This window comes from Sphingopyxis sp. PAMC25046 (assembly GCF_004795895.1).
GTDB lineage: Bacteria > Pseudomonadota > Alphaproteobacteria > Sphingomonadales > Sphingomonadaceae > Sphingopyxis.
In genome coordinates this window covers 57672-113324 of the sequence record NZ_CP039250.1, presented here as the reverse complement: position 1 = coordinate 113324, position 55653 = coordinate 57672, and the positions used below count along the sequence as shown (strand labels likewise).

The following is a 55653-nucleotide window of genomic DNA, read 5'->3' as shown; positions in this document are numbered from 1 at the left end:
GCTCGCCAGCGCCAATGTCGATGGCCAGCGCGTCGCCAAGCAGGCGATCGGCGGCCCGAGCGACGTCGCCAAGATCATGAAGAAGATGCCGAAGCAGCTTTCCGAACGCACGATCCGCGCGCTCAAGAAGCACGATCGCATCCTCGCGCAGACGATCGAGGAAGAAATGTTCATCTTCGAAAATCTGCGCGACCTCGACAAGAAGAGCCTCAGCAGCGTGCTGCGCTCGGTCGATGCCGCCCAGCTCGCGATCGCGCTCAAGGGCGCCGACGAGGATATGGTCGACATGTGCCTCGCCACCATGTCGCAGCGCGCGGCCGAAACGATCCGCGACGAAATGGACGAGATGACGATGGTCAAGCGCGCCGACGTCGACGACGCGCAGAAGAGCGTGATGCAGATCGTGCGCCAGATGGCCGCGGCCGGCGAGATCATGATCGCGGGCGGAGGCGACGATTATGTCTGATCGTGCCGTCGAAACCGGCTTCGTCCCAGTCAATCTTGCCGATGCAATGGCGCGCGGCGGTTTTCGTCCGCTGTCCTTCGCGCCCGCCTCTCCGGTGCAGTCGGAGGAGCCCGAAGGCGTCAATGAAATCGATCTCGACGACCCTTTCGCGCTCGGCCTCGCCGAAGGCCAGCGTCTGGCCGAAGCCGCCTTCGTCGCCGAACGCCACCAGCTGCTCGCGCTGCTCGCCGCCGCCGAAGCGCTGCAGGACGAACCGAGCGAAGAGCTGGCGCAACTGATCGCCACCACCGTCGAACGTCTCGTCCGCCAGATCGTAGCCACCGCGCCGATCGACACCGAATGGTTGCACGCGCAGGTCGATACCGCCGCTGCAATGATCGCCGACGCCGACAAGGCGCGCACCTTGTGGGTCCATCCCGACGATGCCGCGCTGCTCGCCGACTGCCCGCTTGCAATGGCGGTCGAGAGCGACGCGGCGATGATGCGCGGCACCGTCCGCATCGAAACCTCGACCGGCTGGATCGAGCATGGCCGTGCGGTCTATCTTGAGGAACTGCGCGCTGCGCTTGGCGAAAGCGAAGCCGCATGACGCGCCGCCTCGCCCTCTCCGCGCAGCAATTGCTCGACCCCGTCGACCTGGCGCACGCCAGCCCGCGCCGCATCGGCACGCTCGTCTCGCACGAGGGCATCATGCTCGAAGTGTCGGGTTTCCCGATGCCGCTCGGCAGCAATGTCCGTATCCGGTCGGCCGACAATGATTATGTCTATGGCGAGGTCGTCGGTTTTCGTGGTCACCGCAGCCTCGTCCTCCCCTTCGACTCGGGCAAGCCGCTCGTCACCGGCGCGCCGGTCGAACCGCATGGCGCGTCGAGCATGGTTCCGGTCGGCAAGGCTTTGCTCGGCCGCATCATGGACGCGCAGGGCAACCCGCTCGACGGCCGCCCGGCGATCAAGTCGCAATTCCAGTGGCCGCTCGCCGGCCGCAAGGTCAATCCGCTGCGCCGCGGCCGCGTCACCCGCGCGCTCAACATGGGCGTGCGCGCGATCAACGGCCTGCTCACCGTCGGCGAAGGCCAGCGCGTCGCGATCATCGCGGGCTCGGGCGTCGGCAAGTCGGTGCTGATGGGCCAGATGATCGCGGGCACCGAATGCGACGTCATCGTTGTCGGGTTGATCGGCGAGCGCAGCCGCGAGGTCAGCGACTTCGTCGAAACCAAGCTGCCCCCCGAGGTGCGCAAGAAATCGGTCGTCGTCGCGGTTCCCGCCGACCATCCGCCTTTGCTCCGCCTGCGCGCCGCGATGCGCGCGACCGCGATCGCCGAGGCCTTTCGCGCCGAGGGCAAGAAGGTCCTGCTGCTGATCGACAGCCTGACCCGCGTCGCGCATGCGCAGCGCGAGATCGGGCTGACGCTGGGCGAGCCGCCGACGATGAAGGGCTATCCCCCGTCGGTCTTCGCGCTGATCCCGTCGCTCTGCGAACGCGCCGGCATCGACCGCGAAACCGGCGGATCGGTCACCGCGCTCTACACCGTGCTCGCCGATGGCGGCGACATCGACGATCCCGTCGTCGACAGCGCGCGCGCGATTGTCGACGGCCATATCATCCTGTCGCGCCAGCTCGCCGAACAGGGCGTCTACCCCGCGATCGACGTCGCGCGATCGCTGTCGCGTACGATGGTCGATTCGGTCGACCCCGAACATGCCGCCGCCGCCGCGCGCTTTCGCCAGCTCTGGTCGCTCTATGAAGAGAATCGCGACCTGATGCTGATGGGCGCTTACGTCGCCGGCGCCGATCCGGTGCTCGACACCGCAATCGCCCGCCACGCCGACCAGCTCGCCTATGTTTCGCAGCCTGCCAAGGCGCAGGTCGATTTCGACATTTCCCGCCAAGCCCTGATCGAAGGATATTCCGCATGAACGCCCGCACCGCACGCCGCAAACGCATCATCCGCGTGCGCTCCGTCGAACATCAGATGGCGGAGGCCAATCTCGCGCGCGCCAATGGCGAACTGGCGAACCTCGTCGAACTCGCCAAGCGGCTCGAAACGCTGCGCGTCGACCTTGCAATGGCGAAGGGCGCGGTCGCCGGCCGCGCGCTCAACACGATCGGCGAGCTCGCGATGCGGCTCGACATCGCGCAGGAAAGCCTGACCGCGCCGCTGGCGGGCGCGAGCCAGCGCCGCGACCAGATGGGCGCGCTCGCGCAAAGCGCGATGGCGAAGGAAGAATCGGCGGTGCGCCTCTATGAACGCAGCCGCAAATCGGCCGAGGCCGAACAGGAACGCCGCGACGACGCCAACCGCCCGCACCGCCCGCGTGCAGCGATGCGCCTGCGCCTGATCGAAGGCGGCGCGGCATGATGGGCGCGCCATCCCTTCCGACGCCGCAGGGCGCGATGCCCGCGGGCTTCGCGACCTTCCTCGCCAATATCGGCCAGCTTCCCGACGGCGGTGAAGGCGGCGGTTTCGACCAGCTGCTTGCCGCAGCGCCGGTTACGGGCGCCCCGTCCGCCGCTGCGCCGATCACCAAGGCGGCGGTCGCGATCGTCGCCGTGCCGACGGCGGAGGCCCCGCAGATCGATACCCCGCCGCTCAAAGCCGCCGTCAGCGTCGAAGCCCCGTTCGCCAAAGCGGAGCCTGCCGAAACGAACCCTGCGGCGCTGGCTGCGACCCTGCTGGTCGCGCTGGGCGGCAACGTGCCCGGCACGCCCGCGCCCGGCAAGCCGGCACCGGCCGAAACCGAGGCGGACACCGCCCCCAATACGGCTGAACCGGGCGAACCGGGCGAAGCGGTCGCCTCCGCCGTCCCGGCAACCAATTTGGCAGCGGTCGTGGCCACCGCCATTCCGGCCGCTACGAAGCCCGCCAAGCCGGTCGAGGCGCCGCAGGTCCGTGCCGACGCCGATACACCGGCAACGCCCGTCACCGCGCGCCCGCGCGACGCCAGCGCGCCGCTGCCGATCCTCGCCGGCGCCGAAGCTCCGGTCGCAAAACCCGTCGATGCCGCGCCGTCGATGACGATCCTGTTCGCCCAACCCGCGGCGCAGGGCACCGCCATGGCGGCCGAAGCCGCCGCACCCGCCCAAATCGCCGAGCGCGTGCTCGATATGGACAGCGACGGCGCATGGATCGACCAGCTCGCGCGTGACATCGCCGCGACCAAATCGGACAGCGGCGACATCAGCTTTCGCCTGATGCCGCGCCACCTCGGCCGGCTCGACGTCGCGATGCAAATGGGCGACGAAGGCGTCGCGCTGAAGATGGACACGCATCACGAAGCGACCGCGACGATCGTCACCGCCGCGCAGGGCCGCCTCGTCGAGGAACTGCGCCAGCAGGGCGTGCGCGTCGCCGGCGCCGAAGTGACCTGCACGCCGGGCGAGACCGGACGCCAGTCACAAAGCCAGGGCCAGGGTCAGGACCGCTCCGCCGCCGCTGACCCCGCGCATCTTATCGAAACCGCCACCGAACGCGCCGAGCCGCGCGACGAAGCGCGCGCCGCGGACCGCCGCGGCCGCTTCGCCTGATCAGAAAGGGTCTCATCATGGCCAAGGACAATGTCGAAGGCGCCCCCAAGAAAAAGGGCAAGTTCAAAAAGCTGCTGCTGATCGGGGTGGCCGCGGTCGCGCTGATCGGTGCCGGCGCGGGCGCGGGCATCTATTTCGGCGCGCTGCAGGCGCATGAAGCGAAGCCCGAGGATCATTATCCGAAGCTCGTCGTGCGCAGCGAGGACGGCGCCGAACCCGCCGCCGAGGGCGACAACAAGGAAGCGCCGCTCAAGGTCGGCACCGTCTCGGTCCCGAACGACAAGTTCAAGGTCGATCCGCGCAAGTACGAGATCACCTATTATCCGATCACCGACAGCTTCACGACGAACCTCGCCGACGGATCGGGCTTTTTGCAGATCGGTATCAGCCTTTCGACCTTCTATGACGGCAAGGTTATCAATAATATCAAACGGCAGGCGGTGCCGATCCGCTCGGTCGTGCTTATGGTGCTCGCCGAACAGGATCCGGCTCTGCTCTCCACATCGCAGGGGAAACAGCGGCTTCAACGCCAGTTGACGACCGCGATCAACGATGTGCTGCGCGAGAAGGAAGGTTTCGGGGGTATCGACAATGTCTATTTCACGAGTCTGGTGATCCAGTGACCACCGGCACGAAATCCGTCAAAGCCGTCAAGGCGCCGGCGGCACCCGCGGCTGCGCCCGCGGACAGCAAGGAGTCGCTCCTGCTGCGCAAGGCGGCGGATAGCTATGCCTTTCCCGCGCTCGAGGGCGTCGCGAACCAGTTCGCGCGCAGTCTGCGCGACCTTATCCGCGCGCTCGGTGCGCCGGCCATTCAGGTCGAGCGCGCCGGCGCCGAACAGATGAGCTTTGCAGAGTGGAGCGCGTCGGCGACCCCGGCGATCTTCTGGCGCTATCACGCAGCGCCGCTCAAGGGCCCCGTGCTGCTCGCCGGATCGCGCTCGCTGCTGCTCCAGCTCGTCGATATCTTCTATGGTGGCCGCGGCCAGCTCGCCGCCGAACGCGAAGAGCTGACCGACGCCGAGGACCGCTTCGCCGCGCGGCTCGGCCGCGACATCGGGATGCAGCTTGCCGCTGCCTGGCGCGACAAGCTGGCGCTCGAGCCCGAACTCGACTGCGTCACCGCCGATCCGGCGAAGCTCGCCGCGGTGCGCGCCGACGACGAACTGTTCGTCCAGCGCTTCACCCTGCGCGGCGCGCCCTTCGACGGGCGCGTCATCCTGTGCGCCTATCCGGTCGCCGCGCTGCGCGGGATCGCGGGCGACGAGCTGCTTCCCGACATGCCGGCCGCCGGCGGCAGCGATCCGGTCTGGTCGGGCGCGCTCGACAAGGCGCTGCGCGACGTGCGCATGCCCATCCGCTCGGTACTCGCGCGTCCCGAGATCAGCCTCGTCAAGCTGCTCGCGCTCGAGGTCGGCGACATCATTCCGCTTTCCATGCCGCGCCATGTGCCGGTGACCGTCGCCGGGCGCAGCTTCGCGTTCGGCAGCATCGGCGAAGCCAATGGCAACGCCGCGATCATGATCGACCATATCGAAAAAGGACCGGACAATGACTGACATCGCCGACGCCCCGAAGGCCGCGCGCGCCGACCGGCGCGACAAGAGCATCGCCGCAGCGCCCAATTTCGACCTGCTCGCCGGCGTCTCGCTGCGCGTGTCGGTCGAGGTCGGGTCGACCTCGATGACGCTGTCCGAACTGCTCGCATTGGGTGAAGGCAGCGTGATCGAACTCGACCGCGCCGCGACCGACCTGCTCGACATCTATGCCAATGGCACGCTCATCGCGAAGGGCGAAATCGTCAGCGTCGACGGCCGCTACGGCATTCAGGTCGCCGAAGTCGTCGCGCCGGCGCGCGGGCTCGAAGGTTTCGAACGGAGAGCCTGATGTTCGAATATATCCTCCGCCTGCTGATCCTGCTGCCGATCATCGGCGGCATGGCGTGGGGCAGCCTGTGGCTGTGGAAGCGCGTCCAGATGGGCGTGCCGCTCGTCGGCGGCGCGGCCAAGGCGCGCGCGGTCGAAATGGTCGACGTGCTACCGCTCGGTCCGGGGTCGAAGCTCGCGGTTGTCGAATTCGCGGGGCAGCGGATCCTTGTCGCGGTATCGCGTAACGGGATCACCCGCCTCGCCGATGACGCGCAGGGGGATTTCCATGTCGACTGACCGCCGCTTCTGGCTGCGTGCCGCGGCACTCGCCGGCGGCGCCGCGCTGCTCTGCGCCGCGCCGGCCGCTTATGCTCAGGCCGCCGACGGCCTCAGCCGCGCGGTGAACGAGATCGGCGGCGACGGCCGGCCCCTGAGCCTGTCGCTCCAGATCCTCGTCCTGATGAGCCTTTTGACGGTGCTGCCGTCGCTGCTGCTGATGATGACGAGCTTCACGCGGATCATCATCGTGCTGTCGATCCTGCGCCACGCGCTCGGGCTGCAACAGACGCCGCCGAACCAGGTGCTCGTCGGCCTCAGCCTCTTTCTCTCGCTGTTCGTGATGGCGCCGGTGATCAGCGAAGTGAACCGTGTCGCGATCGAGCCTTACGGCCAGGAACAGATCGACATCGGCGAAGCGGTGTCGCGCTCGGGCGATGCGCTCCACGGCTTCATGATGAAGCAGACGCGCAAGACCGACCTGATGATGTTCGCGAAGATCGCCAAGGCGCCGAGCTATGCGAGCCCGAAGGACGTCCCTTTCTCGATCCTGCTCCCCGCCTTCGTCACCAGCGAGCTCAAGACCGCGTTCCAGATCGGCTTCCTCATCTTCCTGCCCTTCCTCGTCATCGACCTGATCGTCGCCTCGGCCCTGATGTCGCTGGGTATGATGATGCTGTCGCCGACGATCATATCGATGCCCTTCAAACTCCTTCTCTTCGTCCTCGTCGACGGCTGGGCGCTGACGATGGGGTCGCTCGCCTCCTCCTTCGTGAGTTAGGGTCCGGTACGATGGGATTGATCCACCACGATTGCACCATGGAGCAGGTTTCCGGGGAGCGCCGCGCGGCGCGGCGCGCGAGCCCCTTCGGAACCGGCCGCTTTTGGCCCATTGTCACCTTGGTCCCCGAGCGGGATATATCGCATCGCGGCGCCTTGCCTGCCCTGCACCGGGACAAAATCGACCCGGTCAAGGCAGGCCAGTCGCTCGACAGCAGGCACTGAGGTCATGGAAGCCGACTATTTCATCGGGGTCGCGCAGCAGTCGCTGTGGATCCTTGCGCTCGCCTCGGCGCCGCTGCTGCTGCCCGTGCTCGTCATCGGCGTGCTGCTCGGCATGGTGCAGGCGGCGACGTCGATCAACGAACAGACCTTGACCTTCGTGCCCAAGCTGATCGTCGCGGCGATCTGCCTCGCGATCTTCGGCGGCAGCATTCTCGTGCTGCTCACCGACTTCACGCGCGAGCTGTTCGCGCAGATTCCGGCGCTCGTCCGTTAGGGCTCGCGGCACGCCGATGAACCCTGCCGACATCCCGAATATCGAGGCGATGCTTCAGCTGTGGATGCTGGGGATGATCCGCCCCGGCGCCGCCTTTATCGCCGCGCCGGTGTTCGGCGCCGCGAATGTGCCGGTACAGCTTCGGCTCGTGATCGCCCTCGCGGTCGGGGTGCCCGCGGTCGCGGCCTCTGGCATGGCGCTGCCGCCCGAGGGCATCGTGTCGGTCCCGGGCTTTTTCTTCGTCATCGGCGAGGTCGTGATCGGGCTCGCGATCGGCTTCGTGCTCCAGATGGGGCTCGCCGCGGCGCTGCTCGCGGGCGAAGTGATCAGCAATGCGATGGGCCTCGGCTTCGCGTCGATGGTCGATCCGCTGAGCGGCGCGTCGAGTTCGGCGATCGGCCAGTTCCTCTCGATGATGGCGACCGCGCTCTTCCTCGCCGCCGACGGCCATCTCCTGCTGATCGATATCATTGTCGACAGCTATAGCGCGCTACCGCCCGGCAACGCCTTTCCCTCGTGGGACGCGATCGGCGGCCTCATCCGCTTCGGCAGCCTGATGTTTGCGGCGGGGCTGACGATCGCGATGCCCGTCGGCTTCGTGCTCATTCTCGTCCAGATCATCATGGGCGTGATCGGCCGCTCGGCGCCCGCGCTCAACCTGTTCGCGGTCGGCATCCCCGCGACCCTGCTCGCCGGGATCGTGCTGCTCGGCATCGCGACGCCCGCGATGGCCGAGGCGGTCGCGCGCATCCTCTCCGACGCGCTCGACGCCGCGCGCATGGTCGCGGGAATCTGAGCCATGGCAGAAGGCAGCGACAAGGACCAGAAAACCGAACAGCCGACCGCGAAGAAGCTCGCCGATTCGGCGCGCGAGGGCGATGTGCTGATGTCGCGCGAGCTGGCGACCGCGCTGATGATGCTCGCGGCCGCGGGCTGGATCGTCGCCGCGGGCGGCTGGTTCGTCCAGTCGGCGGGCGACCTTGTCCGTCGCGGGCTGACGCTGACCGCCGCCGACGTCGCCGATTTCGCGCCGGCCGAGGCGCTGATGCGCAACGGGGTCGAAATCCTGCTGCCGCTCGCAAGCCTGTTCGCGCTTGCGATCGGCGCTGCCGTCGCGGGTCCGGCGATGCTCGGGTCGATGGGTTGGCGCGGCAAGGCGCTTCACTTCAAGGGCAACCGGATCAACCCGCTGAGCGGGCTCAAGCGCATGTTCGGCATGCAGGGCGCGACCGAACTCGGCAAGGCGATCGCGAAAGTGCTGCTGCTCGGCACGATCGGCTATTGGCTCGTCGCCAGCAGCCTGCCCGCGATCATGACGATGGCCTCGACCGACCTGATCGCCGCGATCGGTCTTGCCGGAAAGGCGATCGGCCACGCGATGCTGGCACTCGCCGGCGGGCTCGTCGTCATCGCGCTGATCGACGTCCCGGTGCAATGGTTCCAGCGCAACAAGCGGCTGATGATGAGCAAGCAGGAGATCAAGGAGGAGATGCGCCAGTCCGACGGCGCCCCCGAGCTCAAGCAGGCGCAGCGCCAGCGCGCGCACGAGATTTTGAGCGGATCGGCGCGCAAGGCGGTGTCGGAGGCGACCGTCGTGCTCACCAACCCGACGCATTTCTCGGTCGCGCTGCGCTATCGCCCCGGGACCGACGCCGCGCCGGTCGTCGTCGCGCGCGGACGCGGCGACGTCGCGCTGTCGATCCGCGAGCTGGCGCGCGCCGCCAATGTTCCGATGCTCGAATATCCGCAGCTCACCCGCGCCATCTATTTCACCGCACGCGCGGGCCGCGTGATCCCCGAGGAATTGTTCGTCGCGGTCGCGACCGTGCTCGCCTTCGTCTTCCAGCTCGAGCGCGCCGTCGCCGACGGAATCGCCCAACCCGCGGTCGACGTGCCGCCTTCGCACCAGTTCGATCCCGAAGGGCGGCGTCAGGCTTAATCTTTCGCGCGCGCCGCCGTTAAGGGGTGCGAAGGATATTTGCCATGGTAAGCTCAATCGCCAACAGCCTCGGTTTCGGCTCGGGCCTCGACGTCAAACAGCTCGTCACCGACCTGTCGAACGCCTCGCGCGATCCCAAGATCGCGCGCATGGCGGAACTGACGCAGGCCAACCAGGCGCGGATCAGCGCGCTCGCGCAGGCGCGCGCCGACCTCGACGGATTCGCCGATTCGCTGAGCCAGATGGTCAATGACGGCACGCTGCGCAGCACCCCCACCGTGTCGGACGAAAGCGTGCTCGGCGCGACCAGCCGCGCGGGCCTTTCGGCCGACAGCTTTGCCGCGACGGTCGTTGTGAACCAGCTCGCGCGCGCGCAGACCAATTATTCGGGCGTTGTCACCGACAAAACTGCGGCGATCGGCGCAGGCACGATGACGCTGACCGTCGGCGGCGTCGCCAAGACGATCACGATCGACGCGACAAACAACAGCCTCGACGGGCTTGCGAACGCAATCAACGCGAGCGGCGCGGGCGTTACCGCCTCGATCATCGCCGACGAAGGCGGGCACCGCCTGATCCTGAAAGGCCCGACCGGCGAAGCCGGCGCCTTCACCCTCACCGCCGATGCCGGCGCCGACCCTGGCCTCTCCGCCTTTGCCACTGGCGGCGGCATGAACGAGGGTCAAAGCGCCGCCAACGCCGAATTCACCATCGACGGCATCGCTTTCAGCCGCGCGACCAACATCATCGACGATGTCGTTCCGGGCATGTCGCTGACGCTCAAGAAAGCGGCACCCGGCCAGCCCGTCGATATCGGCGCGAGCCGCCCGCTCGACATGATCAAGCAGACGGTGGGCGATTTCGTCGCGGTCTATAACCAGCTCAAGAAAAGCCTTGTCGCCGCGTCGAGCCTGTCGGGTCCGAGCACCGGATTGCGGGAGCTCGAACGGGAACTCGGCGGGCTCATCCACAAGGTGGTTTCGAGCCACGGCAGCATCAACCAGCTGTCCGACATCGGCGTTTCGGTAACGAAGGAAGGTCTGCTGTCGGTCGACAATAAAAAGCTCGACAAGGCGCTCGAAACCGACGCCGGCGCGGTTGAGGCACTTTTCAACCCGCGCCGCGACGCCACCCACACCGAACAGAGCGACCCGGGCATCGCCTTCGCGCTCGACGCGATCCGCGACAAGGCGGTCGGGGTCAATGGCGCGATCGATCGCGTGTCGAGATCGCTCGACACGAAAAAGGAAAATCTCGCCGACCAGCTCGAGAAGATCGAGGAACGCGAGGACGCGTACAGGAAGCGCCTCGAGAAGCAATATGGCGCGCTCGAAGCGAAGCTGGCCGCGTTCAAGGCGACGCAATCCTATCTCGAACAGCAGATCAAGCTCTGGTCGAATCAGGGTAATGACTAACTAGAGCGTGGGGACCAGGACTGTGACCGCTACCGCTTCGACCGTCCGGGCGACCGGACTTTATCGCCGATTGCAGAATGAAAGCCGCGCCGCCGCGGCCGACCCTGTCGAGCTGGTGACGATGCTTTACGACGAGCTTGAAACCGCCGTCGGCGTCCTCGCCGCGATGGTGCGGCAGGGGCAGCGCATTTCGGCGACCGAACCCGCGCATCGCGCGCGCGCGATCCTGATCGGCCTCGACGTCAATCTCGACCGCGACAAGGGCGGCGACGTGGCGACCGCGCTCTCGCGCGTCTATCGCAGCATGCGCCGCAAGCTCGACGATGCCGTCGCGGCGAACAGCGCCGAAGGTCTTTCCGAACTTCTCGAAGGGATCCTGACGATCAGCGCCGCCTGGCGTCAGCTCCGCTGAGGCCGCTGCCGGCTAGGCCCGAATAGCAAACGGCCCGCCCTTCGCGGGAAGGGACGGGCCGGTGCCATATGAGACTGGGAAGAACCCGCTGGGTACCCGGCCGCCCTAGGTGGGGACGGGCGGCCGGGTGGTGCGGGAGCGGACCAGAGCCCCCTTTTTCAGCGGGTGCTGAAACTTGTGTCGCGCGGGCCGTCAGGCGGCCTGCTGGTGGACGCCATATTTGCGCATCTTCTCGATCAGCGTCGTGCGCTTCAGCGTCAGCAGGCGCGCGGCTTCCGAAATGATGCCGTCGGCAAGGTCGAGCGCGACGTGGATCTGTTCGAGTTCGATCGTCTCGATCTCGCGCTTGAGGTCGATCGGGCGGCCCGGAGCCGGCGTCTTGGCAAACGGCGTCGCCGGCGTCGTGAAATCGTCCGCGCTGGCCTGCACCACGGCGGGGCTGCTGGAGACGGCCGGCCGGGGTGCGAGCGCTGCGGTGGGGTTCAAAAGCATCGCGACATCGTCGGCGCCGAGCGTCTCGCCGCCATGAAGAACGCTGGCGCGCTCGACGAAATTCCGGAGTTCGCGGACATTGCCGGGCCAAGCGTGCTGCATGAGGAGCGCCATCGCGGCATCGTCATAGCGGCATTTGGCATCGGCCGGCATCCGGCGCTGGAAATGGCGTACGAGCGCCGGAATATCCTCGACGCGGCTGGCCAGGCTGGGGACCTGGAGCACAACCACGCCGAGCCGGAAGAACAGGTCTTCGCGGAACTTGCCATCGGCGATCGCGGCGCCGAGATCCTGATGGGTGGCCGAAATGACGCGGACGTCGACGGCCTTCACCTCGCTGCTGCCAACGCGGACGATCGTCCGGTCTTCGAGCACGCGGAGCAGTTTCACCTGCATGTCGAAACGCATGTCGCCGATTTCGTCGAGGAAGAGCGTGCCGCCCTCGCTCGCTTCGAAATGGCCGATACGGCGGGCATGGGCGCCGGTGAAGCTACCCTTTTCATGCCCGAACAGTTCGGATTCGATAAGTTCGCCGGGGATCGCGCCGCAGTTGATCGCCGAAAAGGCCTTGCCCGCACGGGCGCCTTCATCGTGGATCGCACGGGCGACCAGTTCCTTGCCCGAGCCCGACGGACCGCAGAGCATCACCGAGGCGTTCGAGCGCGCCACGCGGCGGATCATCTCGCGCAGCCGGCAAACCGCCGGGCTCGACCCGATGATCAGCGCTTCGAGCGCTGTGTTTTCATTGTGCCCCAGTGTCATTTTGGTCTCCACCGCACCGCCCGCTCGGTGCCCCCTTCGATGGACTCAGCAATTGACGAAACTGGTAAACAAAAGCTTATCGCCTGTTCACTAAGTCCTTCAAAACAAATGGATATTGCCAATTTGGAAGTATTGGCGTCGGAAACGCGTTAACTATCTCCGATATGCTGCCAAACTGGCACTAATTGTCGCCGGCGCGCCAGCCGAGCGTGATCGAGATGCGACGATTGCGCGGATCGAATCGGTCGGAAGGGACATAGGGTTCGCGATCGGCGACCCCCTCGATTCGCGCAAACCGCTCTGAAGCGATGCCGCGGAATGCGAGATAGTGACGCGTGACCTCGGCGCGATCGACCGACAGGCGCCAGTTGTTGGTACCCGACTTCGCCGACCAGGGCGCGGCGTCGGTGTGCCCGCGGATCATCACCCGGTTGGGCACTTCGGCGATGAGCGCGCCGACCTCGGCGAACAGCTTGGCGCCCGAAGGGGTCAATTGGCTGGTGCCGATCGCAAACATCGAGACGTCGGCGTCGTCGACGATATCGATACGCAGCCCTTCGAGCGTTTCGGTGAAGCGCAAGTTGCGCGCGAGGCGCTTGAGGTCGGCGCGGCTCTGGAGCCGCTCCTTCAGCGACTGGGCGAGCGCGTTGAACTTTTTCGATTCGGCTTCGCGTTCGCGCCCCGACGCCTCGCGCGGTCCGCCGACCGCATCGCGCGGGATCGTCATCGCGCGCGTGCCCGTTTGTGCGGCGCCATGCGGATAGCGATCGGCCGCCACCAGCGAATCGCCGCCGAACAGGCCGGACGATCCCGCGGTGTCGGTTTTTGTCTGTACGATCGTCGGCGCGAAATAGTCGGCGAGCGCCTTGCGCTGCGCCTCGTTGGTCGCGCCGAGCAGCCACATCAGGAGGAAGAAGGCCATCATTGCGGTGACGAAGTCGGCATAGGCGACCTTCCACGCGCCGCCGTGATGGCCGCCGTGCGCTTCCTGGATCACCTTCTTGACGATGATGGGCCGCGGCGGTGTGTTCGGGCGGGCAGCCATCAGCGGCCCCGCATCCCGTCGAAGACTTCGGCGAAGCTCGGCTGGTTATGATGGTCGACGCCCGAGCGCGCCGCCTCGATCACCAGCGGCTGCGGATGGCCGTGGAGCGAGGCGATGATCAGCTGCTTCACCGTGTGATAGATGGCGCCGTCGCTTTCGATCACCGTCTTGGCGCGCGTCGCGAACGGGCCGACGAGGCCATAGGCGAGCAGCACGCCGAGGAAGGTGCCAACAAGCGCCGAGCCGATCATCGCGCCGAGGATCGCCGGCGGCTGGTCGATCGAACCCATCGTCTTGACGACGCCGAGCACCGCCGCGACGATGCCGAGCGCGGGGAGCGCGTCGGCGAGGCTCTGCAAGCCCTCGGCGGGCTTGAGGCTGTGATGGTGGTGGCTCTTCAGCGCGTTGTCCATCACCTCCTCGACCGCGTGGGGATCGAGCGTGCCCGAGGACACCACCACCAGGCGCAGCGTGTCGCAGATGAGGTGGACGAGCGTGTCGTCCTTCAAAAGCTTGGGATATTGCTGAAAGATCGTCGAATTCTTCGGATCCTCGATATGCGGCTCGACCGCGACCGGACCTTCGGTGCGCATCATCTTCATCAGCGTCGAGACGAGCAGGATGCAGTCGAGATAATCCTGCTTCTTGTATTGGGGCCCCTTGAACACCTTGCCGAGCCCGCCGGCGAGCGCCTTCAGGTCAGCGCCCGAATTGCCGATGATCAGCGAGCCGAGCGCCGCGCCGCCGATGATCAGCATCTCGTGCGGCAGCGCGTGCATGACGGGGCCGAGGTTGCCACCAGTCAGCGCAAAGCCCCCGAAGACCAGCAGGATCAAGACGACGATGCCGACGACGGGAAACATGTGCGCGAAACTCCATTCGGGACCCGGCTGCCGAGGCCGGCCCCCGCAAACTCAGGCCCCCATTAACTCAGGGACGTCTTGATGATTAACGGCAGCGGCGCCGCAAGATTGAGGGCCGTCAGCCCAAAATATCGAACAAGGTCTGCCGGTTGATCTTGGCGAAGGCCGCCTGCGCGGCCTGCAGCGTCAGATCCTGGGCATGGAGCTGGGCGATCGCCTCTTCGAGATTGGTATCCTCGACCACCGAGCGCTCGTCCTTGAGCGTGATCCCGCGCGACGCAAGGCCGTCACCGATGCGGTCGAGTCGGCCGCCCGACAGGCCGATCTTGGCATGTTCGTCGGCGACGTGGCTGATCGCGGCGTCGAGCGATCCCAGCGATGCGTTCATTCCCGCCTTGTCGTTCGCGGCGACTGCCGCGGCGGCGTCGCGGATTCCCGTCGACAGGCTGTTGCCGCCGACGACGAACACGTCGGCCGCCGACGGCACCGGCGCGAAAGTGACGTCCGAATCGAAACGCATCACGCGCGCGGTGCCGGCGGCGAATACCGGATCGCCGTTCGAATCGCGGGTCGCCGCGAGCGCGTCGAGCTCGTCGGCGATCGTCCCGAGTTCGGCCGCAATCGTCGCGCGGTCGGCGGGGTTGGCGGTATCGCTCGCGGCGGCGAGCGTCAGCTCGCGCGCGCGCGACATCAGATCGCTCACCGATTTCAACACTCCGTCGGCCTGCGACACGAGCGCCGAGGCCGAATTGACGTTCGCCGACCAGGCAGCCATGCTCGCCTGCGTCGTGCCGATCGTCGCGATACGGCGCGCCGCGACCGGGTCATCGGACATTCGGAGGAGCTTCTTGCCGCCCGAAATCTGGATCTGCGTCCGCTCGAGCGCGTCGGCGAGCTTTTGTTGGCGCGCAATTTCGCGCGTCATGCGATTGCCCACGGCGTTGATCATGTTCCGGCCCTTTCCTTAGAGCGAGCTGAGCAGCGTTTGCATCGTTTCGCGCGCGACCTGTATCGTGCGCGCGGCGGCCGAATAGGCTTGCTGGAAACGCAGCAATTCGGCCGCCTCCGTGTCGAGATCGACCTGGCTGACCCCGTCGCGCGCGGCAGCCGAAGCATCGGCGCGCGTCGCGGCGGCGGCATCCTGCGCGCGCGCCGACGCGACCGTCTGCGCCTGCGAGGCCATATGCCCCGACCAGCGCGCCTCGGGATCGTCCGCCCCGCGCATCGTACCGAACGCCAGCATGTTGCCGTTGCTGCCCGACGCGTCGGCGGCCGCCACCTGATCGGGGGTCAGCGCCGTGGCGGTCAAGGTCGCGGCGCTGGTGCCCGTGAAGAGCGGCTGACCCGGATTGCCGTCGGCATCGGTGCCCGCCTGGTGCGCGGCGTTGAGCTGCGCCGCGAAATCAGTCGCCATCGTGTCGAGCGCGGCGCGCTGGTCGGCGACATGATTCGCTCCCTCGGCGAGCCCGGCGAGCGAGCCTGTCGAGATCGCGAGCGGCGATCCCCCGATGCTGTACGACAGCCGCCCGTCGGGCGCGGCGGTCACCGAAATCGGATTGACGACCCCGCCGCCGACGAGCAGGTCGCCCGATCCGGCAGCGCGCAGCGTCACCGCGCCATTATTATCGAAACTTGCGCTGACCCCCGCCTGCGACGACAATTTGTCGAGCAATCGGTCGCGCTCGTCGAGCAGGCTCGCTTCGTTCGTCGATCCCGGCCGCGCCTTGCGCAGCCCGATGTTGATCTGTTCGAGCGCATCGAGGTTGGTGTTGAATGTATCGACCTCGCTCGCGGCGGCGCCCTCGATCCCGTCACCCATCTTCTCGAGCTGGTTCGCGGCGGTGCGGAACCCCGATGCGATATCGTCGACCGACTGCAGGAACTGCGCCCGCAGCGTCCGGTTCGAGGGGTCCGAGGTGAGCTGGTCGGCAGTCGTATAGAGGTTGGTGAGGCCGGTCTTGATGCCGTTCGTCTCGTCGCTCAATGCCGCTTCGACCTTGTCGAGCCAGCTGAGCTTCGTCGCCGCGCGCCCCGAATCGCCCGAAGTGATGCGCGAATCCTCGATGAGCCACGCGTCGACCGAACGGTCGAGGCCCCGGATGTCGACGCCCCCGGGATTGGTGTTGCCGCGATAGAAGATCGAATTGCCGCCGCCGACGGCTTCCATCATCTCCAGCCGGCGCCGCGCGTATCCGGGCGTCTGCGCGTTGGCGATATTATCGCCGATCGTCGAGAGCGCGCGCGAATAGGCTTTGAGCCCGCTGTAGCCGATGCCGAGCAGGTCGCTCATTGTACGCCTCCCCCGGAACGAGCGGCAAGCGCGCCGAGCTGGCCGCGGAACTGCCGCTCGACCATGTCGGCGATGCCGAACTGGCGCATCGCGGCGAGGCTGTCGGCGGTGCGCGCGTCGGCCATCTCGCGGAAATTGTCGGTCGCGCTCGACCCGAAGATGTCGTCGGCAAGCTTCGCCTGCCGCATCGACGCCATCAGCTGGCGCAGGATCACGGCTTCGAACGCCTCGGCCGCCTTGCGCAGCCCGCCGTCGCCGCCGCCCCCCGCCGCCGGAGTCGGGGTCGCTGTCGGCGTCGCCGAAACGGAAGAAACGGGGCTCGTCATATGATCACCAGTTCCGCAGTGAGCGCGCCGGCCTGGCTCAGCGCCTCGAGGATGGCGACAAGGTCACCGGGGGGAACGCCCAGCCGGTTGATCGAATCGACCAGATCGGAGAGCGAGGCATTGGGGTTCATCAGGAAGGCCGGGCGATAATCTTCGGTGACTTCGATCTCGCTCGACGGTTCAATCGCGGTCTGGCCGCGGCTGAACGGCGCGGGCTGGACGACCATCGGCGCTTCCTTGATCGACACGGTGAGCTTGCCGTGGCTGACCGCCGCGGTGCCGACGCGGACCGCGCCGTTGATCACCACCGTTCCGGTGCGCGCGTTGACGATCACCTTCGCCGGCGGTTCGGCGCGCGTCACGCCGAGATTCTCGATCTGCGACATCAGCCGCATCCGCTCGTCGCCGTTTCCGCTGGTGCGGATCGCGATGCTCGCCCCGTCGATCATCGATGCGGTGCCGGGGATCGCGGCGTTGATCGCATCGGTGACGCGTTTGGCATTGGTCGCGTCGAACTGGTGGAGGTTGAAGGTCAGATAGCTCGCTGTCGCAAAGCCGGTTTCGACCGCGCGTTCGACCGTCGCACCGCCCGCGATGCGCCCGCTCGACGGCACATTGACCGTCAGTTTCGACCCGTCGGCGGCGTCGACGCCGAGCCCGCCGATCACCAGATTGCCTTGCACCATCGCGTAGATCTGTCCATCGGCGCCATAGAGCGGCGCGAGCACGAGCGTGCCGCCGCGCAAGGATTTCGCCTTGCCGATTGCCGACACGGTGACGTCAAGACGCTGGCCGGGCTTGGCGAAGGGCGGCAGTTCGGCGGTGATCATCACTGCCGCGGCGTTCTTGAGCGCCGGGTTCACTCCGGGCGGCAGCGTCAGGCCGAAACGCGATACCGCACCCCGCATGCCCAGCGTCGAATAATCGAGGCTGTCGTCGCCGGTGCCCGCGAGGCCCACGACCAGCCCGTAGCCCGTCAGCTGGTTCGCGCGCAGCCCTTGGAACTGGCCCATGTCCTTGATGCGCTCGGCGTGCGCGGGAGCCACGAAGGCGAAGCTCGCGAGCAGCAGCGCAAAAAGGGTGAACAGGGTCGGACGCTGGGTCACTTCAAATTCCTCTTAGAAGGGGCTGATGATCGAGAAGAAGCGCTGCAGCCAGCCTTGCCGGCTTGCGCGGGCGATCTCGCCCTTGCCGACGTAGCGGATGTGCGCGTTGGCGACGCGCGTCGACAGGATGCGGTTGTCGGGGCTGATGTCGATCGCGCGCACGATGCCCGAGATCTGGACGCGCTCGTCCCCGCGGTTGAGGGTCAGGAATTTCTCGCCCTTCACCAGCATCGTGCCGTTGGGATAGACGGCGGCGACGGTCACGCTGACCTCGCCCGACAGCGCGTTCGACTGCGACGCTTCGCCCTTGCCCTTGAACTGCTGGCCGCCGCCCATCGCGATATCGCTGGGGTTGAACAGCGACAGCGGGCCGGTGGTCGGCGGCGTGAGGCCGATATCGCCGTCGCGCTGCGTGCCCGCGGCATTGCTTTTCGTCGCGGCGGTGCGCTCGACGAGCTGGATCGTGATGATATCGCCGACCGCGCCCGCACGCCCGCCCGACGTCAGCGGCACATAGGCGCCCTGAAAGATCGAGCCGTTCGCCGGCGGCGGAGGAGGCGGCAGCGGCATCGACGCCGAAAAGGCTTCGGGCGGCAGCTTGTCCTTCGCGTGCGCCATGACAGGCGCAAGCGCGATAGCCAGCATCGCCAGTTTAGAGAGTCTGCGACGCATTTTTCATCATCTCGTCGGTCGCGGAGATCATCTTCGAATTGACCTCATAGGCGCGCTGCGTCTCGATCATGTCGACGAGTTCCTCGACGACATTGACGTTCGATCCCTCGAGCATCCCGCCGCGCAAGGATCCGCGCCCTTCCTCACCGGCGCCGCCGACGAGCGGCGCGCCCGAGGCCTGCGTCTCGACGAGCATGTTGCCGCCGATCGCCTGCAGCCCCGCCGGGTTGGCGAAGCGCGCGATCTCGATCCGGCCGAGCTCGAGCGCGGTACCGTCGGCGGCGGTCGCCGAAACGGTGCCGTCGAGACCGATCGTCACATTGCTGGCATCCTCGGGAAGCTGGATCGCGGGGGTCAGCGGCTTGCCGTCGGAGGTCACGATCGTGCCGTCGGGGGCGCGGCCGAAATTGCCCGCGCGGGTATAGCCGATGCGCCCGTCGGGCATTTCGACCTGAAAATAGCCGGCGCCGTCGATCGCGACGTCGAGTCCGTTGCCCGTCGTCTGGAACGATCCCTGCGTATCGATGCGTGCGGTGCCGTTGAGTGCGACCCCGGTGCCGAGGTTGAGCCCCGTCGCATAGCGGTTTTCTGCGGTCGACGGCGCGCCGGCCTGTGTCATCAACTGATAGCTCAACGTCTCGAAGCTCGCGCGGTCGCGCTTGAAACCCGTGGTGTTGACGTTGGCCAGGTTGTTGGCGATCACCTGCATCCGGAAGCCCTGGGCATCCAGACCGGTCCGCGCGACGTGCAAGGCACCGATACTCATTTCAAATTCTCCTTAACGGGGGAGTTGCATCAGATTGGCGGTCGCGCTGTCCATGTCGCGCACGTCGCCGATCATCTTCAATTGGGTGTCCCAGCTGCGGCTCGCCTCGATCATCTCGACGAGCGCGCTGGTGGCGGTGACGTTCGATCCTTCGATCGAGCGGGTGAGGAGCCGCGCTTCGGGGTCGTCGGGCAATATGCCACCGCCCTTCACGCGGAACAGGCCGTCGAGGCCTTTGACGATTTCCGACCCCGCGGGACCCGCGAGCCGCAGCCGGTCGACTTCCTGCGGATTTTCGGGATCGCCGCCTTGCGGCACGACCCACACACGGCCTTCCTGGTCGATGTTGATCGCGTCGGCGGGCGGGATCGTCACCGGTCCCTGCGTCCCTTGCACTGGGTTGCCGTCGCCGGTGGTGAGCAGCCCGCTGGGCGAGACCTGCAGGTCGCCGCGCCGCGTATAGGCTTCTTCGCCGTCCTTCGCCTGCACCACCAGCAAGGCGTCACCCTGCATCGCGATGTCGAGGTCGCGGCCCGTCTGGGTGACGGTGCCCGCGCGCATGTCGGCGCCGAGCACTTCCTCGGACGCCATCGCGCGCGCATCGAGCCCGCTGCCGTCGAGCCACAGCGACTGCGCATTGGCGATGTCGGCGCGGAAGCCCGGCGTCTGGGCGTTCGCCAGATTGTTGGCGATCGCCGTCTGCCGGGACATGCTGCCCCGCATCGCGGTGAGGCTGGTATAGATGAGGCGGTCCATCTGAATACTCCCGGCAGGCGGCGGTCAGCGCGGCGTCAGCGCATGCCGATGATCGTCTGGGTCAGCTGCGACGCGCCCTCGATCGCCTTGGCATTCGCCTGAAAATTGCGCTGCGCCGACATCAGCATCACCAGCTCCTCGGTGATATCGACGTTCGAGCGTTCGAGCGCGCCCGAACGGACCGCGCCCATCGAGCCGCTGGTCGGGCCGTCGATCGTCGGCGGGCCGCTTTCGCCCGTCGACTGCCAATGCGCATCGCCCGTCGGACGCAGGCCCGACATCGTCGGGAAGGTCGCCATCGCAACCTTGCCGAGCATCTGGTCTTCACCGTTCGCGAAGGTCGCGGTGACGAGGCCGTCGAGGCCGATCGACACATTGACCAGCGACGCGGTGGGATCCGACGGCGCGCCCGTGGGCAGCTGCATGTCGAAGGCGCCGGCAAGCGTGTTGTTCGTCACATTGCCGTTGGCATCGACGGGCAGCAACTGCAGCTTCGCGCCCGTCGTGTCGATGACATAGCCGTCGGGCGTCGGTTCGAACGAGCCGTTGCGCGTATAGGTGATCGCCTCGGTGGGGGGATTGCCCTTCACGATAAACATGCCTTCGCCGACGATCGCCATGTCGAGCGTCTTTTCGCTCGCCTCGTACGATCCCTGCGTAAACTGCTGGGTGATGCCGTTGAGGCGCGTGCCCTGACCCGCGATCGTCTTCGTCGACTGCGTCGGCGACGAAGCGAAGATGTCGCCGAACTGCGCCTTGCTGCGCTTGAAGCCGACCGAGCCGGCGTTGGCGATATTGTTCGAGATGACCGACATGTCGGTCTGCGAAGCCTTGAGGCCCGAAAGTGAGGTAAAGAATGACATGGACTTATCCTTCCTGCGTTGTGGGGGCGGGCGCCGGAGTGGCGGCCTTGATGTCTTTGAGCAGCTGCGTCTGCGCGGTCAGCTGTTCCGAAATCTGAGCGAGCACATTGTTGGTCTCGCTGATCCCGGCGAGGCTCGAGAATTGCGCCATCTGAGCGACCATCTGCTGGTTATCGACCGGGTTGAACGGATCCTGCTGCGACAGCTGCGCGGTCATCAGGCGGAGAAAATCGCTCTGATCCATCTGCTGGCTCGTGCCCTTGGGGTGGATCACGGGGTTGTTGTTGGTGATGCTGTTGACGCCCATCTTACTGTCCCATCCTGAGAGTTTCGTTGATCAGGCCCTTCGCGGTTTCGAGGACCTGGACATTGTTCTGATATTGGCGCGCGGTCTCGACCATCTCGACCAGCTCGGCGGCGCTATCGACCGCGGCTTCCCAGACATTGCCGTCGGCGTCGGCGAGCGGGTTCGACGGATCGTGGCGCTTCGACGGCGCCATTTTCGAGGTCGTGACCTGATCGATCTGGACCGTCGCGCGGCCGTGGTCGTCCATAACGGTGCGGAACACGGGCTTGAGCGAGCGAAACGCGCCCGCTTCGCTGCCCGCGACCGTCCCCGCGTTGGCGAGATTCGATGCCGTCGTGTTCAACCGGACGAGCTGTGCCGACATGGCGCGGCCGCTGATGTCGAAGACGGAGAAATTGCCGTTCATCGTCATTCGCCCTTCAGCGCACGCGACAGCGTGTTGATGCGGCCGCTGAGGAAGGCGAGGCTCGACCGGTAGGCGAGCGCGTTTTCGGCATAGGCGGTCTGCTCGGTCGCCATCTCGACGGTGTTTCCGTCGAGCGACGCCTGGACGGGGACGCGGTACGAAATCGCGCCGTCGGTCGACGCGCCCTGCCGTGCAAGGTCGAGCGCCTTGGCGAAGTCGATGTCGCGTGCCTTGTAGTTCGGCGTCGCAGCGTTCGCGATGTTCGACGCGAGCATCATCATGCGCTGGCTGCGTAGCTGGAGCGCCGTCGCATGCAGGCCAAAGAGCTTCTCGGATGCCATCATCCCGTTCCTTCATTTGCCGCCATCGACGGCGGGCCTTCGCTTGCCGGGTCCGGCCAGCTGGCACGGACGCGCGGAAACACACCAAGGCAGGATGCAACGGTCGTGCCAAAAGCTATTTATCAACATATTTCAGTGGTTTATTTTGTCGGCACAGCAAGACCCTTTTGCCCTCGTCAAAAAACCGACGATGCCGGCCGCCCTCGCGCAAAACCGCGCGTCAAACCACGACTGGCACGCTTCCTGCAAAATATCGGGAGACCCAAATCATCGGGCAAACGACCGGACCGAAGGAGATCGACCTTGTCCCGCAAAATTATCGCCGGCCTTGCCGCCTGCGCCATCGCCGCCCCGAACTTTGCCGACGCCCAGCAGGCGACCGAGGACTGGCAGACGATCGACACGCTGACCGCGACGGTCGCCAATGCCCTCGGCCGCACGGCGACGCCGATCGATCGCCGCATCAAGCTCGCGCGCTGTCCCGAGCAGGCGTCGATCACCGCGATCGACGCGCACACGCTCGCGGTGCGCTGCGACGCGCTGGGCTGGCGCCTGCGCGTCCCGATGACGGGCCCCGCCGGCGCCGCACCCGCGGCGGCAAGCTATGCCCGCCCCGCGCAAAGCACCCCGGTGATCCGCCGCGGCGACAATGTCCGCGTGACGATCGACACCCAAAGCTATTCGATCAGCTATGGCGCGATCGCCGCCGAGGACGGCCGCGTCGGCGAGACGATTGCGCTCAAGGGCGAGGACAACAAGTCGAAGCTCAGCGCCACCGTCACCGGGCCGGGGCGCGCCGTCCTGCACGACTGATCTTTCTTACCTTACCCTCCTCCAGGCCCGGGCTGTCGGCTTTCCGACGGCGCCGGGCCTTTCTTTTATTTTTTCGGGCGGGCACCCTTAATCGCCGCATACACCGTCCGTTAAAGCCTTCGTGAACCGCGTCGTCACTTTTCTGACGGCGCCGGATGGAGGCTTTTATGTCGGGTGACAGCAAGATCGGACCAGTCGGCGCCGTCGGCCGCGCCGTCCCGTTGCGCCGGGTCGCGAGCGAAAGCGTCGCGGCGATGCGCACGCCCGCGCAGCTGCAGCCGGCGCAGGAAAATCTGCCAGCGGCGAAGCTGACGCGCCTCGCCGGCAGCCTGGCCGATCAGGCGCCACCGGTCGACGTCGCGCGCGTCGCATCGCTGCGCACGGCGATCGCCAATGGCAGCTATAGCGCCCACCCCGCGATCATCGCGAGCGCGATGCTCGACTTTCACGGCCGCGGGACCGAGTGATGCTGGCGCAGATGGATGAGGTTCAGGCGCGGCTCAACACGCTCGTCGGCGCGCTCGACGGGCATGATGCCGGCGCGATCATCGCCGCGACCGAAGAGCTTGCTACCGCGGTGATCCTGTTTCGCGGCGCGGCGATTCCCGCAGGCAGCGAGCATCGCGCGCGCGCGCTGATCGGGCAGACGCTGAACCAGCTCGAAGCCGCCGCGGTGCGCGTCAACATCTTGAAGAACTGGACGCGTCAGAGGATTGACAAGAGCCATGATATCCGCGGCACGCGCCCGCGCGGAGCTGCTTTAAGCTACTAAAAATAAACAAAATATCGTCCGTTTCCGCGAAATGGCACGATGATTGCTTTTGGTCTGCTGAACAAGCGGAACCAAAGCCATGAACGCAATCAACAATCCCCAAGGCGCCAACCGCATCGCCGCCCCCGTGCTCGACGCGGTGCAGAATGCGTCGGCGCGGTCGGGTATCGATTTCGATTATCTGTTCGACGTCGCGCGCGTCGAGAGCGCCTACAATCCGTCCGCCAAAGCGTCGACCTCGTCGGCGCGCGGCCTTTATCAGTTCACCAAGCAGACCTGGCTCGCGACGCTCGACCGCCACGGCGCGAACCATGGCCTTGCCTGGGCGGCCGAAGCGATCGGCCGCGACGCGTCGGGCCGGCTGAGCGTCGCCGATCCCGTGCTTCGTCAGCAGATCTTCGACCTGCGCGACGATCCCGCCGCCTCCTCGAACATGGCCGCCGCGCTGACCGGCGACAATCGCGCCTATCTCGAAAGCCGGATCGGCCGCAGCGCCGAGCCGGTCGACCTCTATCTCGCGCATTTCCTCGGGAGCGGCGGCGCCGCCAAATTCCTGACGGCGCTCGCGGCCGATCCCGACCAGCCCGGCGCGTCGATGATGCCCGAGGCGGCCGCCGCAAACCGGTCGGTCTTCTACGCCGGCGACGGCAGCATGCGCAGCCTTGCGGAGATCCGCGAACGCTTTCGCGTGAAGCTCGAAGAGGGCGGCAAGATCGAAAATATGAAGCCCTTCGCTCCCACCGGCTGGCACGCGCAGGCGAGCAGCTCGAGCGGGCTTGCAAACGCCGGCGGCGGCCGCCCGCCGCTCCAGATGATGGATATTCAGCCTATGCCAAAGAAGCTCTCGATGGGCTTTGCCGCCGACGCCTATCGGCGGCTCGCCTCGCTTTCGGGAGGCGCGGCATGACCGCCGGCTTCAACCTCCGCAATGCTGCGCGCTTCGCAAGCATCTCGGCGCTGCCGGCGGGGATGCTGATTCTCGTCGCGCTGATGGTGATCCCGGTTTCGCCGCTGATCCTCGACATCAGCTTCGTCGCGAACATCATGATCAGTCTGTTGATCCTGATGGTCGCGCTACAGGCGTCGAAACCACTCGATTTCTCGGCCTTCCCGACCGTATTGCTGCTCGCGACCCTGTTCCGCCTGGCATTGAACGTCGCCTCGACGCGCGTCGTGCTCGTCCACGGGCACGAGGGCACCGCGTCGGCGGGTCATGTCATCGAGGCGTTCGGCCAGGTGCTGATCGGCGGCGACTATGTCGTCGGCCTGTTCGTCTTCGTCGTGCTGATGATCATCAACCTGATCGTGATCACCAAGGGCGCGGGCCGCGTATCCGAAGTCTCGGCGCGCTTCACCCTCGACGCGCTGCCCGGCAAGCAGATGGCGATCGACGCCGACCTCAACGCCGGGCTGCTCACTCCCGAAGAGGCCAAGGCGCGCCGCGTCGAAGTCGGCACAGAAGCCGATTTTTACGGCTCGATGGACGGCGCCTCGAAATTCGTGAAGGGCGATGCGGTCGCGGGTCTCCTCATCCTGTTCGTCAACATCGTCGGCGGCCTGATTCTCGGCATGTTCAGTCACGGCCTCAGCCTGTCCGAAGCCGGAAGCAACTATATCACGCTCGCGATCGGCGATGCGCTCGTCGCCCAGATTCCGGCGCTGCTGCTCTCGATCGCCGCCGCCGCGATCGTCACCCGCGTCGCGTCGCCCTTCGACCTCAGCGGCCAGATCGGCAGCCAGTTCTCCTCGCCCGTCATCTGGATGGCGGTCGGCGGCATCCTCCTCATCCTCGGCCTCGTTCCCGCGATGCCGCAGATGCTGATCCTGCCCGCCGCCGCGCTGTCCTTCGCGGTCGGCTGGCAGCTCCGCCGCGCCGAAGCGGCGGTCGCCGACCTGCCCGAGCCCGCCGCGCCCGCGCCCGATCCGTCGCACATCGAATGGGCCGACGTCAGCGACGCAAGCGCGTGCCAGCTCGAGATCGGCTATGCGCTCGTCACCCTGGTCGACGAACGCAAGGGATCGCCGCTGATGACGCGCATCACCGGCATCCGCCGCCAGCTGTCGAAGGAGCTCGGCTTCGTCGTGCCTCCGGTGAAGGTCAGCGACGACCTGTCGCTCCCTGGCAACGTCTATCGCATTTCGGTCGCCGGGGTGATCGTCGGCGAGGACGAAGTCTTCCCCAACGAGATGCTCGCGCTCGATTCGGGCGACCTCGTTACCAAGGTGGCCGGACGCCCGTGCAAGGATCCGACCTTCGGCCTCGACGCGCTATGGATTCCGAAAGCGATGCAGAATGACGCGATTGCGGCGGGCTATACGGTCGTCGATCCCGCCACCGTCGTTGCGACCCACCTCAACAACAGCATCGTCGGATCGGCGGCAGAGCTGTTCGGCATCGACGATGCGCAGGCGCTAATTGACAATCTCAAGACGCATTATCCGCAGCTCGCGCAGAATCTCTCGCCGCAAGGCTATTCGCTGCCGCGCGTCGCGAGCCTCTGCAAATCGCTGCTCGTCGAGCGCGTGCCGCTGCGCGATTTCCGCAAGATCGCCGAGGCGATGGTCGCATTGTCGGGGCAGCAGCTCGGCGAGATCGACCTTGTCGAGGCGGTGCGCCAGCGCATCGGGGCGCTGATCGTGCAGACGATCGTGCCGAGCCGGATGCCGCTGCCTGTCGTCACTTTCAGCCCCGAGATCGAGATGCTGCTCAACCAGGCGGTACGCGCCAATCCAGCTGCCGAATGGCCGTTCGAGCACGGCATGGCGATGACGATCATCGAACAGGTCGGTCAGGCGGTCGAACCGCTGCTGCTCCAGACGCGCAGCTTCGCGCTCGTCGCCTCGCCGATCTGCCGCTCCGCGCTATCGCGCCTCGTGCGCGCCACTTTCCCCGACGTCGCCGTCATCTCCTACCTCGAGATTCCCGCGACCAAACAGACCGAAATCGTCGCGACGATCGGCGCCGAAGTGCCGCGCCTCGCGTCCGGGCCCGACGCCCACATGGAGGACCAAGTTCATGAGAATTGAGCCCGTCGAGCAATTTGCCGCGAGCGGCCGAACGCCGGGTGCGCGCGGCTATGGTGAAAGCGTCGAGGCACTGGTCGAGGAATATGCGCCGCTGGTGCGCAAGATCGCGTGGCAGGTCTTTTCGCGGGTGTCGCGGACGAGCGAACTCGACGACCTGATCCAGACCGGGCTAATCGCGCTGATCGAAGCCCGCCGCCATTATGAGGAGCGCGGCTTTGCCTTTGCCACTTATGCGACGACGCGCATTCGCGGCGCGATGATCGACCAGCTGCGTCGAGAGGCCGATGTCGGCCGCTCGGCGATGGTCGCGGCGAAGCGGATCCAGGCGATGCGCGGCGCGCTCGAACAGCAGCTGATGCGCGCGCCGACCACCGCCGAGATGGCGGTCGCATTCGACATGTCGGCGGAGGATTATTTCGCGCTCGAACGCAATGCGACGCACGGCCGTTCGACCTCGCTCGACGAGCTGACCGAAATCGGCGCCTTCCTCGCGGCCGACGACGGCGCCGGTGCCGACGAACGCTGCGAGCAGGAGGATCTGATGGGCGCGCTGCGCGAGTGCGTCGGGCGCCTGTCCGAGCGCGAGCAGATGGTGCTCCAGCTCTATTTCTTCGAAGAACTCAACCTGCACGAGATCGGCCTGACGCTCGATGTCAGCGCCGCGCGCATCTGTCAGATCAAGCGCGAGGCGATGATCAAGGTCGACCGCATGATGAAGGAAATGACCGAATAGGAGGGTGCAGGTGCGGCGCGCGAGACCAGCCGCACCCGCACCCGACAGGGGTTGGAACCGGGCCTAGGCCGCTAGCTGGGGAAGACCCTGGCGGACGCCGCCGATCTTTTCGAAATAGCTCGCCATGCGCTCGATCCCGCTGTCGCTCAGCCGCACGATCGTACGACGGCGGTCGCGCTCGTCGATCGAGCGATGCACCAGTCCGCGCTGTTCGAGCGATGCGATCATGCGCAGGCCCGACGACAGCGGAACCCCCGCTCCGGTCGCCAGATCGCTGGCGCTGAGCACGCGGCTGTGCGCACCCGCGAGCATCAGATCGAGCATCATGTCCCAAACGGGCCCCGACATTTCGGCGGTCCCGAAATGGCTGCGGCGGATACGCCGGATCTGGATGCTGAGCGACAATTGGTCGAGCAGCCCCGCGCCCGTCGCCGGGTCGCGGCGAACAGCCTCGGCCGGGCGCGCAGCGGCGGGCGGCGATTCCTCGCCGCGGCTCGCGAGCAGCTCGTGAATCTGGTCGACCCGCGATTTCAGCTCGGCAATTTCTTCGTTCGAAAACGGCTGCATGTGACGATGCCCCTGGGGAGCCACATTTCAGGCCGTAACGTCATTCCGCCGACTATAGGATCCCGATGCGTAGATAATCAGCAACAGAATCGGATAGGATATATACACCGAGAGCAGCGAATAGGGCCGCGCCAATATCTCCGAGAACATGAGCTTCTGGATATGCCCGAATATGGCGATCAGCTGCCATCCGGTGATCCAGTAAGGCCAGAAACTCTGCGTCCGCATGGCGATGAACCAGAAGCTCATCAGAACCAGCACGTCGATGATGAAGATATTGACCTCGATGTTGGTCCAGGTCGGGAAAGGCGTCACGGCCGTCGTGAGGACCGAGGCGATCAATGCCGTATAGGCTGCCCAGCGTTCGAGCGGTCCGCCGCGTCGGATCGCGACGGCGACGGTGATGAGCAGAACGGCATAATAGATCGCCACGGACCACATTGTGGCAGTCAACCTTTCTTGCGGATCAACCGGCCTTCGCGAACGCCGGCGCGTCGGCGCCCTGGCGGTCGTTGCTGCCTTCGTCGACCAGCTTCGCGCTCGCCGGCTTGACGCCCGCGCCGAACATCCGCGTGCCGAGGCCGACTTCCTTCTGCGTCACGGTCAGCGCCAGATGCGCGTCGGTCAGGAGCTGGCGGACCTCGCCGGCGGCGGCGAGCGCCTGTGCGACCTTTGCCATCGCTTCCTGGCCGACGATCGCCGACATGTTCGTCTCGCGGCGCGCGGCCGGCAGCGTCGCGGCGAGCTGCGCGATGCGGATCATCACTTCGTCGATGGCGTCTTCGGCCAGATGCAGCTCGGAAGCGATCTTCTTCGCTACAGAAACTCGTTGATTCAGCATCATCTTTTTCCTTGAAAAAGAATGCTACCGGTTCCCCCCCGCAGCATTCGTTCGAACATCAGGTCAGAACGCGACCGAGTCCGACAAGGATCGAATAGAGGGCGGAGAAAGCCAAAATCGTCGCGAAGGCGATCAGGATTGGCCAGATTATCCTTTCCATCAACCCATGCCGGTTGGCCGGCTGGGACGCGGTAGGAAATGGCGAACCAATGTCGAAAAATCGCCGAAACGAACTGCGCCCCCGTTCCGCATCGACGGCTTGGGAGGCCTCGCCTAGGTCGATCAATTGATATGTCAAAGGCTGATAAGGGGTAACATTATCGAAGACACCGTTAACAGCCAGAATCCGCGCCGCCTCGATCCGGTTGGAAACATTAAGTTTTTTTAACACGCGCCGAACGCGCTCATCGACGGTGTGCGGCGACACGTTCATCAGACGGGCAATCTGCTTGGAATTTTTATGCTCGTAAACGTGCCGCAGCGTCTCGATCTGCGCGGCCGACAGCAGGCTGAGGTAATTGTCGGGGTCGCCTTGCACGGGGGTTGGAATAGAGCATCACGAGTCGAAATCAAGGTCGGTAGCTAGCTAATTTCCTTGTCGCTCCATATTCGGCCACCGCTCCGACGTCCGATTCGCCCCGCTATCTACTCTCCTTCAAACCGCAATAGCGCTGGATCGACTTTTCGATGTGCCGGCGTGCGGCGCGGCGCGCGGCGACGGGGTCGCCGGCCTCGATCGCGACGACGATCGCCTCATGATCGCGGTTGATCGTGTGCGCGTAGCGCTGGTGCCGGACCGGGTCGTCGCCCTGCAGATAGAGCCGCCGCGACGGCACGAGCCGCACGCCGAGAAACTGCGTGAAGCGCAGGAAATAGGGATTGCCGGTCGCGCTTGCGATCGCGGCGTGAAAGGCGGCGTCGGCTGCGACCGACGCATCGACGTCGCGGCTTTCCTCCATCGCGTCGAGCGTCTGCCGCAGCGCCGCAAGGTCGGCATCGGTCCGGCGCCGGGCGGCAAGGTCCGCCATCTCGACCTCGAACCCCATGCGCATTTCGAGCAGTCTCAATACATCGTCGATCTCGCCGATTTCTTCCGCCGTGACCTGGAAGGCGCGATATTGCGCGCCGTCGGGAACATAGGCGCCCGATCCGCGCCGCGACACGAGCAGGCCGCGGGCCGCGAGCCGCGAATAAGCCTCGCGCACGACGGTGCGGCTGACGCCGAACGTCTCGGTGATCTCTTTTTCGGTCGGGAAGCGCGATCCGACGGGCATTTCGCCCGTTTCGATCTGTTCCTCGAAACGCTGGACCAGATCGTCGGCCAGCGATGCCGCCTTGGTTACCGTCATGGATGCTGCGTTATCACCGCGCCGCGAAACTGGCTAGGGCCGCAAATCGGGCCGCCAGGGCAGCAAGCAAGGCGGTCGCCGGGATGTCAGCCGCATCACCAACTCCACATCGTTCCGTCCTCGAGCCGGTTCACCGGCAGATAGGCCCGAGCATAAGGAAAGGTTTCGGCGAGCGCCTCGTCGATCTCGACGCCGAGACCCGGCGCATCGCCCGGATGGAGCATGCCTTCCGCGAAGCGATAGGCGTGCGGAAAGACGGCGTCGGTCTCCACCGTGTGGCGCATATATTCCTGAATACCGAAATTGGGGATGGCGAGCCCCAGATGCAGCGCCGCCGCCATCGTCACCGGCGACAGGTCGGTCGCGCCGTGGCAGCCGGTGCGGACCTGGTGTAGGTCGGCAAGTGCGGCGATCTGGCGCATATGCGTGATGCCGCCCGCGTGAAGCACCGTCGCGCGGATATAGTCGATCAGCCGGTTCTCGATCAGCGCCTTGCAATCCCACACCGACGAGAAGATCTCGCCGACCGCGAGCGGCGTCGTCGTGTGCTGGCGGATCAGGCGGAACGCCGCCTGATCTTCGGCCGGCGTCGCATCCTCGATCCAGAAAGGCCGGTAAGGTTCGAGGTCCTTGCCGAGCCGCGCCGCCTCGATCGGGGTCAGCCGGTGATGGATGTCGTGGAGCAGATGGACGTCCCAGCCGAGCGCCTCGCGCGCCGCGGCAAAGAGTTCGGGGACGATTCGCATATATTTCGCCGTCGACCAGATATTTTCGGTCGGCAGGTCATTGTCGGCGGGCTCGTAGAAATAGCGGTCCTTGCTGACACCATAGGTCGACGCCATCCCGGGCACTCCGCACTGCAGGCGAATCGCCTTATACCCCTGCCGCTGGTAATCGAGCGCCGCCTCGATCGTATCTTCGATCGTCGTTCCGTTGGCGTGGCCATAGACCATGCAGCCCTCGCGCGCTGCGCCGCCGAGCAATTGATAGACCGGCAGGCCCGCGATCTTGCCCTTGATGTCCCACAGCGCCATGTCGACCGCCGCGATCGCCGCCATCGTCACCGGCCCGCGGCGCCAATAGGCGCCCTTGTAGAGAAATTGCCAGATATCCTCGATCCGGTGTGCATCGCGCCCGATCAGACAGGGGACGACATGCTCCGAAAGATAGGCCGCGACCGCAAGTTCGCGGCCGTTGAGCGTCGCATCGCCGACGCCGGTCGTGCCGTCGTCGCATTCGATCTTCAGCGTCGTGAAATTCCGGCCCGGCGAGGTCAATATTACCCGGGCTGACACGATCTTCGGCATTGCATCCCCTCTGGCCGTCTGCGCTAGTTGTGTGACAACATTATTGACACTCGACTAAAAAGGAAAGAGATATGTCACCGGTGTCAAGGCGAAAAGCCGGGCCTGCTTGGGAGGGAGAAGATATGCCATGTCGCTGAGCCTGTTTTCAATTCTGACGACCGCTCCCGCCGCTGTAGCAGCACCCGCCGAACCCGCGATACCACAGCCCGCCGCGATCCTCGCCGATACGCGCCGCGTCGCCGACTGGCAGCTCGCGAACCGCACCAACTGGACGACGATGCCCGCCGCGCGCAAGAGCGTGCAGGAGGTACGCGACTGGCAGCAGGCGACCTTCTGGGTCGCGCTCACCGAACTCGCGAATCGCGACAGGCGATATGCAAGGCCCCTCCGCGACCTCGGCCGCGCCGAAGAATGGCAGATGGGCGACCTTCCCTTCCACGCCGACGACCAGCTGATCGGGCAGGCGTGGCTGTGGGCGGCGAAAAATGGCGAGGGCAAGAAAGCGATCGCGCCGATGCGCGCCTATTTCGACCATGTGCTCGCCAACCGGCCGACGATCGGGCTCGAATTCATCCCCGTCGCGCCCGGCAAGGGCACATCGACCTGCACCGACCGCTGGTGCTGGTGCGACGCCCTGTTCATGGCGCCGCCGACGATGCTCCGGCTCGCCGAGGCGACCGGCGACAAACGCTATGCCGATTTCGTGCACGAGGAATGGAAGGCGACGACCGACTATCTCTTCGACCCGTCGGAGCAGCTCTATTTTCGCGACAGCCGCTTTTTCGACATGCGCGACGCCAAGGGACGCAAGCTGTTCTGGAGCCGCGGCAACGGCTGGGTGATGGGCGGCCTTGTCCGCGTGCTGCAGGTGCTGGACCGGAAGGACCCGCAGCGCCCCTATTATGAGAAGTTGTTCAAGGGCATGGCGGCCAGGCTCGTGACGCTGCAAAAGGCCGATGGCTACTGGCCCGCCTCGCTGCTCAACCAGGATCCCGGTACGCCGCCCGAATCGAGCGGCACCGCCTTCTTCACCTATGCCTTTGCGTGGGGCGTCGACAACAACCTCCTCGACCGCGCGACCTACGAGCCCGCCGCGGTGCGCGGCTGGGCGGCGCTCGGCCGCGCGGTCCAGTCCGACGGCATGCTCGGCTGGGTCCAGCAGGTCGGCGACCGCCCCGACAGCGTCTCGGCAAAGGAAACGCAATTTTATGGGAGCGGTGCCTATCTGCTCGCCGGAACGGCGATGTATGACTTGTCGAAGAAGCGCAGAAATCCTTGATGATTCAGGCCTACGCCGACCTTGGCCGTCCCGCCAAGCGAGCGATTGACTTCCCCCTCCAAAGTTGTAATACATCTTATAAGTTGTATAACAACTGAAATTGACACCGGTATCAACCGGGTCCGCGCCGCAAATCCGAGGGCGACATAAAAAGGAGAGGGAAATGAAGCCATCATCGGTCCTGCCGACCCGCGCCGCCTTGCTGGCGTCCGCGGCATTGTTTGCCGCCATGCCCGTATGGGCGCAGGAAGCGCCCGCCGAAGTCGAGGGCGAACCGGCGGCAGCGGTCGATGCCGGTGACGAGATTCTCGTCACCGGTACGCGCGCGACGCAGCGCAGCTCGATCGAGTTCAAGCGCGCCGCCGACGTCGTCGTCGACGGTCTCGTCAGCGAAGAAATCGGTGCCACCCCCGACAATTCGGTCGGGGATACGCTCGAACGCATCGTCGGCGTCTCGGCCGACCGCTTCAAGGGCAATGCCAACGAACTGTCGGTGCGCGGGCTCGGCCCGACCTTGAGCTTTTCGACCTTCAACGGCCGCGAAGTGTCGACCGCGGGCCCCGACCGCTCGGTCGCCTTCCAGCAATTCCCGTCGGAGCTGGTCAACGGCGTCCTCGTCTACAAGACGCAGCGCGCCGACTTTCTCGAAGGCGGCGTCGGCGGGGTGATCGAGCTTCGCTCGATGAAGCCGCTCGATTACGGCAAGCGGCGCATCCAGTTCGAGGTTCGCGGCGATTTCCAGCCGCAGGACGACGACGTCTACCAGCATGACGGGCTCGGCTATCGCGCCAATTTTTCCTACACAGACCAATATGAGACCGGGCTGGGCGACATCGGCGTGTCGATCGGTTACCAGCGGCAAGACACCAGCGCGCCCGAAGATTATTATAACGGCAATTCGACCTTCCAGCTCTGCAACACCTCGGCCGACAACCCCTGGCAGCTGACCGGCAACGCCGCGACGCAGGCGGCAGCGGGGGCCAATGTCAATTGCACCTTTGCCGAAGGGCCGCGCACCGCCAATGGCGTGACCGTCGGCGAGACGATCGGCGACCATTATTTTCCCACCTCGTCGCGCAGCTTCCGCACCCAGAAGACGTCGGAGATTCGCGACGGGCTGATCGGCGCGATCCAGTGGCGCCCGTCACCCGAGTTCGAGATTGCGATCGACGGCCAATATTCGAAGCGCCGCAGCCGCGAGGACCGCAATGTGCTGGGCATTCCCGAAGGGCTGCGCGGCATCGAGCCGCTGGTCATCGGCAACGGCAGCAACGGCTATTCGCCGGGCGCGCTGATCAGCTATCGCGGCAATTCGAATATCGAGAATCAGCTCGAAACCCGTCAGCGCAACGAAACCTACAAGGGCGGCGGCCTGGGGCTGATCTGGACCCCCGATCGCTGGACGGTCAGCTTCGACGGATCCTATTCGGACAGCCACCGTACCGAAACGCAAAAGGCGACGCGCATGCGCTCGAACCGTCGCGTCGGCTATACGCTCACCTATCTGGACGACGATGTCGTGCCGAATGTCGAGTTCGAGGATTTCGACATCACCGACCACGACCTGTTCCTGACCACCGCGGCCAATTCGGTCTATGCGCGCAACCGCTTCGTGACCGATCGCCGCGACCGGATCTGGGCCGGACGGCTCGACATCGAACGCGAACTCGACGGCTTCATCACCTCGGTCAAGGTCGGCGGCCGCTATTCGGACCACCACCGCACCAACGACAATGCGCGCAACAACGACCTCAACACCCTGGCCACTATCGACGGCACCTCCCCCGCCGAGCTGATCGCGCAGGCGAACCAGAATTGCCGCGTCCCCTTTACGACGACCAGCTACATGCAGGGCATGGGCACCAACGTCACACGCTGGGCGACCTTCGACAACGACTGCCTGTTCCGCACCTTCACCGGCGGCGACGATGCGCTGCCCTATCCGGCCGACGGCCGCGATCCGAGCGACATCGACGTCACCGAGCGCATCTACGCGCTCTACGGCCTCGCCAATTTCGAATCGCAGGCGGGCAGCGTGCCGTTCAGCGGTAATATCGGGCTGCGCTGGGTCAAGACCGACATCACCTCGATCGGCTATCGCCAGCCCTATGTGATCACGATCGACACCGCCGGCGACAGCTATAGCGTCGATCCCGATCCGAACGGCGAGCTGCTGACGAACCGCGCCAAGGGCAGCTATAATTATTTCCTGCCGAGCGCGAACATCGCCTTCGACCTGTCGCAAGAGGTCAAGCTTCGCCTCGCCGCCTATCGCGCGATCGCCCGGTCGGGAATCGAAAGCTTCGGCGCGGGCATCCGGCTCAACCCCTCGGCGGGGACAGGGCTCGACAATATCATCTTCGACGCGACGACCGGCAACCCGAACCTCAAGCCGCTGCGCGCGTGGAATCTCGACGCGAGCCTCGAGCTTTATGCGTCGCGGGACACTTTGCTCTCGATCGCCGGCTATTATAAATGGGCGAAGGGCACGGTGATCAGCGCCGAGGAGCCCATCCCGACCGACGTCACGATCACGACGATCCGCGATGGCGGCGCGCCGGTGACCGAGACCGTCACCATCGCGCCGGTCGCCCCGACCAACGACAGCGAGACGCGGCATCTCTACGGGATCGAGGCGACCGCGAGCCACGCCTTCACTTGGCTTCCCGATCCGCTCGACGGGCTTGGCATCCAGGGATCGGTCAACCGCGCCTTTGCCAATTTCGAATATCCCGACACCTCGCCGATCGCCGACTATGTCGATCCGGCAAATCTGATCGGGCTGTCGAAATGGACCGCGAGCGGATCGGTGTGGTTCGAGAAATGGGGGCTCTCGCTCCGCGCCAACCTTCGCTATCGTTCGGGCTATTACAAGCCGAACAGCGGCACCAATCGCGAGATCCGCGGCGCGACCTATATCAACCTGTCGGCGCAATATAATCTCACCGACAATGTCCAGCTCAAGCTGCAGGCGCTCAACATCACCGGCACCAACGACATCATGTACAAGGGCGGATACGACAGCATCGCCGAGGTGTCGCGCAGCGGCACGCAATATTTCTTCGGCTTCCGGGTCCGCCTGTGAAGTCAGCGACTTTAGCCCGACTCCCTTGGGCTATCCTGGCCGCCGCCGCGACTCCGTCCGCGGCGGCGGCTTTTTCCTCAACGCCGGCTTGTGAGACGAGCGAAGGCTATTCGGCGTCGTTCGACGGCCGCCGCACCTTCGCGCTGCGCCCCGCCGATCTCGAAGCGATCAGGGCGGCGCTGCCGAACGATCCGGCGATCGGTGCCGCTTATCGGAAGCTGATCGCGCGCGCCGACAAGGCGCTGGCGGCCAAGCCCGCCTCGGTCATCGACAAGCGCAGCATCCCCGTGTCGGGCGACCGCCACGACTATGTCAGCCTCGCGCGCTATTGGTGGCCGGACCCCGCCAATCCGAAGGGCGCCTATGTGCGCCGCGACGGCGACACCAATCCCGATATTGAAAGCGACCGCTTCGACCGCGCCGCGCTCGCGCAAATGGTGCACGACGCCGACACGCTCGCGCTTGCTTATTATTACAGCGACGACCGCAAATATGCCGAAGGCGCCGCACGCGTCATCCGAACCTGGTTCCTCGACCCCGCGACGGCGATGAACCCGAACATGGACTTCGCGCAGGCCGTGCCCGGCGTGTCGAACGGCCGCGCCGAAGGTGTGCTCGACGGCGCAGGCTTCATCGCGGCGATCGACGCCGCCGGGTTGATCGCGCCGTCGGGCGCGTTGACCCCGACCGAAATGACCGCGCTCGAAGGCTGGTTTTCGCGCTATGTCGACTGGATGCTGAAAAGCCCCAACGGCCGCGCGGAGGGCAAGGCGTCGAACAACCATGGTCTCTGGTACGACGCGCAGGTCACGCGCTTCGCGCTGTTCGCGCGGCGCTCCGATGTCGCGCGCCGGATCGTCGCCGCCTTTCCGGCGAGGCGCATTGCGCGGCAAGTCGATCCCTCCGGCGCCTTGCCCGGGGAGCTGACGCGAACGCGAAGCTTCCACTATTCGCTCTACGCGCTCGACGCCGCCTATACGCTCGCCGACAGCGCCGCGTGTCTTGGCGTCGACCTCTATCGCGCCGAGGAACAGGGCCGTTCGCTGCGCACGGCGACCGACTATGTCGCCGCGTATCGCGGGCGCAGCGCCGACTGGCCGTACAAGGAACAGAGCTGGCCGACCGCGATGCTCGACCGGTTGCTCGTGCGCGCCGACGATGCCTGGGGTCCGGGCGCCTATCCACGCGCGGTCGATGGCGACCTGTTGCTTCGCCGTCGCATCATCCCAAAGGACCCCGAATGATCGCCCGCCGCACCCTGCTCTTCACTGCGCTGTTCGCCGCGCCTGCGGCATGGGCGCGCCCGCGGTCCGGCGCGATCGACATTCGTGCGATCGAGCGCCGCCGCCTGCTGCCGCAGGCCGAAGCCCTGATCACCTCCGAACCCCGCACCATCGCCGCGATCCCGGCGCCGCGCAGCCCCGCGGGACCGCAGGATTATTATTCGGAGGGCGATTATTGGTGGCCCGATCCGGCAACCCCCGGCGGTCCCTATGTGCGCCGCGACGGCCGCTCGAATCCCGACAAGTTCGACGGCCACCGCGACGCGCTGATCGCGTTCGGGCGTACCGTCCCCGCGCTAGCGGCACTGTGGGACCTCACCGGCGAGCCGCGTTTCGCCGACGCCGCGATGCGCCACCTCCACGCATGGTTCGTCGATCCGAAGACGCGCATGAACCCGAACCTCGACCATGCGCAGGCGATCATCGGCGTCAACGGCGGCCGCGCAATCGGGGTGATCGACACGTTGCAGATCGTCGAGGTCGCACGCGCCGCGATGCTGTTCGCGCAAAAAAATGCCCCCGGCTATGCCTCGATCCGCGCGGGCGTCGAGAGCTGGTTCGCCGATTATCTCGACTGGCTCACGACCTCGCCCTTCGGCATCGAAGAACGCGACGAAAAAAATAATCATGGCACCTGCTGGCTCTTGCAGGCCGCGTCTTTCGCCGCGCTGATCGGCCGCGACGACATCCTCGCCGATGCCCGCACCCGGCTCAAGACGATCATCGTCCCGACGCAGATCGCCGCCGACGGGCGCCAGCCGCTCGAACTCGCGCGCACCAAGCCCTACGCCTATTCGCTCTTCAACCTCGACGTCCTCGCCGCGTCGGCGTGGTTGCTCGGCGGGCGCGAACTGATCGGCTGGCAGACCGCCGACGGCCGCTCGATTGGCGGTGCGATCGCATGGATGGCGCCCTATATCGCCAACAAGGCGGCATGGCCGCTGCCGCCCGACGTGGAATATTGGGACGGCTTCCCGGTGCGCCAGCCGAGCCTGCTCTTCGGCGGCCTCGCGCAAGAACGCGGCGAGTGGCTCGCACTCTGGCAGCGGCTGAATCCCGATCCGGTTCTCGGCGAGGTCGTGCGCAACTTTCCGGTCCGCCAACCCCTGCTCTGGCTCTAGTTGCGGCCCTCGATCAGCCCGCGCGCGATCACCTGCGCCTGAATCTCGGCGGCACCTTCGAAGATGTTGAGGATGCGCGCGTCGCAAAGGACGCGGCTGATCTCATATTCCATGGCATAGCCGTTGCCGCCATGGATCTGCAGGCTGGCATCGGCGTTCGACCAGGCGGCGCGCGCGCCGAGCAGCTTCGCCATGCCCGCCTCGATATCGCAGCGCTTGCCGCTGTCCTTCGCGCGCGCGGCGGCGTAGCTCAACTCGCGCGCCATCACGAAGTCGACGAGGCTCATCGCGAGCTTGTCCGACACGCGCGGGAAGGCGATGATCGCCTGGCCGAACTGCTTGCGGCTCTGCGCATAATCGAGCCCGAGTTCGAGCGCGCGCCGCGCCACCCCGACAGCGCGCGCGGCGGTCTGGATTCGCGCGCCTTCGAAGGTGCGCATGAGTTGCTTGAACCCCTGCCCCTCGGCACCGCCGAGCAGTGCGTCAGCGGGCGCGTGCATCGCATCGAACTGCAACGCATATTCGCGCATCCCGCGATAGCCGAGCACCTCGATCTCGCTGCCGCTCATACCCTTGGCTGGGAAGGGGTCGGCCTCGGTCCCGCGCGGTTTCGGGACGAGCAGCATCGACAGCCCCGCATAGCCCTTTGCGTCAGGCACGGTGCGCGCGAGCAGCGTCATCAGGTCCGAGCGCGCGGCATGGGTGATCCAGTTTTTCGCGCCGTCGATGATCCAATGATCGTCCTTGCGCCGGGCGCGGGTCTGGAGCGATCCGAGGTCCGATCCGACGTCGGGTTCGGTGAACACCGCGGTCGGCAACACTTCACCGCTCGCGATCCGGGGCAGCCAATCCGCCTTCTGCGCATCGGTGCCGCCCATCGCGATCAGCTCGCCCGCGATCTCCGACCGTGTGCCGAGCGATCCCGCGCCGATCCAGCCGCGCGACAATTCCTCGGTGACGATGCACATGACGAGCTTGCCGAGCCCGAGCCCGCCATATTCCTCGGGAATACAGACGCCGAAGGTGCCGAGATCGGCCATTGCCTGCACCGTCGCATCGGGGATCAGGTCGTTGGCAAGATGCCAGCCTTGCGCGTTGGGCAAGATCGCGGCGTCGGTGAAGCGGCGATACTGCTCGCGGATCACATCGAAATCGGCGTCGTGCAGCGTCTCACTCGGCCAGTTGCCGTCGGCGAGCGCCATCGCGACGTCGGCGCGCATCGCGGCCTGATCGGCATCGAGCAGGTCGGCGCAGCTATCCGCGAGCGCGCGCGCCTCGACACCCAAGCCAAGATCGGTCGGGCGGAAAATCTCATTCTGCCCCATCGGCAATCCGCCGACGAGCTGGCCGATCCCCTCGGCGAACGCGAGCGCCGCGACCTTCGCATCGAGCGGGTTCGAGTCCTGGCCGGACTCGCACCAGCCGAGCGTCGCTTCGAGCGCCGCAACCGTCGTAGCCACCCACGCGAAGCCGTGCGCGGCGCGCTGCTCGCGGTCGATCGGCCGCGCCGCCAGCCGCTCGGCCAGCGCCGCCCGCGCCGCGCCGCGATAGGCTTGCGCCGCCGCCAGCGCCTCGCGCAAATCGGCCATGCTCAGGCAGCGCGCTCGAAGATCGCGGCGATGCCCTGCCCGCCGCCGATGCACATCGTCTCGAGCCCGTAACGCCCGTCGCGGCGCACCAGCTCGCGCGTCAGATTGGCGAGAATACGCCCGCCGGTCGCGCCGATCGGATGGCCGAGCGAGATGCCCGATCCGTTGACGTTCAAGATCGCATTGCGGCTGTCGTCGTCCGACCAGTCCCAGCCCTTCAGCACCGCGAGCACCTGCGGCGCGAAGGCTTCGTTGAGCTCGACAAGATCGATGTCGCCCCATCCGAGGCCGCTGCGCGCGAACAGCCGCTCGACCGCGGGCACCGGACCGATGCCCATGCGACTCGGGTCGCAGCCCGCCGCCGCCGAGCTGTGATACCAGGCGATCGGCTCCAACCCGAGTTCGTCGAGCTTGTCCTCGGCGACGACGAGGCACGCCGCCGCGGCGTCATTCTGCTGGCTTGCATTGCCCGCGGTGACGACACCGCCCTCGAGCGGACGCAGCTTGCCGAGCGTCTCGATCGTCGCATCGGCGCGGTAGCCCTCGTCGTGCGCGAAGACGATGGGGTCGCCCTTCTTCTGCGGCACGCTGACCGGCACCAGTTCGTCGTCGAACAGCCCCTTCGCCCATGCCGCGGCGGCACGCTGATGGCTTTGCACCGCATAGGCGTCGGCTGCTTCGCGCGAGATGCCGTAATCCTTGGCGAGATTTTCGGCGGTTTCGATCATGCCGGTGATGACGCCGAAACGTTCGACCGGTTGCGACATCAGCCGCCCGCGCGTCAGCCGGTCGTGAAGCGTGAGGTTGCCCGCGCGAACGCCCTTGCGAATGTCGGTGCTGTAATGTTCGACGTTCGACATCGATTCGACGCCGCCCGCGACGACGACGTCGGACATGCCCGTCTGGACCATCATCGCGGCGTTGACGACGGCTTGGAGGCCGGATCCGCAGCGGCGGTCGAGCTGATAGCCCGGCACGTCGAGCGGCAGCCCCGCGGCAAGCCACGACCAATGACCGATCGCCGGCGCCTCGCCATTGCCATAGCCTTGCGAAAAGACAACATCGTCGACGCGCGCCGGGTCGATCTTCGTGCGTTCTATGAGCGCTTTCAAAATGACGGCGCCGAGCTCTCCCGCGGTCATCGACGAAAGCGCGCCCCCGAATTTTCCCACAGCGGTGCGGATCGGGGCGACGATGGCGGCGCGGCGCAGGGTCATGTGTCAGTCTCCGGTGTTGGCGACGCCGACGATACCGGCATCGATCAGGCGGGCGATCTCGCCCGAGGAAAGCGAAAGGCGATCGGCCAGCACGTCTTCGCTATGCTGGCCGTTGAGCGGAGCCGCGCGCGGCGGCTCGCGTTTCGCCTGCGGGATCGTCGAAAAGGCACCCGCTGCAGGATAGGCGAAGCCGCTCGGATTATCCGCGGCGCCGAAGATCGGATTGTCCGCGACGAGCGCGGGGTCCTGCACCGCGTCATACATGGTGCGATAGGGCGAATGGACGATCCCACCCGCGTCGAAGGCGGCCGCCAGATCGTCATGGTCGCGCGCCGCGATCGCGCGCTCGAACAGCGGATAGAGCGCGTCGCGGTGGTCGAAACGCAGCCCGTCGTCGGTCGCGAAGGACACGCCGCGCTCGCTTTCGATCGCGGCGATCGCTTCGCCGAGCCCCAGCGCGGCGATCAGGTTCGTCCATTGGCGCGGCGTGACGACCACGATCATCGTGCGCCGTCCGTCGCGCGTTACGAAATCGCGCCCGAACAGCCCATAGACCGCATTGCCGAGCCGCGGGCGATTCGCGCCCGAATAAAGCACCTCTGCAACCCCGCCGAGGTTTGCCACGGTGCCGATCGCGACGTCGGACAGCGGAAGCCGCACCTCGCCGCCTTCGCCGCTGACGTTCCGCCGCTGTATCGCGGCGAGTAGCGCGAAGGCGGCATAGGCGCCCGTCAGCAGATCCCATGCGGGCAGCACATGATTGACCGGTTCGGGCCCCGCCCCGGTCAGCATCGGATAACCGACGCTGTTGTTCACCGTATAGTCGAGCGCAGGCGAGCCGTCGGCCCAGCCCATCACGCGCACCGTGATCAGGTCGGCGCGCCCCTCGGCGAGCGCGTCGTGCGACAGGAAGCCGCCGACCGGGAAGTTGGTAATGAACTGTCCCGTCGCGCGCACCAGCGCCTGCAACAGCTCGCGCCCCTCGGGCCGCCCGAGGTCGAGCGCGACCGACTTTTTCGCGCGATTGAGATTTTCCCAATAAAGCGAATCATTGGCCGCGGTCACCGGCCAGCGGCGGAAATCGGGTCCTCCACCGATCTGGTCGACGCGGATCACTTCGGCGCCCATTTGCGCGCAGTAAAGCCCGGCGGTCGGGGAGGCGACGAAGGACGAAGCTTCGATCACCGACAGGCCGGCCAGCAGGTCGTACATCTGGCGCCCGTCTCCCCAAGGTCATCGGCTCGAACGGCCGGTCGAAGCTGTCCGGCGTATCCGAGGGGGATAGCCCCCCCGGCGGCCGCCCTCGCTACTAACAGCCTCGGCCAGTCAAAAACAAGGCTCCCCGATGCCGCGCGGCGATCTTCGGAAATATGCGCCCGGCCGCTTCAATCGCGATCGATCGCCCCGGTATCGAGTAGCGGCGCGGCATCGACATCTCCGGCCCCCAGCAAGTCGGCCAGACGCTCGGTGCCCGCCAGGATCATCGCCTGCTCCCACCCCGGGAGCGCAGCGAATCCCGCCTCGAACTTTTCCTGTAGCAGATCCGGCGCTTCGACGAGGCGGCGGCGACCCGATTCGGTCGCTTCCAAAAGGACCCTCCGCTTGTCCTGTACGCTGCGCGTCCGGCTGGCGAGACCCAGCGCGACGAGGCGGTCGACGATCGCCGTGATGGTCGCATGGCTGAACTCCAGTCGCTGCGCGACGACCCCGGGGGTCACCTCGTCGCCGGCGTCGATCTCGCGCAGTACCAGCAGTTGTGACGGCGTGAGGCCGGTGGCGACTGCCAGCCTGCGGGTGCCGCCGTCGGTCGCGCGCAGGACGCGCCGCAAGGCCTTCAACGTCGCGTTCGCAATTTCGGACTCCATGCGCCCTGTTAGCCGCCCGCCCCGCGCGCGCCAACGCCTTATCCCTGATCGCGTGCGGGTGACACAGGGCTGTCATATATTTCGATATATGAAATAAAATTGCGGCGGCGGGTTGAACGCTTGGCTTCAACCCTTATATTTTGGGCGAGTCGCCGCCTAAGTAGGCTGCGTAAATCCGAAATTTATTTCAGGAGATGAAAGATACTAGACCGGCAAAAAGACGAAGAGTCATTGCCTCCAGGGAAAGATTTTGACGCGATCCCGGCCGCAGATGCCGATATAGGATTCCGCCGGCCGATCGCGTCGGACGGCCCCGCCGTCACCGCTTTGATCGCGGCGTGCCCGCCGCTCGATCGCAATTCCCGTTATTGCAACCTGCTCCAGTGCGAACATTTCGCCGACCATTGCGTCATCGCCGAAAAGGCGGGGCGGATCGTCGGTTGGGTGTCGGGCTATCGCCCGCCGTCGGATCCTGCGGCCTTTTTCGTGTGGCAGGTCGCCGTCTCGACCGAGGGACGCGGGAAGCAACTCGCGAGCCGCATGATCGCCGACCTGCTCGCCAGGCCGGAACAGGATGGCGTGACGCACATGATCACCACGATCACCGCCGACAATCAGGCGTCGTGGGGATTGTTCCGCAGCCTCGCGCGCAAATGGGGCGCCGAACTGGAACGCAGCGCGCTGTTTGAGCGCGAAGCCCATTTCGCGGGCGCCCACGCCACCGAATATCTGGCCCGCATCGGGCCGATCGACCGCACCAAGATAGACGCAGAACAGGGATAAGCAGATGATTACGACACCCCAGCCGTCCGGCGCGATTCCGGACCGGACGATCTATGAGCGCCGCGAATCGGCGGTGCGCAGCTATGCCCGCTCGATGCCGCGCCAGTTCGGCAAGGCCGAAGGCGTGTGGATGCACGACGACCAGGGCGGGCGCTACCTCGACCTGCTGTCGGGCTGCTCGACGCTCAACTATGGTCATAACCACCCGATCCTGAAGCAGGCGCTGCTCGATTATATCGCCGCCGACGGCATCGCGCACGGGCTCGACCTGCACACCGACGCCAAGCGGGATTTCCTCGATGCGTTCGAAACGACGATCCTGAAGCCGCGCGGGCTCGACTATCGCATGATGTTCACCGGGCCCACGGGCACGAACGCGGTCGAGGCCGCGATCAAGCTTGCGCGCAAGGTCACGGGCCGCGAAATGGTGATCGCCTTCACCAACGGCTTCCATGGCATGACATTGGGCGCGCTCGCCTGCACCGGCAACGCCACCAAACGCGGCGGCGCGGGTGTACCGCTTTCCCACGTCGCACACGAACCCTATGACGGCTATTACGGCCCCGACGTCGACACCGCCGACCTGCTCGAACAGCGCCTCGCCGATCCATCGAGCGGGCTCGACGCGCCTGCGGCGATCCTCGTCGAAACGGTGCAGGGCGAAGGCGGGCTCAACGCCGCCTCGCCCGAGTGGCTTCGCCGCATCGCCGACATTGCCAAGGCGCATGGCGCATTGCTCATCGTCGACGACATTCAGGCCGGCTGCGGCCGCACCGGCGGCTTCTTCAGCTTCGAGGATATGGGCTTCACCCCCGATATCGTGACGCTCGCGAAATCGCTCTCGGGCATGGGCCTGCCCTTTGCGCTGACCTTGCTGCGCCCCGAGCTCGACCAATGGTCGCCGGGCGAGCACAACGGCACCTTCCGCGGCAACAATCACGCCTTCGTCACCGCGACCGCCGCGCTCAGGCATTTCTGGAGCACCGGCGATTTCCAGCGCGACATCGAGCGACGCGGCGAGCTTCTCGCGATGCGGCTCGATCGCATCGCGGCCGAACATGGCTTCGAGGTGCGCGGCCGCGGCATGATGCGCGGCGTCAATGTCGGGTCGGGCGAACTGGCCGCGACCGTCACCGCCGCCTGCTTCGACGCCGGCCTGATCATCGAAACCAGCGGCGCGCACGACGAGGTGATCAAGGTGCTCGCCCCGCTCGTCATCGACGACGCCGTGCTCGGCACCGGGCTCGACATCCTCGAAACCAAAATCCGTCAGGCGATGGCCGCCGACTATGCCGTCGCCGCCGAATAAACACAGGAGATATCCACATGATCGTTCGCAACCTGAATGATATCCGCAAATCCGACCGCAACGTCCGCTCGGACGGCTGGGCGAGCGCCCGCATGCTGCTCAAGGACGATGGCATGGGCTTTTCCTTCCACGTCACGACCATGTTCGCGGGCACCGAGCTCAAGATGCACTACCAGAATCATCTGGAATCGGTGTTCGTTCTGAAGGGCACCGGAACCATCGAAGATCTGGGCACCGGCGAAATACACCGGCTGGAACCCGGCGTGATGTACGCGCTCAACGAGCATGACCGGCACATCGTGCGGCCCGAAACCGACATTCTGACGGCCTGCGCCTTCAATCCGCCGGTGACCGGCAAGGAAGTGCACGACGAAACGGGCGCTTATCCGGCCGACGCCGACCTCGTCGCCGCCGACTGACCATCACAAAACAGAAAGGGAGACGTCCGATGCAAGACCTCTACCCATCGCGCCACGCACCCGAGGCCGAAATGCGGCCGCGGCAGGACCCTGTCGTCCATAGCGAATGGAGCAATGACGCGCCGATCAGCGCGCGTCAGGCCGCGCAGTTCGACCGCGACGGCTATATCGTGCTCGAGGATATTTTTTCGGCCGACGAAGTCGCCTTCCTGCAAAAGGCCGCGGGGGCGCTGCTCGCCGACCCCGCCGCGCTCGATGGCGATACCATCGTCACCGAACCGCAGGGCAACGAAATCCGTTCGATCTTCGAGATTCACGCACAGAGCCCCGTGATGGCGCGGCTCGCCGCCGATGCGCGGCTCGCCGACGTCGCGCGCTTCCTGCTCGGCGACGAGGTCTATATCCACCAGTCGCGCCTCAACTACAAACCCGGTTTCACGGGCAAGGAATTCTACTGGCATAGCGACTTCGAGACCTGGCATGTCGAGGACGGCATGCCGCGGATGCGCGCGCTGTCGATGTCGGTGCTGCTCGCCGAGAACACCCCGCACAACGGGCCGTTGATGGTCATCCCGGGGTCGCACCGCACCTATCTCACCTGCGTCGGCGAAACCCCCGACGACCATTATCTGAGCTCGCTCAAGAAACAGGAATATGGCGTTCCCGACGAGGAGAACCTCGCCGAACTCGCGCACAAACATGGCATCGTCGCGCCGACCGGCAAGCCGGGCACGGTGATCCTGTTCGACTGCAACCTGATGCACGGATCGAACGGCAACATCACGCCCTTCCCGCGCGCCAACGCCTTCCTCGTATATAATGCCGTCTGCAACCGGCTCGAAAAGCCATTCGGCGTGGACAAACCGCGTCCCTGGTTCCTGGCGCGTCGCGGCGAACCCGAACCGCTGGCGATCGAACGCGGCCCGCTCGCCGAGGCGGTGGCCGCATGACCGGGCATAGCGTCGAAAAGATCGGCGGCACCTCGATGGCCGCGACCGCGACCCTGTTCGACAATGTGCTGATCGCGGGCCGCTCGGGCGCCGATCTCTACAGGCGCATATTCGTCGTATCGGCCTACGCCGGAATGACCGACCTGTTGCTCGAGAACAAGAAGAGTGGCGCGCCGGGAGTCTACGGCCGCTTCGTCGTCGACGAGGATATGGACGGCTGGCGCGATGCGATGGAAGATGTCCGCCGCGCGATGCACGAACGCAACGCCGGCATGTTCGCGCGGCCCGAAAGCCGCGACGAGGCTGACGCCTTCGTCGACGCGCGCATCGCCACGGTCGCGGCATGCCTCGAAGACCTTGCGCGCCTCCGCGCTCACGGCCGCTTCTGTGTCAAGGAACAGCTGATGACCGTGCGCGAACTGCTCGCCGGGATCGGCGAGGCGCACAGCGCGCACAGCACGGCCCTATTGCTGCGCGACCGCGACGTGAACGCGCGATTCGTCGACCTGACCTTGTGGGACCAGGACGATTTGCGCAGCCTCGACGCACGGATCGGTGACGCCTTCGCGGCGATCGACCTTGCGACGACGCTGCCGATCGTCACCGGCTATGCCGGCTGCGAGGGCGGCATGGTGCGCCGCTACGCGCGCGGCTATACCGAAATGACCTTCTCGCGGCTCGCGGTGCTCACCGGCGCGCGCGAAGCGATCATCCACAAGGAATTCCATTTGTCGAGCGCCGACCCGAAGCTGGTCGGCGAGGACAAGGCGCGCAAGATCGGCCGCACCAATTACGACGTCGCCGACCAGCTCGCGAACCTCGGCATGGAGGCGATCCATCCGGGCGCCGGGCGCGGCCTGCGCCAGACCGACATTCCGCTACGCGTTCGCAACACCTTCGACCGCGAGGATGGCGGCACCCTCGTCACGGGCAACTATGTATCCGACGTGCCGCGCGTCGAGATCGTCACCGGCATCCGCCAGATGCAGGCGCTGACCTTCTTCGAACAGGATATGGTCGGCGTGAAGGGCTATGACGCCGCGATCCTCGACGCGCTGACACGCCACCGCATATGGATTGTCAGCAAGTCGTCGAACGCCAACACGATCACCCATTATCTGTCGGCGAGCGCCGACGCGGTGAAAAAGGTGATCGCCGACCTGCAGAAGGCTTATCCCGAAGCCGCTATCTCGGCGCAGCCGGTGGCGATGGTGGCAGCGATCGGCAGCGACATTTCGCGCCCCGGCCTCGTCCCCGACGCTCTGCGTGCGCTCGAGGATGCAGGCATCGGCATGATCGCGATGCAGCATCAGATCCGCAACGTCGACATCCAGTTCATCGTCGACAGCCGCGACTTCGACGCCGCGGTGCGCGTGTTGCACAAGGCGCTCGTCGAAGACGTCGATGCGGCCGCGGAGGGCCGGCGCGCCGCGTGACGCGGCGGCCGGACGCGGTCGATGTTCGCAACGATCCTGCCCGTGCGGAGCCTGCTGGTCGCGATTTTCGTGATGATGGCGGGCAGTGGCTTCCTGTCGACGCTGATCGGCCTCCGCCTCGAACGCGTGGGCAGCGGCACAATGGTCATCGGCCTCGTCGCGACCGCCTATTTCGCCGGGCTCGTCGTCGGCGCGCTACGTGCGGGCGAGGTCGTGCGCCGGGTCGGCCATATCAGGGCCTTTGCCGCCTTCGTCGCGCTGCTCTCGGCGAGCACGCTCACTTACGCGCTGTTCCAGCAGCCCGTCCTTTGGGCGGTTCTGCGCCTCGTCGACGGGCTGTGCGTCGCGGGAGTCTTCATCTGCGTCGAAAGCTGGCTGGGCGACCGATCGGAGGCGAACACGCGCGGCACGGTGCTCGCCTGGTATATGGTCGCGCTCTATTCGGGGCAGGCGCTCGGCCAGCTTATCTTGCGGTCGGGCAACACCGCTCCGCAGATTCCCTTTGAACTCGCCTCGATCCTGATTTCGCTCGCGATCATCCCCGTCTGCCTAACCCGCGCGACTGCGCCGCTGCTCGAGGATGTGGCCTCGCTGCCGCTGAGGCGCCTGTTCGAAGCCTCACCGCTCGGCGTCGCGGGCGCGGCGATCACCGGCCTCTTGCTCGGCGCCTTCTATGGCCTTGCCGCCATTTACGCGCGCCGGATCGGCCTGAGCCTCGCCGACACCGCGACCTTCATGACGACCGTGATCCTCGGCGGCGTGGCGCTGCAATGGCCGCTCGGCCGCCTGTCGGACCGTTACGACCGGCGGCGCGTTATCATCGCCTGCTTCGCCGCGACCCTCGCCGTCAGCATCGCGCTCGCCACCGCGCCGACCGGAGTCCTGCTGCTCGGTCTCGGCGCGCTGTTCGGCGGGCTCAGCTTCGCGCTCTACCCACTTTGCGTCGCCTTCGCGAACGACCGCCTGCTCCCGTCGGAGCGCGTCACCGCGAGCGGGCAGCTCGTCCTCCTCTATTCGACCGGCGCGGCGCTCGGTCCGCTCGGCGGCGCGGCGGCGATGACGTTCGCGGGCGCGGGCGGACTCTTCCTTTTCGTCGCGTTCGCGGCGGCGGCGATGCTCGGCTTTGGCCTGTGGCGCCTCGCTACCAGCGCGCCCGTCCCCGGCGCGGCGCAGCAGGATTTCCAGATTCTGCCGCGCACGACGCCGGTCGCCGCGTTGCTCGACCCCGCCGGCCCGGAGCCGTCGTCCGAATCCCCTCCGCAAACAGGTGAGCCATGGAAAAGCCCGTAACGACCCACGCCCCGGGGCACCCGCCCCCCTTTCGCGAGCCCACGCCGCTGCACCGCGCGGTCGGAGCCTCGGCGCTCGGCAACGCGGTCGAATGGTTCGACTATGGCATTTATGCCTATGGCGTGACCTATATCTCGGCGGCGCTGTTTCCCGGCGAGACCGAGGATGCGGTACTGTTCGCGCTCGCGACCTTTGCCATTTCCTTCCTCGTCCGGCCGCTCGGCGGGCTGTTCTGGGGGCCGCTCGGCGACCGTATCGGACGCAAGTCGGTGCTCGCGATGACGATCCTGCTCATGGCGGGCGCGACCTTCGCGGTCGGGTTGATTCCCTCTTATGCGAGCATCGGCTTCTGGGCGCCCACCTTGCTGATCCTGCTCCGAATGCTCCAGGGCTTTTCGACCGGCGGCGAATATGGCGGCGCGGCGACCTTCATGGCCGAATATGCGCCCGACGAACGGCGCGGCTTCTATGGCAGCTTCCTCGAATTCGGGACGCTCGCGGGCTTCTCTTTCGGCGCGGCGCTGATGCTCGGCTATTCGCTGCACCTCGGCGATCAGGCGATGCACGAATGGGGCTGGCGCATTCCCTTCCTGATCGCGGGGCCGATCGGGCTCATCGGCATGTATGTTCGCTCGAAGATGGAGGACACGCCGATCTTTCGCGAGGAAATGGCGTCGGCCGAAAGGCGCAAGCCGCCCGGCATCGCGATCATGCTGCGCGACTATTGGCGCCCGCTGCTCGTCGTCGGCGGACTCGTCGTCGCGCTCAATGTCGTCAACTATTCGCTGCTCAGCTATATGCCGACCTATCTCCAGCGGCGGATCGGCCTGTCGAACGAAGAAGCGCTGCTCGTGCCGATCATCGGCATGCTCTTCATGATGGTATTCCTGCCCTTCGCGGGGGCGCTGTCCGACCGCGTGGGCCGCCGCGCGATGTGGCGCTGCTCGCTGATCGGGCTGCTGCTCGGCGTCGTGCCGCTCTATATGCTGATCGGGACGGGGTTCACCGGCGCGCTGATCGGCTTCATGGCGCTCGGCCTGCTCTATGTGCCACAGCTTGCGACGATCTCGGCGACCTTCCCGGCGATGTTCCCGACCGCCGTGCGCTTCGCGGGTTTCGCGATCGCCTATAATGTCTCGACCTCGATCTTCGGCGGCACCGCGCCGATGGTCGGCAGCGGCCTCATCACCCTCACCGGCGACCCGCTGATGCCCGCCTATTATATGATGCTGGCGTGTCTGGTTGGCCTGGCGGCGCTGCGTTTCATGCCGGAAACGGCCGGGCGATCGCTGCGCGAAGATCCTTTTACGCGAAAGGCGACCCCCGCTTCCAGCGGCGGATAGGCGGCGCAGCAGCGATATAACAAATTGAAATGGAAGGGAAATGGCGCACCCGAAGGGATTCGAACCCCTGGCCTCTGCCTTCGGAGCGGGTACTAACAGGCTACGCCATTCAACGCCAGAGCCTGTTTTTATACCTTAAGCTACTCATATTAAATCGGAAAGATGAAAATCGCTTCCGCCGATGCTAACCTAGGCCCGCCGAGAATACACTCCCTGTTGCTTACGCGGTGCTTTCGCGGAAGCGGTACGGTTCGAAGAGGTTGCAGCCTATGGGCAGGATCACAAAACGCCTTGTAGAGGCAGCTGTCGCCGAGGTGAAGGATTATATCATCTGGGACGACGAACTGCCGGGTTTCGGCATCCGGATATTCGCTTCTGGCAAGCGCAGCTACATCATCCAGTATCGCACCCAAGGGCGATCCCGGCGTCTAACGATCGGTATGCACGGCGTCTGGACCCCCGAAATGGCGCGCCGGGAAGCGCGCATTCAGTTGGGCCGCGTGGCTCAAGGCGAAGATCCGCAGGAAGAGCGGCAGATCGACAGGCAAGCGATTACGGTCAAAGAACTTTGCACCTTGTATTTGACCGACCTCAATGCCGGCTTGATCCTCGGCAAAGGCGGGAGACCGAAGAAACAATCGACTGTCGACACCGACACTGGTCGTATCCACCGCCATATTGTGCCGCTGCTCGGACCGCGGCGGGTCAAGGATCTGGACAAGGCGGACATCAACAAGGCGATGAAAGACATCATGGCCGGCAAGACAGCGGTCAACGTCAAGACAGCGAAACTGCGAGGTAAGGCGATTGTGAGAGGCGGCGCCGGTACTGCCGCCAGAACTATTGGCTTGCTGGGAGGAATACTGACCTATGCTGTCGAGGCTGGCATCATCGAAACCAATCCCGCGTTCGGCATCCGCAAGCCAAAAGACAATGTCCGCGATCGCCGACTGTCGGAAGCCGAGTATCGCTTGATCGGTACCAAACTTCGCGAAGCGGAGATCGATGGGCAACATGAGATAGCCGCGCAGATTATCAGACTGCTGGCGCTCACCGGCTGTCGTCGCAGCGAACTCACCAAGCTCCGGTGGAGCGAAGTCGACATCGAAGGCAGCTGCCTTCGCTTGGAAGATAGCAAGGAAGGAAAATCGGTTCGGCCCGTCGGCTTGTCTGTTATCGAATGCCTGCAACAACAGAAGATGTCAGACGGCCGAACCTATGTGTTTCCGGGCACAGGCCGCGACAACGCCTTCGGCGCTCTTCCCGATCACTGGACGAAGATCCTCGGCGGATGCGGTCTTGACGACATCACGCCCCATGTGCTGCGGCATAGTTTTGCAAGCATCGCGAATGATCTCGGCTTTACTGAGACCACGGTCGCCGCGCTTCTGGGGCATGCCAAGGGGTCGGTGACCGGCCGCTATATCCACACGATGGATGCCGCGCTCATCGCCGCCGCAGACACGGTAGCCGGATATATCCAGGGCCTTCTCGATGGCGCGCATTACAAGCTGACGGCTTACGCCCTCGATCATGCTTCTCGAAAGCAGGCTCTTGCGAGCTTTCTGGCGACCGCTGTTGCAGAAGAGCACGCCGCCGACGCGAGCGGAGAATCTCTCGCCGCTTGAGGAGAGCAAGGTCACGCCCCGAGCCAGAACCGTTCCTTTAATCGGGCTAATTATCGCCCAGTTACAAGGAGTAAGATATGTCCAATGACATCAAACCGTCGACGACCGATACGACGATCAAGCCTCGTTATGTGACGACGCCGGAAGCAGCCATACACCTCGGCCTATCGCCTCGAACTCTCGAGAAGCATCGATGCTACGGTACAGGCCCGACATATCGAAAGCTGGGCGGCCGAGTGGTCTACGCGATAGACGATCTCGATGCGTGGGCCGAGCTTGGAACGCGGCAATCGACCTCAGATCCGGGTTTGGGTGAGGCAAGGCCCGCCAAACAAACACCCTCCAAAGTGACGAAGGATTAACGAAGAAACATATGAGCCGGCATCGATATACTCGGTGCCGGCTTCGGACTTACCCGTCGCTTCTGGCCGATTGCGGTCGGGCAGCTTCGGGTCCGAAACCGAAAGAAGCGGACAGATACTCGGCCGTCTAGGAAGCGTTCGCGAGTCCAAAGCTGGTAAATTTCCGAGCGTAGGCCAGAAGCCCGAAGCAGTTCTTCAGTCGAACACAGCCAATTAGACGGTGCAAAGACCTCAGTTGTTTCCAGCAGGGCATTTGGGCAACGTAGTTAACAGCAAGGACAACGCCAGCCGTGCGCCCTAGGCCCGCGCCGCCCGACGGCGACAGCGCCATCCGTCGCAATCATCCTCCGGCACCGAAAATCAGATCGAGCATTTGCTTCTTCCAGATTTGCACGGCACGCTCGATGAAGGCCGCGTCCGGATTCCGGATGTATTCCACGGTCAGCCCGCGGGAGACCGCGTTATTAAGGAGCTGGACGCTCAAATGCGTTTCATCTTCCGCTATTCCCGCGGCGCGCAGGATGGAATAGGCCCACAACCGCACGCGGCGGTCGAAACGGCGGGTGCTGGGTCCCACCTCGCGGTCGAGATCCGGATCCTTGCGGCGCGCGAGATGAATTTCGAGAACCGCTGCCATCTCGGGCCGGCTGATCATCTTGAAATTCGCGTCGATCAGATTCTCCATTGATTCTCTAGGCGAGCGTCCGCGCCGAATGGCTTCGCGATATACCCAAACCCGATAGGCAGAGAATTCAGCGGCGACGGCGGCCATCAGCTTAGCCTTGGTCGGGAACTGATGCTGGATCGCGCCGAGGCTCATGCCAGCAGCGTCGCGGATCGCGTGCATCGTCGCCCCCGAATAGCCCTGGGCGCACAAGACATCGCGCGCCGCCGCGATCACCTTGGCGCGGGTTGCCGCGCTGCGGTCGGCCTGGCTGCGGCGCGGTTTTTGGGCAAGGTTCGTCGTGCGGGAAATGTCGGTAACGATATCGGCCTCGTTCATGAGCGGGGTTTCCACGGAGCCGTGGGAAAATTCAACCCTGACGATGGAAGGGAGCGGGGGCGCCCCGTCCTTTGGACAAGCCTGTCGTCAGAAGTTCGAACGGAATCGAACGCCGAAGGTCCGCGGCTGCTGGACGATAGCATTGCCCGTCCCCCCCGCCCCATCGCCGCTGAGATAATAATAAAGCCCGCGCGCATTCCCGACGTTCGTGACATAGAGGTCGAGGCGGTGCTGGCCAAGCTCGACTCCGCCTTGCAGGTTCACTGTGCTGTAGCTTGGAAGCCGTTCATGACCGGTCTGCGGCGCCGCGAGCCCGCCGACTACAAAGTCCGAATTGCGCGATCCCACATAGGTCCAGTCCGCCCCCAGGAATATCGTCGCGTCGCCGCCGACCGGCACGCGATAGTCGAAGCCGGCTGTATTCGTGAAGGTCGGCACATAGGGCAGGCGATCGCCCCGAAGGCCGCCGATACTCGGGACGGCTGCCCGCAGCTTAGCGTCGGTGTAAGCGCCGTTGACGAAGAACGAAAGCTGCGGTGATGCCGCGAGCCGCAGCGCATATTCGACTCCGCGGCTACGCGCCTTGCCGCCGTTATCAGTGAAATTGTTGGGAACTCCCGTATCCGGATCGACCACCGACGTCGGGATCTGGATATTTGTCCAGTCGACGGAAAAAGCCGAGATGTCGAAGGTCAGGCGGCGAGTGAACAATTCGCCTTTCGCGCCCAGTTCGTAATTCACGGTCGTGTCGGCGCCGTAGCTGGTCCGGTACCCCGGCGGCGGCGCCGCCGGCACGAGGTTGGGACCACCCGGCCGATACCCCGTCGCCACCCGCGCATAGAGCGTCACCCGCTCGGCCGGGTGCCAGCTGATCGCGCCGGACCAGGTGGCTTTTCCCTCTTTGGTTTTCGACGCCGGATCGGTGACATCGACGAAGGATTGCGAAACGAAGCCCGCGAAGCGCGTCGTTTGCGATCGTTGCCGGTTGCGCGAATATCGGGCGCCGCCCGTAACCTCGACAGTGGGCAGCACATGCCAGGTCAGCTGCGCAAAGCCGGCGAGCTCACGATATCGGGCGGGAACAGACAAGCCGCCGCCCGGCACCGGAAGCGTCAGGATCTCCGGCGGCGTTGTAACGCTGGTTACGTCGAAGAACTGGGCAATCGAGCTTTTTTCGTCGGTATAGAAAAGGCCGACGAGATAGTCGATCGGTCCGGAGTCGGGCGCTGACGCGAGCCGGATTTCCTGATTGATGCGGCGCACCGCGGTGAAATCGTTGCTCCGGATGTCGACCGGCTGCCCATAAGCCCCGCTGAGCACGTCGCCGAAGGTCACGCCCGGCGCCGCATTATAATGGGTCAGGACCTTCCTGCGCTGAAAATTCATCTTGGCTAGGCTGGTGATGCTCGTGATCGATGCGAAGCCGACGTCATAGTTCAACGTCGCGCTATACAGCTGCGACTTGCGCTTGATCGGTTCGCCGAGGCGCAGATTGCGTTGCAGTGCGCCCCGATTGGCGATCGAGGTGGCGTTCTCCGGCGGCGTGGCCGGCGTCAGCGCGGCGCCGACCACGTCGATGCTGACGGGCGCGTCGCGATCGTCGCGCTGCCAGATGCCGCTCAGCCGGACGCTGAAGTCGGGAGTGGCCTGCCACAAGAGGGCGCCGCGAACTCCATAGCGTTCCCCGCTGTTGACGTTTCGCTTATTGCCCAGCGGATTGTCGATATAGCCCGGAAGACGCTCGTAAAGCCCCGAAACGCGGATCGCCACGCTGTCCTGGATAACCGGCAGGTTCAGCGCCGCGCGGACGCTTCCTCCCGTTTCGCCATCGTCGACGTGATTGAGTTCCAGCTGCGCCGATCCCTCGACGCGGGAAAGATTGGGCGCCTTCGTCACATATTTCACCAGCCCGCCGAGCGCTGAGGCACCGTACAGCGTTCCCTGGGGGCCGCGCAGCACCTCGATCCGCTCAAGGTCATAGGTGTCGAAGTTGGGCGTCGTGCTTTGCTGGTACGATGATGAAGAGGTGAGCGGCACATCGTCGACGAGGATCGCGGTCGTGGCGCCCTGGCCGCTCGCGTTGAGCCCGCGAACGGTAAGCTGCGGG

The 55653-nt window shown here is 65.6% G+C and carries 61 protein-coding genes (2 of these 61 running past the window's edge); 35 read left to right on the top strand and 26 right to left on the bottom strand.

Going from position 1 to position 55653, the window contains the following annotated elements; all coding sequences use genetic code 11:
• The 16 genes in view from fliG to E5675_RS00535 are tightly spaced (at most 44 nt apart) and all read left to right on the top strand, a layout consistent with a single transcriptional unit that may run on beyond the window.
• Positions 1-466: the final stretch of a flagellar motor switch protein FliG gene (gene fliG / locus E5675_RS00610; protein WP_052182462.1), read on the top strand. It extends 566 nt beyond the left edge of the window; the window shows 466 of its 1032 coding nt (coding positions 567-1032); its start codon lies beyond the left edge, outside the window; the stop codon is at positions 464-466.
• On the top strand, positions 459-1055 hold the full coding sequence (locus E5675_RS00605) for a FliH/SctL family protein (RefSeq protein ID WP_136172981.1): 597 nt from the start codon (positions 459-461) through the stop codon (positions 1053-1055). Before fliG ends, E5675_RS00605 begins: the two co-directional genes overlap by 8 nt.
• A complete protein-coding gene (locus tag E5675_RS00600) occupies positions 1052-2383 on the top strand; it encodes a FliI/YscN family ATPase (protein ID WP_037557383.1) in 1332 nt (443 codons plus the stop codon). The genes E5675_RS00605 and E5675_RS00600 overlap by 4 nt, the downstream gene beginning before the upstream one ends.
• A complete protein-coding gene (locus tag E5675_RS00595; protein ID WP_136172980.1) occupies positions 2380-2826 on the top strand; it encodes a hypothetical protein in 447 nt (148 codons plus the stop codon). Before E5675_RS00600 ends, E5675_RS00595 begins: the two co-directional genes overlap by 4 nt.
• Positions 2823-3992, top strand: coding sequence for a flagellar hook-length control protein FliK (locus E5675_RS00590; RefSeq protein ID WP_136172979.1), 1170 nt, complete (start codon positions 2823-2825; stop codon positions 3990-3992). The genes E5675_RS00595 and E5675_RS00590 overlap by 4 nt, the downstream gene beginning before the upstream one ends.
• Before the next feature lie 17 nt (positions 3993-4009).
• Positions 4010-4615, top strand: coding sequence for a flagellar basal body-associated FliL family protein (locus E5675_RS00585; protein WP_136172978.1), 606 nt, complete (start codon positions 4010-4012; stop codon positions 4613-4615).
• Positions 4612-5550, top strand: coding sequence for a FliM/FliN family flagellar motor switch protein (locus tag E5675_RS00580; protein WP_136172977.1), 939 nt, complete (start codon positions 4612-4614; stop codon positions 5548-5550). The genes E5675_RS00585 and E5675_RS00580 overlap by 4 nt, the downstream gene beginning before the upstream one ends.
• Positions 5543-5878, top strand: coding sequence for a flagellar motor switch protein FliN (gene fliN, locus E5675_RS00575; protein ID WP_136172976.1), 336 nt, complete (start codon positions 5543-5545; stop codon positions 5876-5878). The genes E5675_RS00580 and fliN overlap by 8 nt, the downstream gene beginning before the upstream one ends.
• Positions 5878-6156 carry a flagellar biosynthetic protein FliO gene (locus tag E5675_RS00570; protein ID WP_136172975.1) on the top strand — a complete coding sequence of 93 codons (279 nt, stop codon included), beginning with the start codon at positions 5878-5880 and terminating at the stop codon, positions 6154-6156. The genes fliN and E5675_RS00570 overlap by 1 nt, the downstream gene beginning before the upstream one ends.
• Positions 6146-6916 (top strand): flagellar type III secretion system pore protein FliP, encoded by a 771-nt coding sequence (gene fliP, locus E5675_RS00565; RefSeq protein ID WP_136172974.1) that lies wholly within the window; start codon positions 6146-6148, stop codon positions 6914-6916. The genes E5675_RS00570 and fliP overlap by 11 nt, the downstream gene beginning before the upstream one ends.
• An 11-nt stretch (positions 6917-6927) precedes the next feature.
• Complete coding sequence (locus E5675_RS00560) at positions 6928-7140, top strand: hypothetical protein (protein WP_136172973.1); 213 nt, start codon at positions 6928-6930, stop codon at positions 7138-7140.
• A 4-nt stretch (positions 7141-7144) separates the two neighbouring features.
• Positions 7145-7414 carry a flagellar biosynthetic protein FliQ gene (locus tag E5675_RS00555; protein ID WP_037557392.1) on the top strand — a complete coding sequence of 90 codons (270 nt, stop codon included), beginning with the start codon at positions 7145-7147 and terminating at the stop codon, positions 7412-7414.
• 16 nt (positions 7415-7430) lie between these two features.
• Positions 7431-8210, top strand: coding sequence for a flagellar biosynthetic protein FliR (gene fliR / locus E5675_RS00550; RefSeq protein ID WP_136172972.1), 780 nt, complete (start codon positions 7431-7433; stop codon positions 8208-8210).
• 3 nt (positions 8211-8213) lie between these two features.
• On the top strand, positions 8214-9353 hold the full coding sequence (locus E5675_RS00545) for a flagellar type III secretion system protein FlhB (RefSeq protein WP_136172971.1): 1140 nt from the start codon (positions 8214-8216) through the stop codon (positions 9351-9353).
• A 44-nt stretch (positions 9354-9397) separates the two neighbouring features.
• A complete protein-coding gene (gene fliD, locus E5675_RS00540) occupies positions 9398-10768 on the top strand; it encodes a flagellar filament capping protein FliD (RefSeq protein WP_136172970.1) in 1371 nt (456 codons plus the stop codon).
• Between the two features lie 22 nt (positions 10769-10790).
• Positions 10791-11180, top strand: a complete 390-nt coding sequence (locus E5675_RS00535; RefSeq protein ID WP_136172969.1) for a flagellar protein FliS — start codon at positions 10791-10793, stop codon at positions 11178-11180.
• 192 nt (positions 11181-11372) lie between these two features.
• On the opposite strand, the gene E5675_RS00530 is transcribed toward E5675_RS00535, so the two are convergent.
• The 14 genes from E5675_RS00530 to E5675_RS00465 all read right to left on the bottom strand — a co-directional run bounded on the left by E5675_RS00530 (position 11373) and on the right by E5675_RS00465 (position 22178).
• The gene (locus E5675_RS00530; RefSeq protein ID WP_136172968.1) at positions 11373-12434 is read right to left on the bottom strand and encodes a sigma-54 dependent transcriptional regulator; all 1062 of its coding nucleotides are present in this window, start codon (positions 12432-12434) and stop codon (positions 11373-11375) included.
• Positions 12435-12615: 181 nt separating this feature from the next.
• Complete coding sequence (locus E5675_RS00525; RefSeq protein ID WP_136172967.1) at positions 12616-13479, bottom strand: flagellar motor protein MotB; 864 nt, start codon at positions 13477-13479, stop codon at positions 12616-12618.
• Complete coding sequence (motA, locus tag E5675_RS00520) at positions 13479-14342, bottom strand: flagellar motor stator protein MotA (RefSeq protein WP_037557399.1); 864 nt, start codon at positions 14340-14342, stop codon at positions 13479-13481. The genes E5675_RS00525 and motA overlap by 1 nt, the downstream gene beginning before the upstream one ends.
• Positions 14343-14460: 118 nt before the next feature.
• Entirely contained in the window at positions 14461-15291 is an 831-nt protein-coding gene (locus E5675_RS00515) for a flagellin (protein ID WP_136172966.1), read from the bottom strand.
• Positions 15292-15306: 15 nt separating this feature from the next.
• Entirely contained in the window at positions 15307-16632 is a 1326-nt protein-coding gene (gene flgK, locus E5675_RS00510) for a flagellar hook-associated protein FlgK (RefSeq protein ID WP_136172965.1), read from the bottom strand.
• Complete coding sequence (locus E5675_RS00505) at positions 16629-16958, bottom strand: rod-binding protein (RefSeq protein WP_136172964.1); 330 nt, start codon at positions 16956-16958, stop codon at positions 16629-16631. Before E5675_RS00505 ends, flgK begins: the two co-directional genes overlap by 4 nt.
• Positions 16955-18046, bottom strand: a complete 1092-nt coding sequence (locus tag E5675_RS00500) for a flagellar basal body P-ring protein FlgI (RefSeq protein ID WP_247594908.1) — start codon at positions 18044-18046, stop codon at positions 16955-16957. Before E5675_RS00500 ends, E5675_RS00505 begins: the two co-directional genes overlap by 4 nt.
• A 30-nt stretch (positions 18047-18076) precedes the next feature.
• Positions 18077-18736, bottom strand: a complete 660-nt coding sequence (locus tag E5675_RS00495; protein WP_136172962.1) for a flagellar basal body L-ring protein FlgH — start codon at positions 18734-18736, stop codon at positions 18077-18079.
• Positions 18717-19502 (bottom strand): flagellar basal-body rod protein FlgG, encoded by a 786-nt coding sequence (gene flgG / locus E5675_RS00490; protein WP_136172961.1) that lies wholly within the window; start codon positions 19500-19502, stop codon positions 18717-18719. Before flgG ends, E5675_RS00495 begins: the two co-directional genes overlap by 20 nt.
• 12 nt (positions 19503-19514) lie before the next feature.
• The gene (locus tag E5675_RS00485; protein WP_136172960.1) at positions 19515-20258 is read right to left on the bottom strand and encodes a flagellar basal body rod protein FlgF; all 744 of its coding nucleotides are present in this window, start codon (positions 20256-20258) and stop codon (positions 19515-19517) included.
• Positions 20259-20293: 35 nt separating this feature from the next.
• The gene (locus E5675_RS00480) at positions 20294-21121 is read right to left on the bottom strand and encodes a flagellar hook basal-body protein (RefSeq protein ID WP_136172959.1); all 828 of its coding nucleotides are present in this window, start codon (positions 21119-21121) and stop codon (positions 20294-20296) included.
• A gap of 4 nt (positions 21122-21125) precedes the next feature.
• Positions 21126-21428 (bottom strand): flagellar hook capping FlgD N-terminal domain-containing protein, encoded by a 303-nt coding sequence (locus E5675_RS00475; RefSeq protein ID WP_037557408.1) that lies wholly within the window; start codon positions 21426-21428, stop codon positions 21126-21128.
• A 1-nt stretch (position 21429) separates the two neighbouring features.
• On the bottom strand, positions 21430-21840 hold the full coding sequence (gene flgC / locus E5675_RS00470; RefSeq protein ID WP_037512556.1) for a flagellar basal body rod protein FlgC: 411 nt from the start codon (positions 21838-21840) through the stop codon (positions 21430-21432).
• Positions 21837-22178, bottom strand: coding sequence for a flagellar basal body protein (locus E5675_RS00465; RefSeq protein WP_136172958.1), 342 nt, complete (start codon positions 22176-22178; stop codon positions 21837-21839). Before E5675_RS00465 ends, flgC begins: the two co-directional genes overlap by 4 nt.
• Positions 22179-22478: 300 nt before the next feature.
• On the opposite strand from E5675_RS00465, the gene E5675_RS00460 reads away from it, so the two are divergent.
• The 6 genes from E5675_RS00460 to E5675_RS00435 all read left to right on the top strand — a co-directional run bounded on the left by E5675_RS00460 (position 22479) and on the right by E5675_RS00435 (position 27520).
• A complete protein-coding gene (locus E5675_RS00460) occupies positions 22479-22988 on the top strand; it encodes a flagella basal body P-ring formation protein FlgA (RefSeq protein ID WP_136172957.1) in 510 nt (169 codons plus the stop codon).
• A 167-nt stretch (positions 22989-23155) separates the two neighbouring features.
• Positions 23156-23455, top strand: coding sequence for a flagellar biosynthesis anti-sigma factor FlgM (flgM, locus tag E5675_RS00455; protein WP_168707769.1), 300 nt, complete (start codon positions 23156-23158; stop codon positions 23453-23455).
• Entirely contained in the window at positions 23455-23760 is a 306-nt protein-coding gene (locus tag E5675_RS00450; protein WP_136172955.1) for a hypothetical protein, read from the top strand. The genes flgM and E5675_RS00450 overlap by 1 nt, the downstream gene beginning before the upstream one ends.
• Before the next feature lie 79 nt (positions 23761-23839).
• The gene (locus tag E5675_RS00445; protein WP_136172954.1) at positions 23840-24667 is read left to right on the top strand and encodes a transglycosylase SLT domain-containing protein; all 828 of its coding nucleotides are present in this window, start codon (positions 23840-23842) and stop codon (positions 24665-24667) included.
• A complete protein-coding gene (flhA, locus tag E5675_RS00440) occupies positions 24664-26787 on the top strand; it encodes a flagellar biosynthesis protein FlhA (RefSeq protein WP_136172953.1) in 2124 nt (707 codons plus the stop codon). The genes E5675_RS00445 and flhA overlap by 4 nt, the downstream gene beginning before the upstream one ends.
• On the top strand, positions 26777-27520 hold the full coding sequence (locus tag E5675_RS00435; RefSeq protein WP_136172952.1) for a FliA/WhiG family RNA polymerase sigma factor: 744 nt from the start codon (positions 26777-26779) through the stop codon (positions 27518-27520). The genes flhA and E5675_RS00435 overlap by 11 nt, the downstream gene beginning before the upstream one ends.
• Positions 27521-27583: 63 nt before the next feature.
• On the opposite strand, the gene E5675_RS00430 is transcribed toward E5675_RS00435, so the two are convergent.
• From E5675_RS00430 to manD, 6 genes are all read right to left on the bottom strand, one after another.
• Positions 27584-28087: a MarR family transcriptional regulator gene (locus tag E5675_RS00430; protein WP_136172951.1), complete on the bottom strand. Its 504-nt coding sequence runs from the start codon at positions 28085-28087 to the stop codon at positions 27584-27586.
• A 27-nt stretch (positions 28088-28114) separates the two neighbouring features.
• A complete protein-coding gene (locus E5675_RS00425) occupies positions 28115-28528 on the bottom strand; it encodes a hypothetical protein (protein WP_037557417.1) in 414 nt (137 codons plus the stop codon).
• Positions 28529-28553: 25 nt separating this feature from the next.
• Positions 28554-28931: a hypothetical protein gene (locus tag E5675_RS00420; RefSeq protein ID WP_247594732.1), complete on the bottom strand. Its 378-nt coding sequence runs from the start codon at positions 28929-28931 to the stop codon at positions 28554-28556.
• Positions 28932-28986: 55 nt separating this feature from the next.
• Positions 28987-29466, bottom strand: a complete 480-nt coding sequence (locus tag E5675_RS00415; RefSeq protein WP_247594731.1) for a helix-turn-helix transcriptional regulator — start codon at positions 29464-29466, stop codon at positions 28987-28989.
• Positions 29467-29569: 103 nt separating this feature from the next.
• On the bottom strand, positions 29570-30277 hold the full coding sequence (locus E5675_RS00410) for a FadR/GntR family transcriptional regulator (RefSeq protein WP_136172949.1): 708 nt from the start codon (positions 30275-30277) through the stop codon (positions 29570-29572).
• 95 nt (positions 30278-30372) lie between these two features.
• Positions 30373-31584: a D-mannonate dehydratase ManD gene (manD, locus tag E5675_RS00405; protein WP_136172948.1), complete on the bottom strand. Its 1212-nt coding sequence runs from the start codon at positions 31582-31584 to the stop codon at positions 30373-30375.
• 127 nt (positions 31585-31711) lie between these two features.
• Between manD and E5675_RS00400 the strand changes: the two genes are divergently transcribed.
• The 4 genes from E5675_RS00400 to E5675_RS00385 all read left to right on the top strand — a co-directional run bounded on the left by E5675_RS00400 (position 31712) and on the right by E5675_RS00385 (position 38352).
• On the top strand, positions 31712-32863 hold the full coding sequence (locus tag E5675_RS00400) for a glycoside hydrolase family 88 protein (RefSeq protein ID WP_136172947.1): 1152 nt from the start codon (positions 31712-31714) through the stop codon (positions 32861-32863).
• 163 nt (positions 32864-33026) lie between these two features.
• Positions 33027-35948, top strand: coding sequence for a TonB-dependent receptor (locus E5675_RS00395; RefSeq protein WP_136172946.1), 2922 nt, complete (start codon positions 33027-33029; stop codon positions 35946-35948).
• Positions 35945-37192 (top strand): alginate lyase family protein, encoded by a 1248-nt coding sequence (locus tag E5675_RS00390; protein WP_168707768.1) that lies wholly within the window; start codon positions 35945-35947, stop codon positions 37190-37192. Before E5675_RS00395 ends, E5675_RS00390 begins: the two co-directional genes overlap by 4 nt.
• A complete protein-coding gene (locus E5675_RS00385; protein ID WP_136172944.1) occupies positions 37189-38352 on the top strand; it encodes an alginate lyase family protein in 1164 nt (387 codons plus the stop codon). The genes E5675_RS00390 and E5675_RS00385 overlap by 4 nt, the downstream gene beginning before the upstream one ends.
• Here E5675_RS00385 and E5675_RS00380 read toward each other — a convergent pair.
• The 4 genes from E5675_RS00380 to E5675_RS00365 form a co-directional block, all read right to left on the bottom strand.
• The gene (locus tag E5675_RS00380) at positions 38349-39941 is read right to left on the bottom strand and encodes an acyl-CoA dehydrogenase family protein (RefSeq protein ID WP_136172943.1); all 1593 of its coding nucleotides are present in this window, start codon (positions 39939-39941) and stop codon (positions 38349-38351) included. The genes E5675_RS00385 and E5675_RS00380 overlap by 4 nt on opposite strands.
• A 2-nt stretch (positions 39942-39943) precedes the next feature.
• Positions 39944-41158 carry an acetyl-CoA C-acetyltransferase gene (locus E5675_RS00375; RefSeq protein ID WP_136172942.1) on the bottom strand — a complete coding sequence of 405 codons (1215 nt, stop codon included), beginning with the start codon at positions 41156-41158 and terminating at the stop codon, positions 39944-39946.
• A gap of 3 nt (positions 41159-41161) precedes the next feature.
• Positions 41162-42370, bottom strand: coding sequence for a CoA transferase (locus E5675_RS00370; protein WP_136172941.1), 1209 nt, complete (start codon positions 42368-42370; stop codon positions 41162-41164).
• A gap of 173 nt (positions 42371-42543) precedes the next feature.
• Positions 42544-43023 (bottom strand): MarR family transcriptional regulator, encoded by a 480-nt coding sequence (locus tag E5675_RS00365; protein WP_136172940.1) that lies wholly within the window; start codon positions 43021-43023, stop codon positions 42544-42546.
• Between the two features lie 327 nt (positions 43024-43350).
• Between E5675_RS00365 and ectA the strand changes: the two genes are divergently transcribed.
• The 9 genes from ectA to E5675_RS00320 all read left to right on the top strand — a co-directional run bounded on the left by ectA (position 43351) and on the right by E5675_RS00320 (position 52543).
• Positions 43351-43806, top strand: a complete 456-nt coding sequence (gene ectA / locus E5675_RS00360) for a diaminobutyrate acetyltransferase (RefSeq protein WP_247594907.1) — start codon at positions 43351-43353, stop codon at positions 43804-43806.
• A 4-nt stretch (positions 43807-43810) separates the two neighbouring features.
• Positions 43811-45115, top strand: coding sequence for a diaminobutyrate--2-oxoglutarate transaminase (gene ectB / locus E5675_RS00355; protein ID WP_136172939.1), 1305 nt, complete (start codon positions 43811-43813; stop codon positions 45113-45115).
• Between the two features lie 17 nt (positions 45116-45132).
• A complete protein-coding gene (locus E5675_RS00350) occupies positions 45133-45534 on the top strand; it encodes an ectoine synthase (RefSeq protein ID WP_037557429.1) in 402 nt (133 codons plus the stop codon).
• 29 nt (positions 45535-45563) lie between these two features.
• Positions 45564-46484 carry an ectoine hydroxylase gene (gene thpD / locus E5675_RS00345; RefSeq protein WP_136172938.1) on the top strand — a complete coding sequence of 307 codons (921 nt, stop codon included), beginning with the start codon at positions 45564-45566 and terminating at the stop codon, positions 46482-46484.
• On the top strand, positions 46481-47920 hold the full coding sequence (locus E5675_RS00340) for an aspartate kinase (RefSeq protein ID WP_136172937.1): 1440 nt from the start codon (positions 46481-46483) through the stop codon (positions 47918-47920). The genes thpD and E5675_RS00340 overlap by 4 nt, the downstream gene beginning before the upstream one ends.
• 21 nt (positions 47921-47941) lie before the next feature.
• Positions 47942-49210, top strand: coding sequence for an MFS transporter (locus E5675_RS00335; RefSeq protein WP_136172936.1), 1269 nt, complete (start codon positions 47942-47944; stop codon positions 49208-49210).
• Positions 49195-50553, top strand: coding sequence for an MFS transporter (locus E5675_RS00330; protein ID WP_136172935.1), 1359 nt, complete (start codon positions 49195-49197; stop codon positions 50551-50553). The genes E5675_RS00335 and E5675_RS00330 overlap by 16 nt, the downstream gene beginning before the upstream one ends.
• Before the next feature lie 269 nt (positions 50554-50822).
• Entirely contained in the window at positions 50823-52181 is a 1359-nt protein-coding gene (locus tag E5675_RS00325) for a site-specific integrase (protein WP_136172934.1), read from the top strand.
• Between the two features lie 77 nt (positions 52182-52258).
• Entirely contained in the window at positions 52259-52543 is a 285-nt protein-coding gene (locus E5675_RS00320; protein ID WP_136172933.1) for a helix-turn-helix domain-containing protein, read from the top strand.
• 340 nt (positions 52544-52883) lie between these two features.
• On the opposite strand, the gene E5675_RS00315 is transcribed toward E5675_RS00320, so the two are convergent.
• The gene (locus E5675_RS00315; RefSeq protein WP_136172932.1) at positions 52884-53546 is read right to left on the bottom strand and encodes a TetR/AcrR family transcriptional regulator; all 663 of its coding nucleotides are present in this window, start codon (positions 53544-53546) and stop codon (positions 52884-52886) included.
• Positions 53547-53633: 87 nt separating this feature from the next.
• A protein-coding gene (locus tag E5675_RS00310) for a TonB-dependent receptor (RefSeq protein WP_136172931.1) crosses the window boundary here: on the bottom strand, positions 53634-55653 show its 3' portion. It continues 263 nt past the right edge of the window; only the last 2020 of its 2283 coding nucleotides appear in the window; its start codon lies beyond the right edge, outside the window — the gene reads right to left on this strand; it ends in the stop codon at positions 53634-53636.

Coding starts and splice junctions, on each gene's coding strand:
- fliN (WP_136172976.1), top strand. CDS start 5,543: ATGACTGACATCGCCGACGCCCCGAAGGCCGCGCGCGCCGACCGGCGC.
- E5675_RS00325 (WP_136172934.1), top strand. CDS start 50,823: ATGGGCAGGATCACAAAACGCCTTGTAGAGGCAGCTGTCGCCGAGGTG.
- E5675_RS00320 (WP_136172933.1), top strand. CDS start 52,259: ATGTCCAATGACATCAAACCGTCGACGACCGATACGACGATCAAGCCT.
- E5675_RS00330 (WP_136172935.1), top strand. CDS start 49,195: ATGGAAAAGCCCGTAACGACCCACGCCCCGGGGCACCCGCCCCCCTTT.
- E5675_RS00605 (WP_136172981.1), top strand. CDS start 459: ATGTCTGATCGTGCCGTCGAAACCGGCTTCGTCCCAGTCAATCTTGCC.
- ectB (WP_136172939.1), top strand. CDS start 43,811: ATGATTACGACACCCCAGCCGTCCGGCGCGATTCCGGACCGGACGATC.
- flgG (WP_136172961.1), bottom strand. CDS start 19,502: ATGAGTATCGGTGCCTTGCACGTCGCGCGGACCGGTCTGGATGCCCAG.
- E5675_RS00335 (WP_136172936.1), top strand. CDS start 47,942: ATGTTCGCAACGATCCTGCCCGTGCGGAGCCTGCTGGTCGCGATTTTC.
- fliR (WP_136172972.1), top strand. CDS start 7,431: ATGAACCCTGCCGACATCCCGAATATCGAGGCGATGCTTCAGCTGTGG.
- flhA (WP_136172953.1), top strand. CDS start 24,664: ATGACCGCCGGCTTCAACCTCCGCAATGCTGCGCGCTTCGCAAGCATC.
- E5675_RS00560 (WP_136172973.1), top strand. CDS start 6,928: ATGGGATTGATCCACCACGATTGCACCATGGAGCAGGTTTCCGGGGAG.
- E5675_RS00480 (WP_136172959.1), bottom strand. CDS start 21,121: ATGTCATTCTTTACCTCACTTTCGGGCCTCAAGGCTTCGCAGACCGAC.
- E5675_RS00365 (WP_136172940.1), bottom strand. CDS start 43,023: ATGGAGTCCGAAATTGCGAACGCGACGTTGAAGGCCTTGCGGCGCGTC.
- E5675_RS00485 (WP_136172960.1), bottom strand. CDS start 20,258: ATGGACCGCCTCATCTATACCAGCCTCACCGCGATGCGGGGCAGCATG.
- E5675_RS00425 (WP_037557417.1), bottom strand. CDS start 28,528: ATGTGGTCCGTGGCGATCTATTATGCCGTTCTGCTCATCACCGTCGCC.
- E5675_RS00590 (WP_136172979.1), top strand. CDS start 2,823: ATGATGGGCGCGCCATCCCTTCCGACGCCGCAGGGCGCGATGCCCGCG.
- E5675_RS00475 (WP_037557408.1), bottom strand. CDS start 21,428: ATGGGCGTCAACAGCATCACCAACAACAACCCCGTGATCCACCCCAAG.
- E5675_RS00315 (WP_136172932.1), bottom strand. CDS start 53,546: ATGAACGAGGCCGATATCGTTACCGACATTTCCCGCACGACGAACCTT.
- E5675_RS00525 (WP_136172967.1), bottom strand. CDS start 13,479: ATGGCTGCCCGCCCGAACACACCGCCGCGGCCCATCATCGTCAAGAAG.
- E5675_RS00420 (WP_247594732.1), bottom strand. CDS start 28,931: ATGATGCTGAATCAACGAGTTTCTGTAGCGAAGAAGATCGCTTCCGAG.
- E5675_RS00430 (WP_136172951.1), bottom strand. CDS start 28,087: ATGCAGCCGTTTTCGAACGAAGAAATTGCCGAGCTGAAATCGCGGGTC.
- flgM (WP_168707769.1), top strand. CDS start 23,156: ATGTCGGGTGACAGCAAGATCGGACCAGTCGGCGCCGTCGGCCGCGCC.
- E5675_RS00555 (WP_037557392.1), top strand. CDS start 7,145: ATGGAAGCCGACTATTTCATCGGGGTCGCGCAGCAGTCGCTGTGGATC.
- E5675_RS00340 (WP_136172937.1), top strand. CDS start 46,481: ATGACCGGGCATAGCGTCGAAAAGATCGGCGGCACCTCGATGGCCGCG.
- E5675_RS00530 (WP_136172968.1), bottom strand. CDS start 12,434: ATGACACTGGGGCACAATGAAAACACAGCGCTCGAAGCGCTGATCATC.
- motA (WP_037557399.1), bottom strand. CDS start 14,342: ATGTTTCCCGTCGTCGGCATCGTCGTCTTGATCCTGCTGGTCTTCGGG.
- E5675_RS00400 (WP_136172947.1), top strand. CDS start 31,712: ATGTCGCTGAGCCTGTTTTCAATTCTGACGACCGCTCCCGCCGCTGTA.
- E5675_RS00385 (WP_136172944.1), top strand. CDS start 37,189: ATGATCGCCCGCCGCACCCTGCTCTTCACTGCGCTGTTCGCCGCGCCT.
- E5675_RS00515 (WP_136172966.1), bottom strand. CDS start 15,291: ATGATCAACGCCGTGGGCAATCGCATGACGCGCGAAATTGCGCGCCAA.
- E5675_RS00435 (WP_136172952.1), top strand. CDS start 26,777: ATGAGAATTGAGCCCGTCGAGCAATTTGCCGCGAGCGGCCGAACGCCG.
- thpD (WP_136172938.1), top strand. CDS start 45,564: ATGCAAGACCTCTACCCATCGCGCCACGCACCCGAGGCCGAAATGCGG.
- flgC (WP_037512556.1), bottom strand. CDS start 21,840: ATGACGATGAACGGCAATTTCTCCGTCTTCGACATCAGCGGCCGCGCC.
- E5675_RS00595 (WP_136172980.1), top strand. CDS start 2,380: ATGAACGCCCGCACCGCACGCCGCAAACGCATCATCCGCGTGCGCTCC.
- E5675_RS00450 (WP_136172955.1), top strand. CDS start 23,455: ATGCTGGCGCAGATGGATGAGGTTCAGGCGCGGCTCAACACGCTCGTC.
- E5675_RS00395 (WP_136172946.1), top strand. CDS start 33,027: ATGAAGCCATCATCGGTCCTGCCGACCCGCGCCGCCTTGCTGGCGTCC.
- E5675_RS00600 (WP_037557383.1), top strand. CDS start 1,052: ATGACGCGCCGCCTCGCCCTCTCCGCGCAGCAATTGCTCGACCCCGTC.
- fliP (WP_136172974.1), top strand. CDS start 6,146: ATGTCGACTGACCGCCGCTTCTGGCTGCGTGCCGCGGCACTCGCCGGC.
- fliD (WP_136172970.1), top strand. CDS start 9,398: ATGGTAAGCTCAATCGCCAACAGCCTCGGTTTCGGCTCGGGCCTCGAC.
- E5675_RS00495 (WP_136172962.1), bottom strand. CDS start 18,736: ATGCGTCGCAGACTCTCTAAACTGGCGATGCTGGCTATCGCGCTTGCG.
- E5675_RS00570 (WP_136172975.1), top strand. CDS start 5,878: ATGTTCGAATATATCCTCCGCCTGCTGATCCTGCTGCCGATCATCGGC.
- E5675_RS00545 (WP_136172971.1), top strand. CDS start 8,214: ATGGCAGAAGGCAGCGACAAGGACCAGAAAACCGAACAGCCGACCGCG.
- manD (WP_136172948.1), bottom strand. CDS start 31,584: ATGCCGAAGATCGTGTCAGCCCGGGTAATATTGACCTCGCCGGGCCGG.
- E5675_RS00585 (WP_136172978.1), top strand. CDS start 4,010: ATGGCCAAGGACAATGTCGAAGGCGCCCCCAAGAAAAAGGGCAAGTTC.
- E5675_RS00375 (WP_136172942.1), bottom strand. CDS start 41,158: ATGACCCTGCGCCGCGCCGCCATCGTCGCCCCGATCCGCACCGCTGTG.
- flgK (WP_136172965.1), bottom strand. CDS start 16,632: ATGAGCGACCTGCTCGGCATCGGCTACAGCGGGCTCAAAGCCTATTCG.
- E5675_RS00445 (WP_136172954.1), top strand. CDS start 23,840: ATGAACGCAATCAACAATCCCCAAGGCGCCAACCGCATCGCCGCCCCC.
- E5675_RS00350 (WP_037557429.1), top strand. CDS start 45,133: ATGATCGTTCGCAACCTGAATGATATCCGCAAATCCGACCGCAACGTC.
- E5675_RS00370 (WP_136172941.1), bottom strand. CDS start 42,370: ATGTACGACCTGCTGGCCGGCCTGTCGGTGATCGAAGCTTCGTCCTTC.
- E5675_RS00380 (WP_136172943.1), bottom strand. CDS start 39,941: ATGGCCGATTTGCGCGAGGCGCTGGCGGCGGCGCAAGCCTATCGCGGC.
- E5675_RS00410 (WP_136172949.1), bottom strand. CDS start 30,277: ATGACGGTAACCAAGGCGGCATCGCTGGCCGACGATCTGGTCCAGCGT.
- E5675_RS00465 (WP_136172958.1), bottom strand. CDS start 22,178: ATGATGGCATCCGAGAAGCTCTTTGGCCTGCATGCGACGGCGCTCCAG.
- E5675_RS00505 (WP_136172964.1), bottom strand. CDS start 16,958: ATGACGAGCCCCGTTTCTTCCGTTTCGGCGACGCCGACAGCGACCCCG.